This window comes from Pseudoalteromonas sp. SR41-4, assembly GCF_014163985.1.
Taxonomy (GTDB): domain Bacteria; phylum Pseudomonadota; class Gammaproteobacteria; order Enterobacterales; family Alteromonadaceae; genus Pseudoalteromonas; species Pseudoalteromonas rhizosphaerae.
The window spans coordinates 173,015-230,685 of sequence record NZ_JACJEI010000003.1; the positions used below are offsets into that span (position 1 = coordinate 173,015).

The window sequence follows — 57,671 nt, forward strand, 5'->3', positions numbered from 1 at the left end:
GCAAAAAAATGGCCTATGCGTAAAGAATTAGCGCCTCTGTTCACGGAGTTTAGAGTGATCAAAGCCACCGAGCTGGCAATTACAGTAATGCCGATTTTGGCAATGCTCACTTTATTTATGCAAATTAATTATTTAGGCAGCAGTTTTTTACCTCAAGCAGTCGCTATCGCGTTGTTTTTTTTATCTCTACCGCTACAGGGATTGCTGTGGTTAGGCAAGCGTGCAGATACTGTACTTGAGCCTGCGATGGAGCATTGGTATAAAGAGCTTCATACGAAAATGGTAGCCAATGGCTACCAAGGGCATGTCCCTAAAGATAAACCACGTTATGCAGAGTTGGCCCATTTACTCAATGATATGTTTGATAAAATGGACCGCGCGTTTACCCGAGAGAATCTGTAACACGTTTAAATTGACTAACATAAAATGACAGGGTGACGACTTGCTCACCTTGTTGTTCTAGTTGTTGCCAATGTTCAGGACGAAACTTCCAAGCAAAGGGAGTCATAGTGATCAAGTTCTTCACATCTTTAAATGGCAAGCTTATCTGTTGTTCTAATAATGTTTGCTCTATAAGCTCAAACCCTACAGGCGCAGCAATCGGTGTATGCGCATTGACGTCTCGGTAAATATAGTGCTTGAGTTCTTTTAAATGCCAAGGGCCAGGGCTTGCAACTACCAATGTAGCGTCTGGTTTTGCTAATCGAGCCAATTCAGCATCAAATAATGGGGCAAAAATACTCACTAATACATCTGCTGAGCCATCATTAAATGGAGCTTGGCTGATTGATGCAACGCTAAAATTACAATTACTGTATCGCTTTGCAGCATATTTAACTGCTGATTTTGATATATCGACGCCATAAACGTGTGCAGTACATGCATTGGCAATCGCATGAGTATAAAAACCTTCCCCGCACCCTAAATCAATTACCTGTTGTGGTGCTTGCAGAGCAACTCGCTGTGCAACTGCATGTTGTAAAAACTGGTAGTGCCCAGTGGTTAAAAAAGCACGCCTTGCTTGTACCATGTCAAGATTATCGCCAGGTTGCTTAGAGTTCTTTTGTTGCACAGGTAATAAATTCACATAGCCTTCTTTTGCAGTATCAAAGCTATGGTTGTTAATACATTTTAGCACTTTGGCATGTAACTCAAGCGATTGTTGGCAGAGCGGGCATTGGTAATCGAGACTCATGAGTCTAGGTAATCCTTATCATAAAATGTTTTTACCCAATGTGGGCGATAGGTGATCAATAGGGTAATGGCCATGCCGTTTAACATCGCTTCAGGAAAGCAAATAATGACACATAAATAGAGATAGTTTTCACTTAATTCAAACCAATTGTAATTGCCGGTTAAATAATAAAATAAGCTAATGGTGATAATCTTAAAGCAGGCGATGAAAGCGGCGCAAATAAAAGTACATACAAAAATGTAAATGAAAAAATGCCGTGGTAATAGGTTATAACACAGTATAAATACCCCATAACTGACTAAAATGGGTAAGTAAGCGGTTAACAATAAGTGGATAGGTAATTGCGCAATGCTTATTTGATTGAAAGCCGTTAATAGCAGACTTGCTAGGGTGGCGCTCAATAATGCAAAGCGCCAGCCTAAAATAAGCGTTATGGCAGTTACACCTAAAATATGCAGTTCAAGACCGGGTAATATGCCGGCTTTAATTCGCCACAATAAGGCAAATGCTAACGCACAGACAAATAGGCCTGTTTGACGGGCTGGCGTGGTTATTAAATGTTGGTAGTGTGACTTATTGACACTCGACCAAAAAATACAGCCGATAACAAGCCAAGCAATTGCCTGAAGTTCAATGCTTATTATCGGGATTGTCGTTAGCTTATCCATTAGCGTTAACTAAAGGTTGACCATATTGGCGCATGATCTGATGGCTTTTCAATACCACGTAATTCATAGTCAATTCCCGCTTCAATACAACGAGTAGCCAAAGTTGGAGTCGCTAGGATAACGTCAATGCGTAGACCACGATTATCATCAAAGCCTCGAGAGCGATAATCAAACCAAGAGTACTGTTCGCTTGTGTCTGGGTGAAGTTCACGGAAGGTGTCTGTAAAGCCCCAATCTAGCAAGGTTGCAAGCCATTGACGTTCTTCAGGCTGGAATGAACATTTGCCAGTTTTTAACCAACGCTTGCGATTAACCTCACCAATGCCAATATCAAGATCAGTAGGAGAAATATTGATGTCGCCCATGACAATGACATCCTCGTCGTTACTGTGGTGGCTTTGTAAGTGAGTCATTAGATCACGGTAGAACTGTCGCTTATACGGAAATTTTGTTTCATGAGTAATGTTATCGCCTTGTGGAAAATAGCCATTCATTACGGTTAGATCACGGCCATTTTCTTGGCTAACAGTGACGCTGATCATGCGCTTTTGTGATTCATCAGTATCTGTTGCGAATCCTTTAACCACAGACTTAGGTTCAGTTTTGCATAACATAGCTACGCCATAATGTGCTTTTTGACCATGAAAATAAACGTGGTAACCCATATTTTGAACATCTTCGAGTGGGAAAGCTTCATCATGTACTTTTATTTCTTGTAAGCCGATTATATCAGGCTGATGTTTATCTATGATTGCTTGTAATTGGTGCAGACGAGCTCTCAGCCCGTTAATGTTAAATGAAATTACTTTCATGGCTTGACCTTTAATTAGAGTTATCTTTTGCAGATTATGGCAAATTCTACCATCAATTAGCGTATGGTACATGCGCTTATTTATAATAATAAGCCGCTCAATTGTTGAACAAAGTATGAATTTTGATTAAACATTGTTAACGCTTTTTTAAATAAAAAATTAAATAGATAATTCGGTTGATTTGTAAACTTCGGTCTATATAATGCGCAAAAATTGCTCACAATATAACTCCACTTAAAGGTAAATCATGAAACTACAATTATTAGCATTATTCGTCGCAGCGACTGCTTTCTCTGAGACTGCCAGTGCAGCACATTATTATAATGCTGATCATAAAATTGAATCTAAATTATGCTCAATCAGTGCTAACGAAGGATTTACTGCAGCACGCAAAGTTGCAGCCCAGCACGGGGTGTATTTATCACGTTATTCAAAAAGTATTTTGTGTAATGGTGATGATATTCGTGATATTGCAAAAAAAGTGGATGATAAAGTTCGCCAAGAAAAAGTAATTGAAGTGTTTGCTAAAAACTCACAGGCAGAAACACAGCTATGTATTACTGCCTTGAAGCAAGGTTTGGCTCCAGTGAAAGAAAAAATAGCAAACTTAAACTCATTGATTTGTAATGGTGAAGTGGTTACTGAGTTTGTGAAACGATATCAAGGTGCGACAATTTGATTAAAAATGTAACGCACTAGCTCGTTTATCTACAATAGCAGCGCTTTAATCGCTGCTATTTTACATTTTTATAGAATAACTTTTCCAACCTTTGTATTGATCTGGCATAATAGCGCGCTGAATATACCGCAACGTCTTGGTGCCTATGGTGACAAAATCTGCTACGAAAATGGCTACGAAACGAATCAGTGATGAGCAGCTTGTTGAGATCATTGAAGCGGCGATTTTTGTTGCGGGAAAACCAGTCAGTAAACGGCATTTAAAAGACACCGTATTAACTGAGTTAAGTGTGTCTATGACACGTATTAACCTCGCGATTGAACAGATCCAAATTCATTATCAAACCCGTGGTATTCGCTTAGTTGAAGTCGGTAGTGGATTTAGATTTCAGGCGTGTGCCAGCTTAGCCCCTTGGTTAAATAACCTTTGGCAAGAACGGGCGCCTAAATATTCCCGTGCACTATTAGAAACTCTTTCGCTTATTGCTTATCGTCAGCCGATAACTCGGGGCGAGATAGAGCAAGTACGTGGAGTGACCGTAGGCTCAACTATTATTAAAAGTCTGCTCGAGCGTGAGTGGATACATGTTGTTGGTCATAAAGAGGTGCCAGGTAGGCCCGCTTTATATGCCACAACCAAACAATTTTTAGATTATTTTTCGTTAACAGGTTTAGATAACTTACCGCCACTGCCAAAACAGCAGCAAAGTAAAATTGACCAGTTATTGAGTGATCCTTCTGTGAGAGAACTATCCGAATGAGTATACAAGGTGAAAAGTTACAAAAAGTCTTAGCAAGAGCGGGCGTAGGTTCGCGACGTGAGATGGAAAAATACATTGATGCAAATCGTGTCAGTGTTAATGGTAAAGTAGCAAAGCTGGGTGATCGTGTTGAAGAAACCGACCAGATCCGTGTTGATGGCCATACGGTAAAAATTGAAGAAAAAGCTGAACGTATCTGTCGCGTTGTTATGTATAACAAACCTGAAGGTGAGTTATGTACACGTAAAGATCCTGAAGGACGTAGAACGGTATTTGACCGCCTGCCGCGCGTTGATGGTGAACGTTGGATTGCTGTTGGTCGTTTAGATATAAATACAGCAGGTTTAATGTTGTTCACCAATGATGGTGAGCTTGCTAACCGCTTAATGCACCCAAGTTACGAAGTAGAGCGTGAATATTCAGCACGTGTATTTGGTGAAGTAACAGCAGAGACAATCAAAAATTTAACCAAAGGGGTTGAGCTTGAAGATGGTATGGCAAAATTTCTTACTATTAAACCACTGGGCGGCGAAGGTATTAACCGCTGGTATAATGTAACGCTGACTGAAGGGCGTAACCGTGAAGTTCGTCGTTTATGGCAGTCTCAAGACGTTGAGGTTTCTCGCCTTATTCGTATTCGTTATGGTAAATTAGAGCTCGATAAACGTCTACCACAAGGTGGTTGGGCTGAGCTAGATTTAGAGACTGTAAATTACTTACGTAAAACAGTTAAGCTTGGCCGTGAAACGCAAACAAAATTATCTGTTATGCCTGAAAAACGCAAAGATAAGCGCGCTAAAATTAATCAAATTCGTAAAGCAGTCAAAAAACATAATAATCGCGTTAAACAAACTAAACGCCGTTAATATCTGCCTTGCATTAAAAAAGCCGCTAATTAGCGGCTTTTTTATGTTTAGTACTTGGTTTATACCAATCGACTTAAATATTTAACCATTCTAGCGGGCTAAATAAAGTGCTAACTGCGTTAGGGATTTTTTATGTAGAACAACTACATGTCAAAATTCCTGCTTTGTTATCACTGTATTTATCTGTCGCTATAAATGGTCAGTAACTTAACACGACTGGTATTATTTCTTTGTTTGCGCGTCTAATGATTGACCATTGACGTCTTTTGAATCATCACTCATTAAGTATAAATAAGTTGGCATTAAGTCTTCAGGGCAGGCTAGTTTATCGCGATCTTCGCCTGGATAGACACTGGCACGCATAGCTGTGTGGGTGGCGCCGGGATTAATACAATTTATCCGGATATTCGTTTTACCAACTTCACATGCCCATGTTTGCATCATTCCTTCAACTGCAAATTTTGAAATGGCATACGCGCCCCAAAACTCACGACCTTGGCGACCAACCCCAGAAGAGGTGAAAATAATTGAAGCACTTGGAGATTTACGTAAAACTGGAAACATATATTTTGTAATCATCGCTTGAGCGGTAACATTCACTTTCATGATGTTATCAAACGTTGATGAACAAAAATGCTCAAGTGGACCCAGTGAGCCAATTATTCCTGCATTATTGAGCAAGCCATCTAGTTTACCAAATTGCTGTTCAATGGTAGCGCCTAAATCACGAAAGTTTTGTTTACTTGCACCTTTTAAATCCATCGGTACAATCGCAGGCTTTGGCCCGCCAACGGCAATGATTTCATCGTACACGGCTTCCAGTTTGCTGGTGGTTTTACCCAATAATATAACCGTTGCGCCATGTTTGGCATAAGTTATTGCAGCCACTCGGCCAATGCCGTCACCTGCACCAGTTACTAAGATCACTTTGTCTTGTAGGGCATTATCAGCCGCTTTATAGGTTTGCATAATAAAGGTCCAAAAAATCAATTTGATTGATTTTAACATAGCAAAACACCAAGTTATCGAATTTATTGCAAAATAAGGTGGCGAAATTTGAAACTTTACGTTAACTTTAACTGGTCTAATGTCTTATTAATAACCTAATTACATTATTTTAACTAAATATTACGCGAAAACTTAAAAGAATTAGTAACAAAATTAGCTACACTTATTTATCAACACACATAAAAAAAAGATTACGTGCGGAGCAAACAATATGAAAAAAATGCTACTCTCACTTGCAATTACAGCTGCTCTAGCTGGTTGTGGCGGCGGTGAAACGTTAGAAGATGTTAAAAATGATACACCACCAGTTATTCCATCAGCTACAGTTAAGTTTGATCCTGCAAATGGGGTTATTTCAGTACCAAATGATTTATTAATGAGTGGTACAAAAGATGGCACTATTAATATCCCCGGTGAGTTGAGTGCTAATGGTGTATCAGTGCCAAGAAGCGCCTATGCTAACCCGTCCCTGGCACTAGGTGCACTTGATGGCTGGTCTAGCCAAGTTCCTTATAAAATAGATCTTACCTTTCCTGCGAATGTTAGCCTTGATGAAAGTTCGGCTGGTGCGCCGGGATCTGTGCGTATTTTTGAAGTTGTTATGGGCGCTAGTTTAACAGATGCAGATTGCGCAGCGGTACCCGCTGGAGCCGGATGTAAACTATTAGGTGAATTAACCTTTGGCGTTGATTTCATCACTAAAGCAAGTGGCAATGCGGTTGCTATTATTCCATTAAAACCGTTTAAAGCTGGCAGCTCGTATATTAATGTGCTGACGACTGAGCTTAAAGACTCATTAGGGCGTTCTATCGAGCCTTCATCAACTTATGGTTTGGTTAGTGAAGAGACCCCACTGATCACCGAGAGCCAATTAGCGCTTCAAGGCGTGGTAAACAGTTATGAAAATGTGGTCACGTCAGGTGGCACTATTAGTAAAGATGATATTATTTTTAGTGGGGCGATGACGATTCAGTCTGTTGGTCCGGTACTTGGTACTATTAAAAAGTTACTAGCAGCAAGCCTGCAAAACCCAGCCTTGCCAACACCAATGGTTCAAATCCCAGAGCAACCACTGCTAACGGTTGAGCAAGTCTTTGCTTCACAAGGTGTTACTGGACTTTCGCCAGCATTTGCAGGTGTTCAATATCAAAAAGGTAGTGTGACACTACCTATGTATTTATCTCAGCCTGAAGGAAAAGAAATTTCAAATTTGGCTGACACATATTGGCAAGGCATGTGTTCAAGCCCTGTTGCCGTACTTAACCAGCAAGCAGCTGATCAAGCGCTGCGCGAAGCAGGAAAAGAAGATGAAATTGATCCTACAATGTTTGATGTTGGTCCATATGAGCCGCTTTGCCAAGGTTTAAGTGAGGGGAGATTACATGATTACCCGAAAATTGATATTACTCGCCACTTAACAAAATACAATCCGATCCCAAAAGTGCAAAGCCAGCAAGAAGTAACTGTTCAGATAACAAAACCTATTTTGCCTGTAATAAATTTTATCAGAACACAAAGTCTTGGTATGTCGGCACTTGAAATGCCAGCTGGTGGTTGGCCGGTGGTGATAATGCAACATGGTATTACTTCTAAAAAAGAAGATATGCTGGCATTAACGGCTAGTTTAGCGATTCAAGGCTTTGCAACGGCCTCAATAGACCATCCAGTGCATGGTGAACGTGGTATTGACGTGGATGACGATGGTAATGATGATTTTAATGCATCAACAGGCTCTGTCCTGGCGTATATGAATTTGCAATCATTACTAGTAGCACGTGACAATTTAAGACAGTCTGCAGCTGATTTACTTGCTTTACGTCTTGGTCTAAACTTTACAAACGATACATCACTTAACACTTCTGATGTAGTGTTTATTGGACATTCATTAGGCTCAGTAGTTGCTCCCGCTTTTGTTACTCAAGCAAATACACCTTTAGATAGCCAAGTTGATGGTCTGTTCAAAGTCAATAGCGTCGCACTTGCTAGCGGTGGTGGTGGGATAGCCAGCTTCTTACTAGAATCGGCGAGTTTTGGCCCATTTGTTCAAGGCTCAGTATTGCTATCAGCTGGGACATCTGAATCTGCTGAGTTCCAAGCTTATAGAGAGAGCTCTGCTGTATCAAATTGTGGTGAAGCAGTTTCTACGAGCGAGAGTATTTCATGTGGGTATGGAGAATATTACACTTCGTTAAATGCAGCTGGTGAAATGACTAAGCTAGCTAACATTCAAGGTGTAATGAGTCAGTTCTCATTTGCAGCACAGACGGCACTTGATAGCGGGGATCCTACAAACTATGCATCTGCTATAAAAGCGCTTGGCACACCTGTTTATATGAATGTGGTAGTTGGAGATGGAGAAGTTAATGGAAATAAACCAGACCAAGTGATTCCACCAATGACTGTAAACAATCCAATTGCAGGCTCACTGCCACTTGCTAACTTAATGGGTTTAACGACAGTAACCCAGTCGCAAGCGCCTACTGACGATGGTATGAGTTATTTAGTTAAATTTACCAAAGGGCATCACAGCTCAGTACTTACACCTGCACCGAATGCAGCCGCAGGCGCGACGGCTGAAGGAAGCGCTGCCGCGACAAGTGAAATGCAATTACAGATTGCAACTTACTTAGTAACTCGAGGTCGTGCGTTATCTATTCAAAATACCGAGATTGTCACTGATTAACTTTTTAGAGTATTAAAATAAATGAAAAGCCACTGAAAAGTGGCTTTTTTTTGTTTGAATGGTAAATTAGGTCAAATTTTTGTTTGGAGAATACGATTGGAATTTCTATATGAGTACGGGCTGTTTCTAGCTAAAACGGCGACATTTGTGATTGCCGCCGCTGCGGTAATATTAATTAGTGTCGCTGCAGCGATAAAGCCTAAAAGTAAAAAAGGTGAGATTGAGATTGATGATATTTCTGAGCAGTTAGATGATTTGAAAAATGATTTTATTGCAAGCACCTTATCTAAAAAAGCATTAAAAGCACACCATAAAGCACAAAAGAATGATGCTAAAAAAAGCACTGATGAACAGTCGAAACCACGATTATATGTACTTGATTTTAATGGTAGTATGGATGCTCATGAAGTCGATAGCTTACGTGAAGAAATTACCGCAATTGTTGCAATTGCCGATCCTAAGCAAGACAAAGTGTTGGTTAGGCTAGAAAGTGGTGGCGGGGTGGTTCATGGCTATGGACTTGCTGCTTCCCAGCTACAACGCATTAAAAATAGAGGTATTCACCTTACGGTTGCGATTGATAAAGTTGCTGCCAGTGGTGGTTACATGATGGCTTGTGTCGCTGATGAAATTGTTGCCGCACCGTTTGCTATCGTTGGCTCTATTGGTGTGATAGCACAAATTCCAAATTTTAATAAAATTCTGAAGAAAAACGATGTTGATTTTGAACAAATCACTGCGGGTGAGTTTAAACGTACCCTAACTTTATTTGGTGAAAATACAGATAAAGCACGGGAGAAGTTTAAAGAAGAAATAGAGCAAACTCATGACTTATTCAAACAGTTTGTTAGCAGTCAACGGCCAAGTTTAGATATTAACTTAGTGGCAACAGGTGAGCACTGGTTTGCGACTCAAGCGCTTGAAAAAGGTCTAGTCGATACCATAGAAACCAGTGATGACACATTGCTTAAGTATCAAGATGAGCGACAAATATATAAAATTAAATATAAAGTTAAAAAGAGCTTAAGCGACAAGCTTGCTATCGGGTTGAGTAACACTGTTAACAAAACCGGTATATCATTATTGTCTCGTTTAAAAGGGCTAAACCCATAAAGGTTTCCGTTATTAAATGATAAAAAAACCCGCAAATTTGCGGGTTTTTTTTATTTTTACACGCACAACTTTAGTCAGTTGATTTGTGATAATCCTCTAAGTCTTTTGCTGCATTAGGGTCGTTAAATACGGCCTCATCTAGTTCACCTTCAGATTTAGCCACTACACATGTCACCATGCAATCGCCCGTTACATTGACCGCTGTGCGGGTCATATCAAGTAACCTATCAACGCCAATAATTATGGCAATGCCCTCAACAGGTAAACCAACTTGATTCAGGACCATGGCAAGCATGATTAATCCTACGCCAGGAACACCAGCGGTGCCTACAGACGCTAAAGTGGCGGTTAAAACTACCATTAAGTAATCTGAAATTGTTAGATCAACACTGAAGACTTGTGCAATAAATACCGTAGCCACACCTTGCATGATTGCTGTACCGTCCATGTTAATAGTGGCACCGAGTGGAATTGTAAATGACGCAACTGAATTTTTTGCCCCTAATTTTTTAGTGGCTGTTTCAAGTGTAATAGGCATTGTTGCACTTGAACTTGAAGTGCTAAATGCAAATAAACAGGCATGCTTCATTTTTTTCAAAAAGATAACAGGGTTTAATCCAGTTAAAAATTTCAGTAATAAACTGTAATTAATAAATGCATGGAAAAATAATGCAGCCACAACAACACCAAAATATTTAGCTAAGCTGACTATCAAGTTCAACTCGATAGTAGTGAAAAGCTTTGCCATTAAACAGAATACCCCATAAGGAGCTACGTTCATTAATAAGGTAACTAATTTTAAAATCACGGTATTTAAATCTTCAAAAACAACCGCTACTCGTTTACCTGCACTGCCGCCAAGTGCCATGGCAATACCAAATAGTAATGCAAATACAATAACTTGTAACATGTTTCCACTGGCCATGGCATCAATTGGATTGGTTGGGAACATGCCAATGATTACTTGTGCAAGAGTTGGTGCTTCTTTTGCGCTATACGTCGCTTCAGAAGGTAAGTTAATCCCTTCCCCTGGATTAACTAATAATGCCAAGGTAATCGCAACCGTAATTGCAATTGCGGTAGTAATAAGATAAAGAGCGATTGATTTACCGCCTAAACGGCCTAATTTTTTCGGATCACTTAAGCTACATGTACCACAAACAAGTGAAACAAATACCAGTGGTACAACTAACATTTTCAAACTGGCGATAAAAATTTGTCCACCAATATGAAATAAACCATCAACAAAAAAGCCTTTAATTGGCAAAGAGAATAATCCAAGTGGGATTAGATAATCGTCTTCGCCAGCTAATATTGCTTGGAATATGAAGCCTACAGCAACCCCCAGAAACATACCTATCATGATACGGGTGGTTAAACTCATTGAACGGATTTTTGACATAGTAACAATCTATTTTTTATAAATTTGCCATAGCCTACCAGCATGCAGATTTTTATACAGAAAAAATCGATAAATATGAAAAAAAAATATGGATCAAAAAAACAACAAAAAACAAATAAAAGTTGTGATTTCCAAGCGTGTTATAGGTTAATATTGAGTAAATGTATTATTTAAATAATTAATAACAAAGCTAGGGAGAGGGCAATGCCTTTAATGCGATGGCTCAGTGTCATACTGTTAAGTTTTTTTATCACTGCGTGTGGTGGCGGTGGAACACTTGAAAAGGACGGTGGAGGCCTTGATGGAGGGGGCACTGATTCTCCTTCATATACACTAAGTATTGATGGTTTGTCAGAAACCACTGGTGAAGCTGCTAACGACGTTTCTTCTGAACAACGTTTAGTGCTCGTGGCTAAGTTATTGAAAGATGGTGTAGCAGCACCTAATGTAATTGTCACTTTTACTACTGATGGCGGATATGGTGTGCTTGATCCTGAATCAGGCACTGTCAAGACTGGAACTGATGGTAGCGCTAAAATATACCTTTCCGTGGGTAATACAGCTGGAGCCGGTACCGTTAATGCGTCGGTCACAATTAATGGTGAAACGTTTAACACCACAGAGCCTTTTACTTTTACGTCGACAGGTGATCAAGACAGTACAGCCCAAGACACTTATACAGTTACTCTTCAAGGCTATAGCCAAGATACCGGAGCAATTTCAAATAGTGTAACAAGTCAAGCGCCTTTAGACTTAAGAGCAACTTTAAAGCAAAATGGCGAAATAGTCGCTGGCAAGCGTATTTTGTTCACGCTGACAGATGGGATTGGCCTATTACAGCCCACAACGGGCTCAGCATTAACTCAAAATGATGGTATTGCGACAATCGAACTTACTGCAGGTAAAGATGCGGGAGCAGGTAAAGTGACTGCCACTTATAATGTCGGTGGGGAGTCTTATTCTGGAACTTTTGATTTTCAGACTACGGGTGGCCAGGGTAGTGATACAGGGGTCTCGGGTACTATAACTCTAGAGCTAAATATCTTAGATCAAAATGGAGCAGTATTTACAGAGCTAAATCCGGTTAGTAAAGATAATAAAGGTGTTGTTTCTGCTACATTAAGAGATGATGGTGTGCCACTTGCTTCTCAATTAATTAGTTTTACATCTAAATTCACGGGTAAAATCACCCCAGAGTTAGGTACTGCATTAACTGATCAGAATGGTGTAGCCGTAGTAACACTAAGCAGTGGCAACTTCAAAGGAGCTGGTCAAGTTGTTGCAAGCTATGAATCTGAAAGTAACGAGATAATAACAAAAACAGCTGGCTTTGTTTCAAATGGTGACGATGCTCCGGTTGAAAGTGCTCAAGCAGAATTAGATATTAAACTTCTCCAAGGGTGTAATGCTAATTGGGATACAAATCGCAATACTGTCGCATTAAATCCGCTAGACCCTTCTAGTGGTTGTACAGTGACCAATACATTTTCATCCGATTCACTTATTGACGTACTCATTAAGGTTGTAGACACCAGTAGTGGTGATGGTATTTCAGGGATTATTGCTGAGTTATCTACAGATTTAGGTCAATTACTTCCTGATTCAGGAAAAGCCTTAACTGATAACTTTGGATTTGCGCTATTAAAACTACAACCAGGAGCAAGTAGTGGAGCCGGTACTCTAACTGCTACAGCAAAAGATACAAACCTAAATAAAGCATTTTCAATTAGTACGGCAGAATTAAAAGTATCAATAGATAATGGCTTGCCTAATTTATTAGATAGCTTAGGTAATCCAATTGAGGGTCAATATCAGCCACTAGCTGCAGGTGCAACAACCGTTATAACTGTTGAAATTAGAGATACTAATGATGATTTAATCGTAACGCCTTTTGATGTTCAGTTTACATCAAGTTGTGTTGAGAGTGGCAAATCAATTGTTGATGAAAAAGTGATCAGTATTGGTGGTATTGCTACGTCAACATATAGAACAAATGGCTGTAAAAGTGCACAAGGTGATACTGTTATTGCAACAGTATTAACAGGGGGCACGCCCGAAATAGCGTCAGTTAATATTCCTGTTTCTGAAGCTGATGTGGCGTCGATTGAATTTATTTCAGCGACTCAAAATGTAATTGCGTTAAAGGGTACTGGTGGTGTTGGTCGTAAAGAAAATAGTGAACTAACATTTAAATTAATCGACAAAATTGGCCAAGATGTTACGAGTAAACGCTTAGATTTCCGTCTTACTTCTACTAATGGTGGGATCAGTTTATCGCATCATAGTGTTGACACTGATGCTGCTGGCTTGGCCCGAGTTCAAGTGAATTCAGGTTTTGTGCCGATGGCAGTGCGAGTGCAAGCATGTTTTATTCCTGATGAGCAAATACCAGCCGATCAAAATGATAATGTAACTTGCTGGCAAGATGTATATACGCAATGCCAAAAAGCAGAGGCAGACCGTGACCAAGGAGTAAGCTGTCCAACAGGTAACTTGTCGTTGGTATCATTGGATCAGCAAATTATCACAGTGTCTGATTTACTCTCTATTAGTACAGGGCTTCCTGATAATAATAGTTTTACCGCTTCGATTACTAACTATGCTACAGAGACTTTGCAATACGATAATGAAACGTTTGATATAACAGTGCTCATTGCAGACCATTTTAATAACCCGGTTCCAGATGGTACCTCAGTGTATTTAACAACAGAGGGGGGCGCTATTGGTACTTTAGATGGTGAAGAGGGCAATCCACAACTAGAGTGTCTCTCTGTTGATGGTGCATGTACAGTGCAATGGCGAAGCCAGAACCCTAGACCATTTACTGAAAATAAATGGGGAAATAAATTATCTGATTACAACCCTAAAAAGCTGCTACGTGTTAAAGCAAAATATTTGGAGGATATAGTTGGCGTTACTAATCCTACATTTGTACAAAGTAATGCCGTCACACTTACTCAGTTAAATGCAAATGCAAATTTTGCAGGATTGGTTGAAGAAACACGTAACTGCGATTTATATAAGAATAACCCTGCGCCTTGTATTGATGGGATTTTGAATGCTAACACGAATGAATTAGGTGTACCGCTTGGGGCACGTGCTACAGTTTTAGTTACAGCTAAAGGGCAAGAGTCTTTTATTGATATTAATGGTAATGGCCTATTCGATAGCAATGAATACTATTCAGGCTATGACTTAAATGAAGCGTTCGTTGATCATAATGAGAGCGGAACTTACGACGGTTTATCGGCAATTTATGACCCAGTGACAGCTTCATTAACTAAAGATGCACAAAGCTGTACAGATGGCTCAGATACTGATCCATGTAGTGAGTTTGCAACGAACGGAGCCCATTTTGAGGAGCCAATAGGTGATATAGACTCTAACGGTATGCATACATTACTAGATGGCAAATATAATGGGTTATTATGCACCGAAGCAGCACAGGCTGCTAACATGTGTAATAAAGAGCTTATTGATGTACGCCGTTCATTTGAAGTTATTATGTCCGGCAGTACAGTTTATTACCGTTTTGTAATTGACAAAGAATCATTACGTAATAAGTTTGCTGCGGCGTTAGCTGAAATTGAGTTAGATGACGCTGGTAATCCCACTGGAAATCTTTCAATAAATGCTCTGGGAGTAGCCAATAGTATTGATAGCTGTGAAAACATCACTAATCAATATGATGTTGGGACTACATCTGAGGTGATTCTTGGTCTTGAGGAGAGTGTTAACGATCAAATGTGTGATATCACAGAGCTCAATATTGCAAGCTATGACTCGGGTGTTCAGTTAGCTTCGTTATCTTTTAATTTTTATTACTCTGATATTTACAATAACCCGTTAGCTGCGGAAACAAATGTTGAGATAAGTACAGAAAACGGAGATTACAGTGGTACAGACGGATTTGTGATTGGCAATTCTTCAGCAACAAATGCTGCATTAATTGGCCTTTCTATAAGTCGTGAAGCGGAGCCGAATAAAAAATCTATTGGATTTTTAAAGCTTTCATTTACTTCGCCTAAAGAGAACAATACCACTGCACAATTACAAATTAGTGATGATGGTTAGCTAGTTTCAAACATTTAAATAAAATAAATGCCAACCATAAGGTTGGCATTTTTGTTGCTATTCTATATATTCCACTGCAAATACCTTAAAACACCGTTTTGTCTAAATTAACGACAATAATTGTTTAATTATTCATTAAAAGCAGAAAAGTTTGTATTAAAAGCTTGTAACAATTGGTGTTTGTAGATATACCTATAAATATTCGCGCCCGTAAATGGGCAAAACACATTTAAAATACTTGGTTAGAAATAGGCAACTATGGGCAAATCGCTAGTAATTGTAGAGTCTCCTGCTAAGGCTAAAACAATTAATAAATATTTAGGAAACGATTTTATCGTCAAGTCCTCTATTGGGCATGTACGAGATCTTCCTACCTCCGGTTCAGGCAAAACCAAAACGGCTGCTGTAAAAACACCTGCAGAAGTACGTAAAATGGCACCAGAAGAAAAGGCCGCGTACAAAAAACAGCGTGATTATACAAATTTAGTAGCTCGAATGGGGATTGATCCAGATAAAGGCTGGGAGCCACATTACGAAGTATTACCAGGTAAAGAAAAAGTTGTTCAAGAATTACAAAAGCTCGCTGAAAACGCCGACCAAATCTATCTCGCAACGGATTTGGATAGGGAAGGAGAAGCGATTGCTTGGCACCTGCAAGAAATTATCGGTGGAGAGCCAGAAAAGTATAAGCGTGTCGTATTCAATGAGATAACTAAAAATGCCATTCAGGCCGCCTTTGAGGCCCCTGGTGAGCTAAATACCGACATGGTCTATGCCCAGCAGACTCGTCGCTTTTTAGATCGTGTTGTAGGCTTTATGGTATCGCCATTATTGTGGCAAAAAGTTGCCCGTGGTTTATCCGCTGGACGAGTACAGTCTGTCGCAGTACGTTTGTTAGTTGAGCGCGAGCGTGAAATTAAAGCGTTTATTCCTGAAGAGTTCTGGGATATTCATGCCGATGTGAAAAATACAGAGTCAGCACTTCGTTTAGAGGTGTTCAAGCAAGGTGATAAAGCCTTTAAGCCAGTCAATGAAGCGCAAGCTATGGCAGCTACTGCATCTTTAGAGCAAGCTGAATATAAAGTTGTTAGTGTTGAGGAAAAGCCAAGTAAAAGTCGTCCTAGTGCGCCACTAATTACTTCAACAATGCAACAAGCTGCGAGTACGCGTTTAGGCTATGGCGTTAAAAAGACCATGATGTTAGCGCAACGTTTGTATGAAGCAGGTTATATCACCTATATGCGAACTGACTCAACCAACTTGTCGAAAGATGCAGTTGCAATGTGTCGCGAGTATGTTTCGCAGCAGTTTGGTGATAAGTATTTACCAAAAGAAGCTATTAGTTATAGTTCAAAAGGCAATGCACAAGAGGCGCATGAGGCGATCCGTCCTTCAAGTGTTACTGTGTTATCTGGTCACCTAGATGGCGTAGACCCGGATGCTAAAAAGCTTTATGAGTTAATTTGGCGTCAATTTGTTGCGTGTCAAATGGTCCCTGCTGAATATGACTTAACAACATTAACTGTTACTGCCGCCGATTTCCAATTAAGAGCCAAAGGACGGGTGTTACGTTTTGATGGTTGGACTAAAGTACAACCAGCAGTTCGAAAAAAGAACGAAGAAGATCAATCACTACCAGCTATTAAAGAAGGCGAGATATTAAGCCTTGTTGAACTTGATCCAAAACAGCATTTTACTAAGCCGCCAGCACGCTTTAGTGAAGCGAGTTTAGTAAAAGAACTTGAAAAGCGTGGTATTGGTCGTCCATCTACCTATGCATCGATTATTTCAACGATACAAGATCGTGGATATGTCCGTGTTGAAAGCCGTCGTTTCTTTGCAGAAAAAATGGGTGAAATTGTCACCGATCGTTTAGTTGAGAACTTTACTGATCTGATGAACTTTGACTTTACTGCAAAAATGGAAGGCCGGTTAGATGACATCGCTGAAGGTGAGCGTGTCTGGACACAGGTACTTGACAAGTTTTACGCTGATTTTTCTACACAACTGACTTTAGCCAGTGGTGAAGAAGATGAAGGTGGGATGCGTAAAAATGAAATGGTCGAAACTGATATTGACTGTCCAACATGCGGCAGAAAAATGGGTATTCGAACAGCCTCTACTGGCGTTTTCTTAGGCTGTACAGGTTATAATTTACCGCCAAAAGAACGTTGTACTACCACTATGAACTTAGTGTCAGGTGATGAAGCGGTTGCCGCTGACGTTGAAGATGTCGAAACCGAAACATTGATGCAAATGAAGCGTTGCCCAATTTGTGAAACGGCAATGGATTCATACCTGATAGATGAAACTCGTAAATTACATGTTTGTGGTAATAACCCTGCTTGTAAGGGCTATGTCGTTGAGCAGGGCACGTTTAAAATTAAGGGCTATGATGGCCCTATCATTGAATGTGATAAATGCTCATCAGATATGCAGCTTAAATCAGGGCGCTTTGGTAAATACTTTGGCTGTAGTAATGATGAGTGTAAAAACACCCGTAAATTACTGCGTAACGGCGAAGCAGCGCCACCAAAAGAAGACCCTGTTCAGTTACCAGAATTAGAGTGTGAAAAATCGGATGCATACTTTGTGCTACGTGACGGCGCTGCAGGTATTTTCTTAGCAGCGAATACCTTCCCTAAATCACGTGAAACTCGTGCCCCTAAAGTGGAAGAGTTACAGCGTTTTAGAGATCGTATTTCACCTAAGTTTTATTATCTAGCTGATGCACCAGTAAAAGATCCTGATGGTAACTTAGCAATTGTTCGTTATAGCCGTAAGAATAAAGAACAATATGTAATGACTGAGGTTGACGGTAAAGCAACAGGCTGGACTGCACATTTCAATGCAGGAAAGTGGGTTGAAGAGGCAAAGAAGAAAGCCGCACCTAAGAAAAAACCAGCCGCTAAAAAGGCAACAGTCAAGAAAGCCGCACCTAAAAAAGCCGCTGCAAAAACAAAAAAGGACGCTGAGTAGAATACTAAGCTCTGAAAACAAAAAAACCGGAATGCACACCCTTGTGTCAATTCCGGTTTTTTTATATCAAAAATTATGCCTTTAGAGGCATTTTTGACGTTAGATTTTTACGTCAGTGACTTTTTTATAGCCTTCTGATTCAAGTTCATCATTTACGCACTTTAGTACGTATGGTTTAAGCTCTTCATTGCTGATGTCGTCGTCTTTAGCCCAGTTTAAACACATCTCAGTGTATTCTTTAATTGTTTCGGCGGAAGCTTCAACAGCATCGTCAGCAACAGCAAAAGTTGCATAAACTGCAAATAATGGCGCTACGATAAGCGCTAGCAATGCTTTTTTCATTCGTGTATTCCTAAAAAATGTAGTGACTGCTGTTTTATATTCAAAAACAACAGTGATCCAATCAAGCAACATGCTGTTGGTAAGTGATTCTTAAACGAAATGACAATAAAAGATAACGAAATATTTTTATCGTAAAGACAAATATAATGTACTAAGAGACGGTAAAATAATGAGAAACTTATGTTAATCAATGCTATCTTACGCCAGCTATCAATTTAGGAATAATTATGTCTCAAAGCCAACTACCTGACACCACACCTCGTGTTGCATCTAAACTAGAACAGTTTGTTGAAAGCTTTATTTTTCGAGCCCGCTGGCTACTAGCTCCCTTTTTTATAGGCTTACTCGTTGCAATTGTACTGTTACTTTTGAAGTTTTTTAAATACCTGTATCAAATGGCGATAAATACATTTAGCGCTACTAATGAGCAACTACTGGTGGGTATTTTGACCTTGGTTGATACCGCATTACTGGCAGGATTATTATTAATAATTATTTTTAGTGGCTATGAAAATTTTGTTTCTAAATTAAATATTGGTAATCATGAAGATCGCCCTGCATGGATGGGTAAAGTAGGTTTTTCTGGTCTTAAAATGAAATTGATCAGCGCAATTGTTGCCATTTCTGCAGTCGAACTGTTAAAGGTGTTTATAAGCTCTACTAGTCACTCAAGTGATGAATTGATGTGGAAAGTAATAATTCATGTTACTTTTGTGATATCAGGTGTGCTATTTGCTCTCACTGATTTTATAAATAGCAAAACTCACAATCATTAAATAGCAGATAACGCAACGCTATCTGCCTATATGTTTTTTTATTTAAAGATACTCAACCACATAGCCTTTAAACTCGGTTCTTTTGCGTACATATTCATACCCATTTTAAAAATACGAGCGGCAAATATACGTAAGTAATAAAAACAGCCAATACTGAGAAGCAGGGATAAGAGTGCTTGCCAAATTGGTATTTCAACTAATGACATGCGCACCGGCATAACCGCAAATGCCGTGATCGGCAAGTAACTAAGCACGATTGTTAAAACACTGTTTGGTGCATCGATAACAAAAAATGCAATCACAATAGGTGCCAATGGCAGCATCATTAAGGCACTTTTACTACTGTGATTAGGATCATCAATACCCGCTGCGATCGCAGCCATAAATGCAGCGCAGATGCCAAGACCTACAATCGCATAGGCTAACAACCAAGGCAGTAATGACCAATTAATAAAGTCTAAATTGAGGGCTTGTTGTTTAATGATAACAGTAAAAAATAGCATCGATAAAATAATCGATAGCAAGGTGCCAATCATGGTTTTTACTGCAAGTAATATTTGCCCAAGTAGCTTACCATCTATCCATGTTTGTGGTGTCATGGTGGCTAGCAATTGCTCCGTTACGCGGTTTTGATTTTCACCGGTAATACTGACAAAGAGTTGGCCAAAGATCCCAAACATCGCAACAAATAATAATATCAGTACCCCAAATGCTGTGTATGTTTGACTACGATCAGCTTGATTTTTCAAAAGCTCGTCAAGTACCCTATGTTCAATTGAAATATTTTTCGTCAATCCTAGTCGTTGTTGCTCGCTTAAGCCTAAGCTATCAAATTGAGCTTGTTGCAATTGCGCTCTAAGGAGCGATTGCAATGTTGTTTGCCATGCTGATTTTACAGCCGTTATTAACGTATATGAGTGAGTCGCTTGGTCAAACTTAAGTACGCCATCATAGCCAGTATCCTCAGCTAAATTTGCAATGATGGCAGTTAAATCATCATGTTTGGTAAACTTAAATTGTGTCGATGTAGGCTCTGTTTTGACGCTAAACTCGAGGTTGCTTGCTAAATGATAACCTTGTTCAAGTTGACTGTTTGCAGTGGCAAAAAAATAAATAACTCCAGCAATAGCGAGCATGATCAACTTCGAAATAATTTCTTGTTTTAATTTAAAAAAATGCAAGAACTCCCATTTTGCAACAATCCAGAGCTGTTGCTGTATAAGCGATGATTTATTCATAGCGTCGTTCCTTGATCCAGTTTAGCGTTATGCTCAGCTACTGCGTGTAAATAAATTGCATGCAGTGACTGAGCTTTATTTTTGAGTTCACATATTTCCCCGATGCTGATTAACTGAGGAAGTAACTGGTTAAGTGATTGGTGTTGCTTTAGGGTGATAGTTAGTTGCTGTGCTTTTATTTGCTCAACACAATAATGTTCACATAGTTGCTCAAAGTAAGTTTGATTAATTGGATCGTTGAATACGACTTGAATACTATTATTTTGCGCGCTTTGAAGTATATTACTGAGTTTGCCGTATAAAACACTTTCACCTTGATTTAATAGCAATACCCGATCAGCAAGTTTTTCTACCATCGCCATCTGATGTGCACTTAAAATAACGGTCATGCCTTGCTGTTTTAATTGCGCTAAAAATTCAACAACTAATTCCTGATTAATAGGATCTAAGCCAGAAAATGGCTCATCTAAAATTACCCATTTGGGCTTATGTAAAATTGCAGTGATCAATTGGATTTTTTGTTGGTTCCCTTTAGAAAGTGATTTTAAGGGGTCATTCAAGCGTGCGGTTAAATTAAATTTAGCTAACCAATAGTCACAGCGCTGCGTAAGTTCGCTATCTTTTACGCCGTGTAATGCTGCAAAAATTGTAGATTTTGTTTTATTGTTTTTTCTGGATAGAGGCCTCGGTCTTCTGGTAGATAGCCCAGTAAATGTGCCGGAATAGATGAATACGCTTGTCCTGCATCATTGAGTTGAATAGAGCCACTATCTGGAGAGGAAAAACCAACGATCATTTTTACTAATGATGATTTCCCCGCACCATTGGGGCCAAGTAAAGCAAAAATCTCTCCTGGTTGCACATCAAATGACAGCTTATTAACCGCAGTAACCGTTTTATAGTGTTTTTCAAGGTTGTTAATAATTAACGACATGTGATCCCTACAATATTGTTTTTTTTGAGTTTAATCGGTTACAACCAAGAATGTAACTACTACCAGAGATGAAATTGTAAGCAAAGATTATGCAATAATTAAATAAGAAGTGTGCAGACACTGCAGTTAATACATATTTGCAAAGCTAATATAGTAAAATTACAAGTTGATTAACTTTTCCTTGATGATAGTTGGGTATTTATTAATATTATTTTCAATTGATTAATAATGAGTGCTGTAGTCTTACAGTTACTTTAGATGCGGTTCATGATGAAGCAAAACGACGGATAGTTTCGCTTTAATGAGCGGTATGATTTAGTCACTTAGGGTGCAAATCTTCGCCATTATAGGCATAATGAACGCGATATTTCGCGAATTCGGTGTAAGCAATGATAAAACAGTTTTTAGACGATCCAACTTTATTACTCAACGCTGTTGGTGAGGGAATATATGGCTTTGATTTAAGTGGTAATGCGGTATTTGTAAACCCCGCTGCTGAACGCATGACTGGATGGCATGCAGATGAGTTGCTGGGTAAAAAAATTCATCAGTACCATCATCATAGTCATGCTGACGGGCGGCCATATCCAGCAGATGAATGCCAGATTTATTGCACTATGTTTGACGGCAAGCATCGGCATGTTAAAGATGAGGTATTTTGGCGTAAAGACGGCAGCTGTTTTGCGGTAGAATATACATCTACACCCGTTTATAAAAATAATCAGTTGATCGGCGCTGTCGCGATATTTCGCGATGTATCAAAACAACACCAGACAGAGCACGCACTGCGTGATGCTTTAGCGCAAGTGAATCACTTAAGTGAGCAATTAAAAGAGCAAAATAGCTATTTGATAGCAGAACTTAATGAAGATTGGCAAGAGTCTGGTTTGGTAGGCAAAAGCCACGTATTTCAAACCATGCTTGAGCAAATAAAACTTGTTAGCCCAACCGATAGCACTGTGTTGATTTTAGGTGAGAACGGCACAGGAAAAGAATTAGTCGCTCGTAACTTACATCGCTTAAGTGGGCGCAATGGGCAATCCTTTATTAAGGTCAATTGCGCCGCATTTACGCCAAGCTTACTTGAATCTGAGTTATTTGGTCATGAAAAGGGGGCTTTTACAGGGGCTAAGGAGCATCGTAAAGGACGTTTTGAGTTGGCTAATAATGGCACCATTTTTTTAGACGAAATTGGAGAGCTTGCTCTTGAAGCGCAAAGTAAGTTGTTACGGGTATTGCAAGAGCATGAATTTGAACGTGTTGGCAGTAGCCAAACACGTAAAGTTAATATTCGTGTAATTGCTGCGACTAATCGTGACTTATGGGCAATGGTGCAGTCAGGATGCTTTAGAATAGATTTATATTATCGACTAAATGTATTTCCAATCACAGTTCCACCACTGAAAGCGCGTAAAGAAGATATTCCATACTTGTGTAGTAATTTGATTGCGCAATTAAATAAACGTCTTGGTAAACAGCTCAAAGGACTCAGTGAAAAAGCCATAACAAAGCTACAAGCGTATGATTGGCCGGGTAATATTCGTGAATTACAGAATGTACTAGAGCGAGAGGCTATTTTATCAAAGCAGTCTGTATTACAGTTATCGCAACCACTTGATGCCAATGCTAGCGCTAACCTAAACACGGATCTGAGCTTTGACGAAGCGCAGAGACAGCATATCATCGCAGTATTAGAGCTATCAAATTGGCAAATTTCTGGCAGTCAAGGCGCGGCAGTTAAATTAGGCATGCCGGAGAGTACGTTACGATCAAAAATGCGCAAGTTGATGATCCGTAAAAATCGTTAAATATCACGATATTCGCTAAATATCGCGATTTTAGCGAATTTATTAAATAAAAATTCATTAATATTCAGTTGCTTAATTTAATTTCAGTTTGGTCTGAAACTTGCAAACTTACAGGCCTAACCGTCACAGTAAGTAGTTATTATGAAATTTGATATTAAAGAAGAAGATATGATCATCAAGCCCTATAAGCATGAAGGGCCTATTTATATCCGTGAGCAAAAAGGATTTTTCCAGCGTATTCGCCGTAACCTTGGTTGGTTACTCATGCTTACATTCATTCTTATTCCTTGGATCCCATACAAAGGCCAGCAAGCGGTATTGCTAGATGTTGCGAGTCAAAAGTTTGCTATTTTTGGGCTGACCTTACTGCCCCAAGATTTTATGATCTTGGCGTTGTTATTTATGTTAGGTGCTTTTGCGTTGTTTTTTGTTACCAATTGGCTTGGCCGGGTATGGTGTGGATATACATGCCCACAAACAATTTGGATGCTGATGTTTTCATGGGTGGAGCAACGTATAGAGGGAACACGTAATCAACGTATAAAGTTAGATAAATCCGCGTGGACGTTATCAAAATGGCAGAAAAAAACAATCAAGCATAGCGCTTGGTTAATCATATCCTTGTTTACAGCAACGTCATTTATGGCTTACTTTATTCCGGCTAAAAGCTTGTATGGGGATATGTTTACTCTGCAATGGTCGGGCATCACTAGTTTTTGGGTATTTTTGTTTGCCTTTTGTACTTATGGAAATGCCGGTTTCTTAAGAGAAAAAATGTGCACCATTGCTTGTCCATACTCACGGTTTCAGGCTGTAATGTTTGATAAAGATACATTACTTGTCACTTACGATAGTGCGCGTGGGGAAAGTCGTGGTCCACGTAAACGTAAGGCCGATCCTAAAGCCTTAGATTTAGGTGATTGCGTAGATTGCAATTTATGTGTGGAAGTGTGCCCTGCAGGGATTGATATTCGTAACGGCTTACAATATGAATGTATTAACTGTGGTTTATGTATCGATGCGTGTGACGACACAATGGATAAGTTTGGCTATCAAAAAGGCTTGATCAAGTACGCAAGCGAAAAACAGATGGCTGGCGAGCAAACTAATCCATACCGGTTGAAACTGGTTGGTTATGGCGCACTCACGGTTTTATTAATGGTCAGTATGTTAGCGTGGTTAGTTCAACGCACGCCAATCGAAGTGTCAGTACTGCGTGATCGTAATGCATTATATCGAGTAAATTATGAGGGCTTAGTTGAAAACCCTTACACCTTGACAATAATTAATAAAACACAACAGTTACTGCATTACCGAGTAGCGATTACCGGTCTTGATGTGGCTAAGTTACAGAGCCCTCAACTTACAGCTGTCGAGCCTGGTCAAATGAAGCGCATCCCGGTCACTGTGGTTGCAGATGGCTATGATTTACCAAATAAGCTCAACCAACTTGATTTTGTGATCACAGCCGAAGAAGACCGCAGCATTAATACATCAATAAGCAGTGTGTTTTATCGTAACTAATTTACACAGAGTGAAACTGAGCTGCTTTATCGTTCATTGTTTGGTTAATAAAGGTTTTAGCTTGCGCTAAACTTTTAAACAAGCTGTGACGAATATCCACGCTAAGGCCTGCATTGTGAATAATGCGTTGCATTTGATTGATTACGATAGCTGAATCAAAAATATAAGCGCTAGCAATACATCCATTACGAACCATGGCAGAGGCCAACACTGTAAGTTGTTGCTCTGCCTGAGGAGTTGCAGCCAACAAATTTTGAGAATCACTGATATATCCCCATGGTTTATTGGCAAGCTGACTAACCTGCTCAAATAAGCAATTGCTAAATGAGGTTACTAAACTTGCATTAAGATTCCCGCAAAAATTAGCAATGATTATATTTTGCTCGCGGTGTAAACTAACCTGTCCATGTTTATTGCTAAATTTCAACGTGCTTCCTTGTAAGAAAATTTAAGAGCGCGAATTTTATACAATTAAAACGCGGAGTCTAGGTATTTTTTAATTTTTTATAAATTTGCATTAATTAATCAGTGAATAATATATAACCAGATTAAAAATGTCAGAATAGGGCCTAAATATAATTACCAATAGACCCTAGTCATAATTATTTTGTAAGCAGGTGATCTAATGCACCTTTAATTGCAGCCACCTGTGCTGTAATACATAGCTCATCTGTTGCCGTCGGACTATCTGGGTACACTTCTGTCGTCGTGACATACTGTGCATCTGTAAAGCCCATGCATAAACCGAGTTCTCGTGCTGCATAATTGATCACACCATGTTGTTCTAATGGCACTCCAATGAGTTGATTGTTTTCATCACTGGGGGCAATTTGAGTCACATTAGCAACAGTGTCAATAATCGCTTTTTGGAATTGCGGTTCAGGTTTATTGCTATCAGCGACAAGATAAAAACCATCAGGAATATTCCAATTAGTGTTAACCTTGCCATCACGAGCCGCAAGTGCAGGGCGAAACTCACTGTTGTCAGTGTCAGTTGTTTCATGCAGATCAATATGCGCTAATAAAGGTATATTTTGTGCTTTAATATAATTTATTAGTGCTGCTGACTCTGGTGCTGGGCTTGGTGAATAAAACGAACGGTTTGGATCTATGGCTGCTGGGTTCCAGCGATTAATGGTTTCATATCCCCACGGGCTAATACAAGGAGCAACCAGTAAGTTAAACTCTTTAGCATATTTCATACCTAGCGTTTTCATAAAATGTAATGCGCCATGAACACCGCTTGTTTCATAGCCATGTACGCCACCGGTGATCAATATGCTCGGTTTATTCGATGCCCACTGTTTTGATTTAATAATAAAAAGAGGGTAGCGAGTAGGATCAAAACTGAGCGCACCATATTGCTCAACCTCGAAATCATTATCCAGTTCGTTGATTAAAGTTACAACTTCAGATTGATAACTACGTTTAATCGTTTGTAGGTTAAACCAGCACTGTTTATCTTTATCATTCCAAGGCGTGCCTTGAGTACCTATTGGATAGTTATTTTCGCTCATAGAACCTTCATTTATTACAATAAAGGTTTAGCTTATCGCTGTACTAACCTCACTGCAACTAGCTGCGACTAATACACAACTGTGAATTATATTTATAAGCTGTTTGTGGACTCATATAAATTGGCATTTTGGCGCTTATGGGCTTCAAATAAATAAGCCCTTAGATGTTCTTTCCCTTGATGAATTTGAGTGATCTTGGCAGCCATGCCTCGCTTACTAAAGCGTACCGGTTTGATGTCGATAGTAATATTTTTTTTGTTTGGAAGGGTTAATTTTATCTGTTGCTCAATCGCTAAAGGAGCTTTTTGAGTCGTTGATTTTAGAAAAAGTCCAGTACTTGAGATTGATTCAACTTCAAAGTCTTGGCTCCGAATATTGAGGTTCCCGCCACGCCAACAGCGCTTTATTCCTTGTGTGTCGATGACCTCTGGTGCGCTTAATACAGGGGTCACAATGCCAGTTTTATCAATTCTAATTTCAAGTGGAAACCATAATTGATAATCGCCAACTTCAGCCAGTAGTGTTAATTTTGTATTATTTAGTAATTCAGCAATATTGGCAGGGATAGAGCTTTGTAATGTCAGTGTATGATTGTCCCTCAATTTTGAAGGAACCGTCACTTGGAAAAGATCTGATATAAAATTTAGTTCTTCATTGGTCATATCCATTTAGCATCTAATCCCATGCGCGCGATAATGTAGTTAATACCGTATTTTAAGTCGAGAGTTTATTCATACAATAATGTATAACGGCAGTGTAATAACATACTTGAGTTATTTAAGAAAATAAGCATATTGTGCGCCACAAAGTCGTCTTTTTGGATTGTTAAAATATATAAGAGCTAGCACTTTTATACATTTCCAGATGATAAATCTACCCCTATTTATTCTTACATGATAGTTTTTTGTTTGTTTAATAAACAGTGGCTAAGTTTTATTGCTAAAATAACGTAAATTACTGGACCTGATAAAGTTATTAAGGGTATTTTAAAATTGCGATTTCACTTTTATATTGTTTACATTAATCAACTGCTCTTTACGAATTTTCTCACGCCGAATATTTTCATCTGCTTACATTCCTTTAAATTATTCTGGTGTACTTCCAAGTGCATGTTTTTATGCACACGTAATTAATGGGCAATGTATATGGACTATATTTTCTATCAACAATCAATAATTAACTTCATTGCACAATATGCTGGTAATTCTAAATCACAATTAACAGCGATGGTTGATGACACGCGCAGTATTTTAAGAGTTGATGCGTATAGGCTTTTTGAAAATATTCTTTTAAATTATCAACAATTGGGAGTAATTGAATATAGTAAAGTAGATTGCCTACTTAAAAGTGTTGCCGTGAATTTGAAAACTTCAAGTGAGTCTGAGTATTTTCTCGTTTCACAGTTAGCAACCTGGTGGCAAGAATGGCATTTCGCGCTATCGATGCGCGTAAAAACGAGTCAACATAATGCTGTTATCGTGCAAAATAGTGATTATTCAACGCAAGATAATAAACCACTAACCCGCCAGCATGATTTGAGTGAGTACGTTAATTTATTTACGCAAGTGCCAATACCGTTGTGTAATGTATGTATGCTCACCGAGAATATAATCCGTATAAACCAACGTTTTGTCGATGTGTTCGGTTACACTGTTGACGATGTTCCAACACTTAATGATTGGTGGCTTAATGCTTACCCAGATCCACATTATCTGATGTGGGTGCGACAAACGTGGCAACAAGCTCTTAGCTTTGCGTTAGAAAATGATACTGATATTGAACCACAAGTTTATTGTGTTACTTGTAAAGATGGCTCCCATATAATGATGGAAATTTCGGGAAGATATTTTAGGCACGAATTTTTAGCTATATTTAAGGATGTAACACAGCATTTAGCTGCTGAAGATACACTTCGAGACATGGCATTTTTAGACTCATTAACACAAATTGCCAATCGACGTTGTTTTGATGAGAAGTTGGCCAATGAACTTGAATTAATGAATAAAAAAATAAAGCCGTTATCAATGATCTTAATCGATATTGATTATTTTAAGCAATACAACGATAACTACGGCCATATTAAAGGCGATGAATGCTTGTATCAAATTGCACAATGTATTGCAGTGGCCACGATGAATCACGAAAAGGACTTTGTTGCACGTTTTGGCGGTGAGGAATTTGTGGTGTTACTGCCAGAGGCTGATCCGAAAAAGGCTTTACATAGTGCATTACAAATCCAGCAAGCAGTTAATCAATTAGCTATTAAGCATGAATATACAGATATTGGCTATATAACACTAAGCATGGGCATTAAAACTTTGCATAATCCCCAAACTGGCGATTATATCTATTTTGCTGATGCGGCAGATAAAGCTTTGTACCAAGCAAAAAGACAAGGGCGTAATTGTATCGTTGTTAGTGAAGATTGATACAAAAAATCAGCTGAGCGCTACTAGGCATATTTGAAATAGCTGCGCTCAAGCACAGCTATAGTTCATCTGCGATTATTTTAAAATGGCCATTATCAATTCCTTTTAACGTATAGTCACCAATACGATAGCGGATTAAACGTAAAGTAGGGTGGCCAATATGTGCTGTCATTCTTCTTACTTGGCGATTACGTCCTTCGGTAAGGGTAATACTGAGCCAACTGGTTGGAATGTTTTTTCGCTCTCTAACGGGAGGATTACGTGGCCATAAAGTTGGCTCATCTATGCGTTTAACAACGGCTGGTAATGTTAATCCGTCTTTGAGCTCGACGCCTTGGCACAGTTGTTTAATTGCTGCATCAGTTGGTTCACCTTCAACTTGTGCCCAGTAAGTTTTACTGGTTTTTTTGTTTGGCGCTGTTAAAGTGTTTTGTAATTTCCCACAATTAGTGAGCAATAGCAGGCCCTCACTGTCTCTATCTAATCGTCCTGCAGCATATACATCTTTAATGGTAATAAAGTCAGCTAAGGTTTGTCTGTTTGCTTCATCAGTAAACTGGCACAGCACATCAAATGGTTTATTAAATAAGACAATTTTTCGCTCACTGGCGGTAATGGCTGGTTTTATCTCGCGCTTTATTGAGTTATTCACTTTTTTGGTTGTAATTGCACCGCGATTATAGCTACGGCCGCTATTTCGGCGTTTTGCTGTATTATTTGGTTTAGCTGTTGTCATTGCTAGATGCACCGTGCGGGTTTTGGTAAGCCAGCAATTTTAGTTGCTTGCTTAGCTGGGCCTTTAGGAAAAAGAGTATACAGATAAATACTATTGCCTTTATCTTCACCCAGTGCTTTTGCCATTGCTTTAACTAACATTCTTATTGCTGGGCTGGTGTTGTACTCCAAATAAAAATTACGCACAAAATGAATCACTTCCCAGTGTTGGGAGGTTAATTCAATGTTTTCTTGCTCGGCAATAACGCAGGCTAATTGTTCACTCCATAACGAGTGATCAAGTAAGTAACCTTGTTTATCCGTGTCGATAATTTGATTATTAAATTCAAGCATGTATTACCACGTAATAGAGTGAGATGTTGCTAATGTTAGTGCGACAAAGTCGTCATAACTAAGCGAGTGATCGGGCTGATTGATTGTGATATCTCGTACCTTGGCGTCATCAGCAAGTATTAATAAGTGCGTTGCAAGCTGTCTAAATTGGGCAATAGCAAAGCATGCGTCACTTAATAATAATACTTTGTCTGTTGACTGGATCAGGTTAACTAATTGATCCGTGTTGTAATAGCCAAGTGGCTTGGAAAATATGTGTAAAGTGCTCATAAGTTCACTATGTGTTGTTGCTGGGCAATAAGTTGAGTTTGCTGCTGATAATTAAGCGCTTTTACTTCTACTAACAAGTTATGTTTATCAAGGCCATACTCGAGCAGAGACTTTTCACATACATAAATGTTTTCAACATCGTAAATTTCTAGCGTTCTGATGGTCTTAAAGTAGTTCTTTAAACCTATATGCTCAGGTTGTTGATGTTTTTTTAGGGCAAGTACCGCAGGGCCGCTAAATAACCAACTAATATTTTGCTCAACAGCAGCGAATATTAATGTCATATCTAATGCATCACGAATATGTAAATCATCGAAAGGACTATGGTGGCTTAAGACTAATACATTGATCATTTAAATTGCACCCATTTATCCGCATCACTGGCAAGCATTGCAAACTCAGCTAACCCTGCGACTGCAAAAACACCGGTATTATTTATATCAAGGCCACGCTTTTCGGCAGCAGTAACACACAACATAAGATGAATCCCTTGCTCATGTAATTGTTGCCATAAAGCATTAATCGCTAATTCATCAGCTGCCAAATCTAGTTGCTCGCTGGCATGAAAAACGCCGTTTTGATACAAAAAAATGGCATCAATGTTATGCCCTTGTGTTAAACATGCTTGTGCAAATTTAACCAAACGTTGCGTGGTATCATGATCCGATGGTGCGCTGTGCAGAGAAAGTACAAATCGTGCCAAAACTATTCCAATAAAAAAGCCCCTAAAGAGGGGCTATTTTAACAGAACTATTTAATTAGTCATTATTTGCGCCAAGCAGTGCAAGCAATGAAGTAAACAAGTTATATACACTTAAATATAAAGAGACTGTAGCGCGAATATAGTTTGTTTCGCCACCGTTGATGATGCGGCTTGTATCAAACAAGATTAAGCCAGACATGATCAATACAACCGCTGCATTTAATACCATAAACATTAGCGAGCTGCCAATGAAGATATTAACAATGCTGGCCACAATCACAACAATAAGGCCTACCGTTAAAAAACCGCCCATAAAAGAGAAGTCTTTTTTAGTATTTAGTGCATACGCAGACAAACCAAAGAAAATCAGTGCAGTTGATCCTAACGCTTGCATGATAAGCATTGGGCCATTTGGCATCGCTGCATAATGGTTAAGTAACGGACCAAGTCCCGCACCCATTAAACCCGTAAAAGCGAATACCCATGCAACGCCTGACGCGCTTTCGGCTTTTTTATTTACAACAAATAAAAGGCCAAATGAAATAAGAGTAAAAACTAACCCCATAAAATAAGGTAGTTGTAATGCCATTGAGATACCAGCCGTCACAGCACTAAATGCTAATGTCATGGCCAGTAAGAAATAGGTGTTTTTAAGTACCTTGTTTGTTTCAATGGTCGACATAACCGGTCTAGCGGTATTGTACGAATGATTAAATGCCATTTTAGAGCTCCTTTAGAAACCTATTGTAAGTTCCGATAATTAAACTGAAGTTAGATTACCAAGACTTCTATATTTGGGCAAACCTTTGTAGTTCAATAGACCGATAATTAAAAAGAAAAGTTCAATTTAGTGTGATTTTTACTCAGGGGTGAGTTAAGAATAAACAAATCAATGATTTTTTAAGCACTTGAACACTTTTTTGAAAAAAAAGCTTCACAAAGAGCACTGCCTTCTCTATTATGCAGGCCGTGCGGAGAGATGGCAGAGTGGTCGAATGCACCGGTCTTGAAAACCGGCAGGGGTTTATAGCCCCTCTAGGGTTCAAATCCCTATCTCTCCACCACCTAATTAAAATAATTGCGAGTACACTCTTATTCGTGATTTATAAATGTTTCGGAGAGATGGCAGAGTGGTCGAATGCACCGGTCTTGAAAACCGGCAGGGGTTTATAGCCCCTCTAGGGTTCAAATCCCTATCTCTCCACCATATAAAACAAAAAGGCCGTTGATAATCAACGGCCTTTTTGTTTCTGAAGTTCTCCATAAAGATTGACTAAGTCAATGTATTTTCATAATGCGCCAAATAACATGCACTTCATATAAATCCGCATAAGCCTTTAAATAAATTAACGGATCAAATCATACGCTAAACTATTGGTCGATTTTATCTGATAAGTTAATTGTTATCGGTGGAGTTGTTAGCTACTTGCAAGGCTTTGGTAATATCATTCATCGGGGCGCTGTGACTCTTCTCTGACCTGCGATATCAGATCGCCATTCTTGTTCAAAGCAATAATGACTGTTTTATTATTATCTGGTGGTGCACCCAATGCTTTTTCTTTTAACTGTGAGTCAGAATCTAAGTTTGATCGTGGGAGTGTTGATGCACATCTTTTATTGGTCTGGCCAATGACGTCCTGTTCTGACATAAAAAATGGTAAACTAACAGCCAATACGTCGCGAATCTGATATTTATTATGATCTATTTTTGAGCGTAATATGGTAACTCATTCCAGAGCGAACTTTTTTGCTAGCTTGATAGGCCGTTGAAATTTATTCATTGTTAATATTATCAAGCCATTGATGAGCTTCATTCAAAATTAAATTGTTTCTAATCTTTCATATATATCGGGTACATCCCAGTCAAAAATAGCGCGATACTTCTTAATTAAATTATTCACGTCTTCGATGATATCGTTGCGATGGGCTGCTAACTCTAATTTTTTATTTTAGCCATTTCAGTTCACCTTAAAATTTATAGATAAATCTAGACTAGGCTTTTATTCATGCCAGTTCTGTGCGAAAGCGAACAGATTTAATGAGAAATTTGTTGCAAGCTTTTAGATGAAAACCCTATCAGCGAAACAATGATTTATTGTTTATCATTTTTAATCTGGAGCAAATACGCCATGTTACATACTCTGAATAATTTAAAAAATTTAGCTATTCATGCATCGGATGGAGATATTGGGCTTACCAAAGATTTTTACTTTGATGATAAACATTGGGTGATCCGATATCTGGTGGTCGAAACTGGATCTTGGCTATTAAGTAAAAAAATATTGCTTTCACCTATATCAATCAAAGAGTTGAATCAGAAACCACAGACGCTCACTGTTACAATTTCAAGAAAACAAGTTAAAAACTGCCCTGACATGGATAGCGAAAAACCAGTTTCTAGGCAGTATGAGCTAGAATACATGCGATATTATGGTTACTCACATTATTGCGATAACACTGATATATGGGGTGGTTATTCAAGTCCTAATATGAGTCACCTGGTTATTATAGTGTCGCACCAAAGCCTGATAACTTAGATGCACCAGATAATTTCGCAGATGTTGATGCTGCATTATCTCAAGATAATGATCATCATCTACGCAGTAGTAATGCAGTAACGGGTTATAAACTTGATGTCATAGACGGTGATCTAGGTCACTTACATGGTATGTTGATAGATACCGACACCTGGGAAATTCGTTATTTGATTATTAACACCAGTAATTGGTGGTTGGGTCATCTGGTTTTGATTGCCCCAAAATGGATTAAAGAGGTGAGTTGGCCCACTTCTAAAATCTATGTTGATATGACGCAGCAGCAAGTAAAAGATGCACCCACTTTTGATCCCTCAGTGCCTTTCAGTCTACAGCATGAGCAAAGTCTGCAAACTCATTATGGTCGTAATGGGGAATAACAATATTACCTTTGAGTTAGGTGTTTGCTTGTCTTTTTTACGTTATTTATTTAAAAATTGTTATGTTAGTAAGTCATTTATTTCAAATATTTTATTCGAGAGTTTGGGTTTAAATCCCTATCTTTCGATCTTATAAAAAAAAGGCCTACTGCTTACCTTTATTAATGCTCCATTGAATCTATACACATTCGTTGGTATGACGCGTGAGGTAGTAATATAGAAGACTTCAAACACTATTTATCAGCGGCATTAGTAAGTTGTATACCTATGTTAATAGGCTACGTTTTTTTAAGTAATGAGCTAAATCTTTCTATATCAGAGGTTGTAACAGATTCATATATGCAGGCTTTTTTGAAGAGCTAGTCTTTAGAGCTGCTTTGTTTGGTATGTTGTTTCGTTTTTATCTTTGGGGTCATCCCAGCAGCACTAATTAGTACTATAATATTCTGCTTGGGTCATATTTATCAATGACATGATGCCATTTCAGCGCAAATGGCTGTTACCATCTCAACAATAGCAGATACATGGTTTACTTGGTTATATTGCGAATGCGGCTTACGTTATATTTAATATGTCTGGTGGCGCAGCTGGCGATTTAAAAGGAAATCTATTCAAAGCAAAAGCCATTATTCTGAGTATCGTTTACGTTAACCTACATATCCGACGTGGGAAAAAGCGTGAAGTAACACTCTCGTCACTATTTCAAAATCAACCACATAGTTCGACTCTGTTTATTAGAACACCCACTCAAAATATTTAATGGAGATAATGATGCTTGGATTGTTTTGGTTATGATAGTTTTTAGTTCACCTTTTATATTACTGCTAATAATTAAACATTACTTTTTTAGAAAACATTAGTTAAAAGAGAGTTGTTTTTCTTAGAACAAGCAAAGAGAACCGATACTGTCTTTGCGATGCAAAAGAAATTAGAGATTCTAGTTGCAAGAGTCATTGAACTTGAAGAAATAGTGACCATAGTAGCATTGATTTATCGAGAAAAATCAATCAACTGTAAATTTATAGCCTCTGTATATACAGAGGCTAAATTATACTTTTCTGTAAAGTGAATAACGCTAAACTCTATAACGGTTTAAAACTAGATCTTGCTTAGGTTAAACGGGCATCAAAATTACCCTATCATGATTGCTGTATGATTTATCATCGTAAATTACGACCATAGTCTCTATTTCGATGTTGTAAAACATCATGCATCCTTAGTATTTATTCAGGTATGATTTTAAGGACGCATTATGAAACATCGGCTTGCAAAAAGTGTTGGGTTATCATTACTTTCACCTGTGATCATTGGCAGTGTGTTAGGAGTTTATTATGCATTAACGCTCAATACCGATCCGCTGACTACCTTTTTTCAGTTACTTATGAGTGCGATAGCTAACGCGCATATTGTCGGTTTAACCATGGCTGCTTTTGTAGTACCCGGATATTTATTGATGTACAAGTACGCGAAAGTTAATTATTCGGGAGTACTGACATTAGGTTTACTCGGTGGTGCAATTTTTAGTTACTTACTCAGTGCAACAGGTGGTATGGTCTTTTTAATTAATACCGCGATGTCAGCTTTAGCGGCGGGACTGTTTTTATATGGATTAAGGTTAGGTGCGATAAAACAACAACCTCCTCAATAGCAGAATTATTAACCAAGCTTGCTGAAAATTAGGGCAAATTGCTTTTTTTTGCCCTGAAAAGGTTTCAATTATTGGCGACAAAGAGTACCTTTAGCTACTGTATGTTTGATAAGAAGTAGTTTGGTATGCAAAAGCAAGAATTTTACCAGTCATTAGTTAAACAAACTGAATCGCTAATTACTGGTGAACCTAACATTATTGCCAATATGGCGAATATTAGCGCGCTGTTATTTACGTCACTCGATGATGTAAATTGGGCTGGTTTTTATTTGATGGATTCACCAACTGAATTAGTGCTTGGTCCGTTTCAAGGTAATCCTGCATGTATCCGAATTCCTGTCGGAAAGGGTGTCTGTGGAACTGCCGCTGCAACTGCACAAACTCAACTAGTTGAAGATGTACATGCATTCGCAGGTCATATTGCCTGTGATGCAGCGTCTAATTCTGAAATAGTAATACCTATTCATAAAAATGGTGAAGTATTTGCTGTATTAGATATCGACAGCCCAAGTATTGCTAGGTTTGATGTTGATGATAAGCAAGGTTTAGAAGCACTCGTCGCATGTTTTGAGGCAACTATTGCATGAAAGACTTAGTAAATGTACAGGATTATCTGTTTGCCATCACTGATGTAGGTGATTGGGAAGGGGATGAAGAGCATGTAGCGGAAACGCTCAACGATTTAATTCATATTGCATGGGATCGTCTTCCTGATGACACTGAATGTGAATTAATTGATGAAATAATTAACGGTATTTGGGAACACCTTCGAGGCGATATGGCTGTAATTGAAGCCGACTTTGAAGAGTTGGTCGACTGGGTAACACACTACGTCGATTCGTCCCTTGATGAAAAGATGTGATAAATAGGTTCTAAAATGGAAACCACAAACAAGCTAAAAGATATTAATGAAGTATTGGAATTTTTATACCAAGAATTCCCAGAATGTTTTAAACAAAAAGACGGTATCAAGCCGCTGAAAGTAGGTATCTTTAAAGATATCGCTGAGCGAATTGAAGGTTCTGAAAAAGTAAGTAAGACGCAAGTACGTCAAGCGCTGAGAAAGTATACGTCTAACTGGCGTTATTTAGAAGCTGTTACTAAGTCTGAGTTTCGTATTGATCTTGATGGAAATCAAGGTGCTAAAGTGGAGCAAGAACATATTGATCATGCTCAAAAAGCACTTGAAGAAAGTCGTGCGAAAATGGCTAAACGTAAAAAGTCACAACGTCCACGTAATGATTCAGACACAAAATCTTACAAAAAGAAACCAGGCCAATTCGCTAAACCAGGCGATAAAAACGCTAAAGTTAATACCACACCAGCAAAAGCTGCGCCGGTTAAACGTTCAGGTAAAATTGAACCTTTACCAGCAAGTGAGGTCAAGGTTAATAACAAAGTTAAAGTTAAACTTGGCCAAGCCCTTGTTAATGCAGTAATCACTGAAGTGAACAAAGAAGACGTTCATGTAGAGTTGGTAACTGGCATGCAAGTTAAAACTAAAGCAGACAGCCTGTACATTATTTAAGCTGTATATAAATTAAGGAGTTGTGTATGAGTCAGAAGTTTAAGCTCATTCCGTTAGTTGCCGCCCTGTATTCAGGTTTATTATTTGCATCAGATATTGCTGATGTTAATGATGTAGTTACAGCAAAAGACTTGCCAGTACTTACGCAAGAGAGTCAGCATAGTACGGCTAGCAAACGGGTGACAAACTTATTTACTCGTGCACATTATAAACCAATTCGTTTTGATGACGCACTTTCAAGTAAAGTGTTTGACCGTTATATCGAATCCCTTGATTTTAATAAAAGCGTCTTTTTGGCTGCGGATATTGCCTCATTTGAGCAATACCGCAACCAATTTGATAATGCATTAACGACCGGTAAACTTGATTTTACCTTTGATATTTTCAACCTAAGCATGCAGCGTCGTTTTGAGCGTTATGAGTATTCTTTAAAGTTACTTGAAACACCAATGACCTTTGATAATGCGGATGAATATTACTTTGATCGTGAAGATGCTGATTGGTCACAAACGCAAGCTGAGTTAGATGAGCTTTGGCGTGAACGTGTAAAATATGATGCACTACGATTAAAAATGACCGGCAAAGATTGGCCTGGTATAAAAGAATTATTAACTAAGCGTTATCACAATGCACAAAAACGTTTAGTGCAAACCAATAGTGAAGATGTATTTCAGATAGTAATGAACTCTTTTGCGCGAAGTATTGAAGCACATACCTCCTATTTATCGCCACGCAGAGCTGAACAGTTCAAAATGGACATGGATCTTGAACTAGAAGGTATTGGTGCAGTACTAAGCTACGACGAAGACTACACGGTTATTCGCAGCTTGGTTCCAGGTGGACCTGCTGATAAATCGGAGCAAATTAAAGCTGATGACCGTATTATCGGCGTTGCTCAAGACAAAGAAGAATTTGTTGATGTCATTGGCTGGCGTTTAGATGACGTAGTTGATTTAATCAAAGGACCAAAAGGCACTAAGGTGCGTTTACAATACTTAAAAGGTGCTGATGATCATGGCGCGCCTAAAGTAGTTGAAATTATTCGCGATAAAATTCGCCTCGAAGATAGAGCTGCAAAATCAGAAGTATTCAAAGCAAAATATTCTGATTTAACCAGCAAAATAGGTGTTATTGAGATCCCTGGTTTCTACAACAACTTGTCTAAAGACGTTAAAGTAGAATTGGCGAAATTAAAAGAAGCCAAAGTAGATGGCATTATAATTGACCTACGTCAAAATGGTGGTGGTTCATTATATGAAGCAACACAACTATCTGGTTTGTTTTTTGACCAAGGTCCAGTAGTACAAATTCATACTCTAAATAATCGCATTGAAGAGCAAAAAGACCGTGATGGTGTTACGTTTTACGATGGCCCCCTTACGGTGCTTGTTGATCGTTACAGCGCATCTGCCTCTGAGATTTTCGCCGCAGCGATGCAAGACTATGGTCGAGCAGTAATAATTGGTGAGCAAACGTTTGGTAAAGGCACTGTGCAGCAGCATAAGGGCTTAGGCCGTGCTTACGATTTATACGATAATCCACTTGGCAGTGTGCAATATACGATTGCAAAGTTTTATCGTATCAATGGTGGTAGCACACAGCATAAAGGTGTGATCCCAGATATTTCATTCCCATCAGCAATTGATCCAGCGGAATGGGGCGAAAGCCAAGAGGATAATGCATTACCGTGGGACAGTATCGTACGCGCCAAATATAACTCGGTTGATGACTTACACCCAGCCATTGCTTACTTAAGCAAAGCGCATGCTGAACGCATTAAATCAGAACCAGAGTTTAACTATGTTTTTCAAGATATTACGCGTTATAAAGAAGAGAAAGACCGGAAAACTATTTCTCTTGTAGAAGCGCAGCGTATTAAAGAAAAAGACGATGGTGAAGCGCGTGCATTAGCTCGTACTAATGAAAGGCTTACTCGTTTAGGTGAAAAACCGATTGAGAGCTTGGATGATGCGCCTGATGTCTTAGACGACTTAGATCCATTCCTAGAAGAAGCTGCATTAATTACCCAAGATTATATTAAGTTTGGTCGTGTAGCTAAGAAATAACTTGTTTTACATATTAATAAAAAAGGCGCTTTGGCGCCTTTTTTGCTGCCTAAAACTCTTGATATTGCTATAATTACTGATTAAACGCTGACAAAAGTAAGTAACTTAGTTAGGCTAAGCGTCGCGTCTGTGCTAAAAAATAATAATTAAACGCGCATAAAAATGCGCGTAGGAGTCTCAATTTTGAATTCACAAAAAGAAAAACCCATCCTACAGGCCAGCTTTTTCGATGCCTTGATCCCAATTTCTGTACTGATTTGTTTATTAGGTGCTGCGGTCTATTTATTTGGCGATAGTTCGTCATCAGGGCCGAATCAAATTGCGCTACTGTTTGCTACATTTACAGCTGCACTTATTGGCCTTAAAAATGGCTATACTTGGAAAAAACTTGAACAAGCGATGATAGAGGGGATCACTCTATCTTTGGGCGCTATATTAATTTTGTTAATGGTTGGCGCGCTGATCGGCACTTGGCTGCTGTCAGGCACTGTACCTACGCTTATTTATTATGGTTTACAGGTAATTAATCCTAGTTGGTTTTACGCAGCAAGCTGTTTAATTTGTGGCATTGTAGCAATGAGTATTGGTAGCTCTTGGACCACGGCGGCGACAATAGGTGTAGCGCTACTCGGTGTTGCTACAGGCCTTGGATTAGAGCAAACAGTGACGGCCGGTGCCGTAATATCTGGGGCTTACTTTGGCGATAAACTTAGTCCACTGTCTGAAACAACAAATTTAGCTCCTGCGGTTGTGGGAGCTGATTTATTCGAGCATATTCATCATATGCTATGGACGACTGTACCAAGTTTTGTGATTGCACTAATCATCTTTATTTTTATGGGCTTTAATGCTACAGCGTCAAGTGAGGCTGGGCGTATTGATGAAATAACCGCTATTCTACAACAAAACTTTAATATAGGTTTAGAGATGCTGGTGCCACTGATTGTTTTACTGGTGTTAGCAATTAAAAAAATGCCTGCATTTCCGGCAATTTCAATCGGTGCGGTACTTGGTGCAGTATGGGCAATGATTTTTCAATCAGACCTAATTGCAACACAAATTGATGGCTCTCAGGGGCAAATTGTCGGTTATTTTAAATTGGTTTGGAGTACATTTTTTGATGGCTTTAGTATCCTCACAGGCGATGAAAAAATGGATTCATTACTCAGTGGTGGTGGAATGTCTGGCATGTTAACCACAACGTGGCTGATTATGACGGCATTGATGTTTGGCGCCATTATGGAAAAAACAGGTTTATTAGATATTTTTGTAAAAAGTATTCTTAAAATTGCGAAAAGCACTGGCTCTTTAATTACTGCTACTATTGCGACCTGTATTGGTACCAATGTAATTGCTGCAGATCAGTATATCGCTATTGTGGTCCCTGGTCGGATGTTTAAAGAAGAATATGCAAAGCGTGGTTTGAAACCCGTTAATTTATCAAGAACATTAGAAGATGGCGGGACGATCACCAGTCCCCTGATCCCTTGGAATACCTGTGGTGCATATATGCAAAGTGTATTATTGATCAACCCATTTGATTATGCGCTATATGCATTTTTTAATCTTATAAATCCATTACTAGCTGTTATTTATGCTTACCTAGGCATTAAAATTTTACGTATTAAGCCAAAACAATAGCCATAAATTATACGCTCCTCTGCTAAGAGGAGCCACTTTGGAGTTTCACATGACTGCATTAAAAAAACCTCAAGCACAGTATCTTAAAGATTACCAAGCTCCACCATTTTTAATTGATCACATTGATTTGACCTTCGATTTATTGCCGTTAAACACCCGTGTTACGAGTATAATGACGATCACGAAAAAAATAGCAGGTGTGGCAGATTTAGTGCTTGATGGCATTGATTTGACGCTGATCTCAATTACTGTAGATAACAACGCATATACAGATTATGACCTACTTGATGAGCAGCTTGTGATCCATAATCTACCAGCGCAATGCCAGCTTACAATCGTTAATGAAATAGCGCCAAAAACTAACACATCTTTAGAAGGTTTATATCTATCTGGCGGTGCATATTGTACACAATGTGAAGCGCAAGGCTTTAGAAAAATAACCTATTATCTTGACCGCCCAGATGTACTTGCAAGCTTTGACGTGACTATTATTGCTGACGAGCAGTTTACTCATTTATTATCAAATGGTAATAAATTAGCGGAAGGTAAATTAGACAATGGCCGTCACTTTGCAAAATGGCAAGACCCATTCAAAAAGCCAAGTTACTTGTTCGCACTTGTTGCAGGGGACTTTGATGTACTTGAAGATACCTTTGTTACGCAAAGTGGTCGTACAATAGATTTAGCCTTGTTTGTTGATAAAGGGAATTTACCGAAAACTCCTCATGCGATGGCATCACTTAAAAAATCAATGCAGTGGGATGAGCAGCGTTTTAATCTTGAGTATGATTTAGATATTTACATGATCGTTGCTGTGGATTTTTTCAATATGGGCGCGATGGAAAATAAAGGTCTGAATATTTTCAACTCTAAATGTGTGTTGGCTAATCAAGAAACCGCCACTGATAAAGATTATCACACCATAGAGTCAATCGTTGGCCATGAGTATTTTCATAACTGGACAGGGAACCGAGTGACTTGTCGTGATTGGTTTCAACTGTCGTTAAAAGAAGGCTTAACAGTTTTTCGTGATCAAGAGTTTAGCAGTGATTTAGGCTCGCGGGCACTGAATCGTATTGATGCGGTTAAAGTAATGCGTACTCATCAATTCAGTGAAGATGCCGGTCCTATGGCACATCCGATCCGTCCCGAACAAGTGATTGAGATGAATAACTTCTATACAGTAACTGTGTACGACAAAGGCGCTGAAGTTATCCGTATGATGCACACGTTATTGGGAGAAGAAAAGTTCCAGCAGGGCATGGCACTTTATTTTCAGCGTCATGATGGGCAAGCCGTTACCTGTGATGATTTTGTTGCGGCTATGAGTGATGCCTCAGGTATCGATTTAACTCAGTTTAAACGTTGGTATAGCCAAGCTGGCACACCACGGCTAATTGTAAAACAAGAGTATGATAAGCTCAGTGGTACTTTTTCACTGCATATAGAGCAGCTGGCACCGCTTAATCAGCCAGAAAATGCGCCATTACATATCCCATTTGCTATCGAGCTACTTAATCAACAGGGCGAGTCTGTCTCTTTACAGTTTGAAGGACAGCCACTTGATCATGTCTTAGATGTCACAACAGCGCAGCAAACGTTTAGCTTTGATGGTTTAACCGCGAAGCCTGTAGCGGTGCTACTAGAGGATTTCTCTGCGCCGTGTATTGTTGAGCAACAAAATACAGCCACTGAATTATTACACATTATGCGCTTTGCGCGCAGTGACTTTTCGCGTTGGGATGCTCAACAACAATTGTTCATTGGGGCGGTTAAAGGGGCCATTATAAAACCTGAAAATAATCAATTGGATCCAGCAATTATTACTGCATTACGTAGTTTATTAGTTGATCAGGAGGGAGATTTAGCTTTAATTGCTGAATTATTAAAGCTGCCTAGTTTTGATACCCTCGCAGCTGAGTTTAATGTGATCCCTGTGGATCAATTGGTTGCGGTGACAAATCAGTTTGAGTTACAAATTGCTCAGCAACTGCGTAGTGAGTTCTTAGACTGTTATCAAAGTTTAATTGATGACGGCTCTGTAAGTGCAACAGCTGTCGCTATACGTGCATTAAAAGGTATGTGCTTGCATTATTTGGCAAAAATTAATGAGCTTGATATCAATCAACTTCTTGTTAGTACGGCTAATTCACACAATATGACCAATGTACTCGCCGCGCTCAGTGCAGTGGTAAAAGCTGATAATCCATTAGCAAAAGAGTTATTAAACCAATTTGACAGTCAGTGGCGCCATGATGTGTTAGTGATGGATAAGTGGTTTGCATTGCAAGCAATGCAAGGTGGCGATGACGCCATTAGTAATATCAAAAAGTTATATGATCACCCTTGTTTTGATTTTTCAAACCCAAACCGTGTCAGGGCACTAGTGGGCAGTTTTAGTCATTTTAATACCGCACAGTTTCACCGTGAAGATGGTACAGGTTATCAATTGCTAGGTGACTTACTAGTTAAGCTTAATGCAATCAACCCCCAAAATGCATCACGTATGTTAACGCCATTTATGTCATGGCGCAGATATGATGAGGTACGTTCAGTTGCAATCAAAGCTCAGCTGCAACGCCTAGCTTTGCTTGATAATTTAAGTGATGACTTGTTTGAAAAAGTTGATAAAGCACTACAATAAATTATGATCGAATATTATTTTTTACTGAACTTAACCTACAAGCAGTGCATGGATTACTACGAAGGTAAGTATACATCAGTTCAAGTAATTGAAGATGGTGGCAAAAAAGTACGTTTTGCCGCCAGCCATTTGCGTCCTTTTATTTCCTCTTTAGGGGTAAGAGGGCGCTTTCGACTTTTGCTTACTCCAGAGTATAAATTTTTACGTTTGGAGCGTGTTGCCTAAAACAATATTTTAAAATAATCACTTATAATATTGTTTTTTTGTTAATTCGATTTGTCCTATTGTTAATTTACGTGTATAAATTATCTGGTAGGACGTCTTACCATTAGGTTAACGTCAACTAAACAGAAAAATTATGACCGATTGAACGCGTTCTATTTGTAATTTCTTTATTTCGCTTCTATCGTTACGACTACACTAAAAACAATAACTTGATCACAAAATTACCCGCGACAGGGGGAACACACAATGATAAGAAGATCGCTTTTTGTTAAAAATAAACTAGTACTAGGCATCGCAGCCGCTACTTTAGGGTTATCAGCAGCACACACACAGGCTGCAACGTTTGAGGCTGGAGGGTTTGATATAACCTTCGACTCTGCTTTTTCTTATGGACAAAGTATCCGTGTTGAAGACCGAAACTTTAACTTAATAGGTAAAAGTAATAACCCGTCTTTTGATTGGACAGGTTATAACTCTGTATTAAATCCAATTTATTCAGCGCAAGATGTCTGGGCCCAACCTGGCTCTTACTCTAATAACGGCGACGCTGGTGATTTGAACTTTGATAGCGGTGAATCTTTTTCAAAGCTGTTGAAAGGGACGCATGATTTATCTATCAACAAAGATAACTATGGTCTATTTACTCGATTTATGTATTTTTATGATTTTGAATTGATGGATGGCGATCGTGCCTATGTTAATCCAACTTCAGGGCAAGGAGTTGATCCTTGTGATGATAAAGACACAAAGAAACAAAGCTGCGCAGATATTCGTCTATTAGATGCTTACGTATGGGCTAACTTTGATTTAAATGACGGCAATAACCCACTTTCTATTCGTCTAGGACAACAAGTTATAAACTGGGGAGAAAGTACATTAATTTCTCACGGTATTAACGTAAATCCGGTCGATATTGATCGGTTAAAAGCGCCGGGTGCAGAGCTTAAAGAAGCTTTTATTCCAGTTGGTATGTTATGGGCATCTTTAGGGATCACTGAAAATGTGACTTTGGAAGGCTTTTACCAATACCAATGGCATGAAACACGTTTACCTGCAGCTGGAACGTATTTTTCAACCAATGACTTTGCCGCTGAAAATGGTTATCAGCAAAATGTACAGCTTGGTTTTACCTCCAACCCAGATATCGATTTAGCGTTTTTAACTGATAGCTTAAATAATTTGATGACTACCTTTGGTCAAGCTGCTGCCGCTAAAGGGATCGACCCTGCAAGTCCCGCAGGGCAAGCATTATTGGCACAAACTTATCTGGCATACCCTACTAAAGTCGCTCTTAAAGGCAAAGGGGATGATGGTAAAACTGAACCTGATGATGGTGGTCAATATGGTTTACGTTTAGGTATGTTCTTACCAGATTTTTATGACACTGAAGTTGCACTTTACCATGTAAACTACCATAGCCGCCGTCCTCTTATTTCAGGTCGCGTATCTAACTTTACACAAGCGTCACTGGCCCAAGATTTAGCCATGTTAGCAACGACTAAAATTACCTCTGACAATGTCTCTGATTTAAAAGCATTTGCTAAAGCAACCAATGAGTATCCAGAAGATATTAAATTGTATGGGTTAAGCTTTAATACATCAATTGGTGAAACGGCGTTTGCTGGTGAGTTCACCTTCCGTGAAGACGAACCACTACAAATCGATGACGTAGAATTGCTTTATGCTGCTATGCCTGAGCAATTAGCGTTAGCGGGACTTCGTCCTGAGTTTGCCGGTATTTCACAAATGAGTCAGGGTAACGCAGTTAGTGTTGTAGGCCCTGGGGAATTAGCAAAAGGTTATATTGAGCGTAATACTAGCCAATTGCAGTTTACAGCAACACATTTATTTGGCCCATCACTGGGTGCAGATAGCTGGGCTGTAGTGGGTGAAATTGGCGGCGTGCGCATAAATAATATGCCTGAATACGATGAAATGCGTTTAAATGTTTCAGGCACTGGTCGAAGCGGTATTATGACCGGCCCTAATGCAGATGATTACTCAACACTTCATATGGCTTTGTCTAATGGCCCCGAACAAAAAGAGTTTGCGACAGCATCATCATGGGGATATCGCTTAATTGCTAAAGGCGATTATTACAACTTCTTTAAAGGAGTTAATTTTTCACCTCGCTTTGTTTTCTCACATGATGTAAATGGTAACACACCAGACCCGATGTTCTTGTTTATTGAAGATCGCAAGTCACTTGGAGTGACAGCCAACTTTAATTATCAAAATGCATGGTCATTTGACTTTAGCTACAACTCTTTCTGGGGTGGCGGAGATACCAATACTTTCTCAGACCGTGATTTTGTTTCTTTTAATATTAAATATTCAATTTAAGGGTATCATGATGATAAAAAAACCTACCCTCATTGCACTAACGCTATGTAGTTTATTTTCTACAACAGCGGTCGTTGCAAAAATGACGAGCGAAGAAGTTGCGCGCTTAGGTGCAGATCTAACCCCATTAGGTGCTGAAAAAGCGGGTAATGCTGATGGCTCAATTCCGGCATGGACAGGTGGTATTACTAAAGCACCTGCAGGTTATACGCCGGGAATGCATCATCCAGATCCGTATGCTGACGACAAAGTACTTTTCACCATTGATAAATCAAATGTTGATAAATACAAAGCAAATTTAAGTCCTGGTCAAGTAGCTCTTTTTGAAGCGTATCCAGATACGTTTAAAATGAACATCTATACTACTCATCGCAGTGCTTCAAACCCACAGTTTGTCTATGATGCAACAAAACAATACGCACCAACTGCAGAGTTGATTGAAGAAGGTAATGGGATAAAAAATACTGCTATTGGCATTCCTTTTCCTATTCCAAAAACTGGCTTAGAGGCAATTTGGAACCATTTATTACGCTACCGTGGTCTGTCAATTGAGCGTTTTGGTGGTCAAGCGGCTCCAACAGCCTCAGGTTCGTATAATATGGTTGGCTTTGATGAGCAACTGTTAGTTAAGTACTCAGATCCAAAAGCAACACCTGCAGAGTTACAAGAATCTAATATTTTGTTTAAATTTAAACAAAAAGTCACCGAACCTGCGCGTTTAGCTGGCACGGCGCTATTAGTTCATGAAACCATGGACCAAATTTTAACTCCACGACAAGCGTGGACTTACAATTCTGGCCAGCGTCGTGTTCGTCGCGCGCCTAATGTTGCTTATGATGCACCAGGAACAGCAGCTGATAGCTTGCGTACAACCGATGATTTCGATATGTTTAACGGTTCGCCAAACCGCTATACATGGACGCTCAAAGGTAAGCAAGAGCTTTATGTACCATACAATAGTTATAAGCTACACAGTGATAAGTTACAGTATGACGATATTCTGATGGCCGGTCACATCAACCCGGAACATGTGCGTTATGAAAAACACCGTGTTTGGGTTGTAGAAGCAGATCTGAAAGGCGACACTCGTCATATTTATAAGAAGCGCGTATTTTATATTGATGAAGATAGCTGGCAAGTTCAAGTGACGGATATCTATGATAACCGTGACCAAATGTACCGTGTAGCGATGGCTCATACAATTAACTATTACGATGCGCTCACTAACTGGAGTACGTTAGACGTTTACTACGATTTGAATTCACGCCGTTACCTAGCGATTGGTTTAGATAACCAAGAGAAAATGTATGATTTCTCACAATCGTTTAATGATAATGAATTTACCTCAAGTGCACTGCGCCGCGAAGGTCGTTAATACACTCTAAGCACCTGGAATTATCTAGGTGCTTTTTTATTATTTCAAATCGCGTTTGTCACTCTGACACGCACTGGGTCATGACACTAACCGAGTCCCCCGACTGCACGTTATATACCGACAAACACATTCTTTTCAAGGCGATTTTAATTTATGAAGTACATGCTTTATGCAGGTCTTGCCGCTGTGGCGAGCCTTTCAACTCTTTCTATTGCAGCTGAACCACTTGCTGCAATTGTCGCAACTAAAGCAGATAAAACCCTGTTGACTGATATTGAATACACAGGAAAGCAACTGGTCGCTGTCGGAAAACATGGCACTATAATTACAAGCAGTAATGCAAAAAATTGGCAACAAGCGAGCGTTCCAACGCAAGTGTTATTAACGGCGGTTGCCTTCAGTGGCAGTCAACTTGGTTGGGCTTGCGGGCATGATGCGACTATTATTCATACCAATGATGGTGGTGCAAACTGGCAGTTGCAACAGGTGAACACGCAATTAGATAAACCTTGCTTAGATATTTTATTTACCAGTGAACTTCACGGCTTTGCTGTGGGTGCCTATGGTATGTTTTATGAAACCAGTGATGGTGGCAAACATTGGCAAAAGCGTTTTCTGGATTCTTTATTATTTGCAGATGATAGAGATTACTTAAATGATTTAAAAGAATCAGATCCACAAGGCTATGAAGCCGAAACTGCATCAATATTGCCGCACTTTAATCGTATTGTCACAACAAAAGATAAACTTATGTTAGTGGGCGAAATGGGTTTGTTAGCGCACAGTACAGACAACGGAAAAACATGGCAACGCGATGAAGAAATCTACCGGGGTTCCTTTTTTGCTTATGCCAGCGATGAACAAGGGCAAGAAATAGTTGCGGGTTTAAGAGGCAATATTTTTAGCCGTCAGGTAGGTGAGCAATGGCAACCAATAAGTAATAATAAAACCGCCACAATCAATAGTATTATCGCTAGCGGTGATAATCAATGGTTGTTACTTGCCAACAGCGGTGTGATTTTCCACTATAAAAATAATCAACTTACTATTGAGCAGTTAGCGGATGGTAAAGCAATTCTTGATGCCGTTATTTTTGAAAATCAATTGGTTATGGCATCAGAAAATGGCATTAAAGTGAAGGGGATGGCTCCATAATGCACACAATCGTCAATTTTTTAGAGAAAGCAGTTTTTCGTCATCGATTAATGATGGTGATAAGTTTTATTTTAATAACATGTTTTTTAGGTTTTAAAGCCACACAAATCCAACTTGATGCTTCATTTAATAAAAATATTCCACTTAATCATGATTATATGAAAGTGTATTTAAAGCATGAAAAGCAATTTGGTGGCGCAAATAGTATTTTGATCTCAGTGTGTGATGATAGCGGTGATATTTTTAATCCTGAGTTTTTCACCCAATTAAAAGCCGTTCATGATCAGTTATATTTTATTCCTGGGGTGAATCGTCCGTTAGTGAATTCAATTTTTTCACCCAGTGCACGTTTTGTCGAAGTTGTTGAAGACGGCTTTGCGGGTGGGCCAATTATTCCCGCCAATTTTACTGCTGATCAACGAGGTTTAGCGGTTGTTAAAGAGAATATCGAAAAAGCGAAAGTCGTAGGCAGGATGATTGCCTCTGATTATTCGTGTGCGATGGTAACCGCGCAGTTGATGGAAACTGATCCGCAAACGCAAGAAAAATTAGATACGTTAGCGTTTGCACAAAAGCTAGAAAGCGAAATTCGAGAGCCATTGAGCACTGATAAAGTAAGTATCCACATTATTGGTTTTGCCAAAATGGCCGGTGATATTGCCGAAGGTGCGAAAGGGGTTGTGTTATTTTTTGCTATTGCTATCGCGTTTACTTTCATCATGGTGTGGTTATTTTGCGGCAGCATCAAGCTCACTATTTTACCTATAGCCTGTTCAATTATTGCCGTGGTTTGGCAGTTGGGGATATTGTCGAGCTTAGGCTTTGGCCTAGATCCAATGTCGATTCTAGTACCATTCTTAGTGTTCGCAATCGGCGTAAGTCATGGCGTACAGATGATCAATGCAATAGGTAAAAAAGTCGCCGAAGGAAGCAGTAATACGCGTCTTTGCTGTCAGGCTAGTTTTAGATCGCTGTTAATACCCGGTGGTATTGCATTGCTGTCAGACACGGTCGGCTTTTTGACGTTACTAACCATAGATATAGGTATAATTCGTGAACTGGCTATCACAGCAAGTTTAGGTGTGGCTGTTATTATTTTTACTAATTTGATTTTATTGCCAGTATGGGCATCGTATATGCGCTTTGAAAACACAGTTCATATTCAATCAGGCAACAGCGAAAAACCAAACTTACTTGATTCAATTCGTGATCTGTTAGTCAAAGCCACGGATCCAAAATGCGCGAAAATCATTATTGGCTGCACCTTAGTATTGTTTGCTGTAGGTTATTGGCAAGCAGGGAAAATGCATATCGGCGATTTACATGCAGGTGCACCGTCATTGCATCAAGATGCCCGTTATAACCAAGATACCTTTTTAATATCGGACAAATATACAATTTCATCCGATATTCTAAAAGTGATTGTCGAAGCTTACCCTGCAGCATGTACAGAGCACGACGTAATGGATCGCATTAGTCGTTTTCAATATAAAGTTGAAAACTTAGCAGGTGTTCAATCAGCAGTATCCCTAAGCTCAGTAGCGCAGTCGGTTAATGCCGGGTATAACGAAGGTAATTTAAAATGGCAAAGTTTGCCTCGTAATACAGCAAGTTTGGTGCAATCTACCTCACGAGTCGAAACCAGTACCGGTTTACTCAATGGTGATTGTTCAGTTATGCCAGTGATTATCTTTTTAGATGATCATAAAGCGCAGACCATTGAACATATCATTGCCAGTGTTAAGCAATTTGCCATTGAAGAACAAACCGATATGCTGCAGTTTAAGTTGGCCTCAGGGCCTGTCGGCGTCATGGCTGCGACGAATGAATCAGTTTCTGCTGCACAATTACCAATGATGTTATACGTTTATGGTGCAGTTATTATTTTATGCTTGATTAGCTTTAAGAGTGTAAAAGCGACCATAGCGGTAGTGTTACCCTTGTATATTGTATCGACTCTTGCGCAAGCTTTAATGGTACAACTTGAAATCGGTCTGACGGTTTCAACGTTGCCAGTGATTGCACTAGGTGTAGGTATTGGGGTGGATTATGGGATTTATATTTTGTCATCGATGATGGGGCAATTAAAGCAAGGTGTTGCCTTACCAGTGGCGTATCGTAATGCACTCGTTGAGCGTGGTAGTGCGGTGTTATTTACCGGTATCACGTTAGCTATTGGTGTGAGCACCTGGATTTTCTCTGATCTTAAGTTCCAAGTGGACATGGGAATATTGTTAACCTTCATGTTTTTAGTCAATATGCTTGGCGCAGTATTACTTTTACCAGCAATTGGTAGTTTGATCTGGACTGACCAGAAAAAATAATGTGAATAATTTTGCTCCTAAATGGCCTGTAAAGGCCATTTATATCTATAATTTGTGAATAGATGACCAAATAGCTGAAATGCTTAAAATGTTTTCATCGAAAGGGCTGTTTATTAATTTTAAAAGGGTTAGAATTTGCCTGACTCCACACAATAAATTGCTGTACAAATTTTCCATCTAAGTAGGTGGTATAGATTTAAGGAACATGTAATGACACGAAATGAAGGGCAAGCCTCGGTTATCTTAGATAATGTCTGTAAGCTGATCCAGAAAAAAGTTCACGCTGATAATGTGTTACTCGTTGAGAAATTCGCCAAATCCTTGTACAGCAATATGTCTAAAGAAGATTTGGCACATCGCAATGATAGTGACTTATATGGCGCTGCACTTAGCCTATGGAACTCGCTAGAAAAAAATACCTCTGATGATGCGGTGATCCGCGTTTTCAATCCTGAAGTAGCAAAAGATGGCTGGCAGTCATCACACACAATCGTCGAAATTATCGCTAAAGATATGCCATTTTTAGTTGATTCTGTTCGTATGGCGATGACCCGCGAAAATATCGCATCTCACTTGCTATTACACAGCCCACTTAAGATTCAACGCGATAAAAACGCTAAAATTTCGGCTTTATCAAATTTAAAAGCCGAACAAGAGTCTAGCTCTACAAAAACAGTGTTTTTTATCGAAATTGATCGCCAAACAGATTCTTCAGTGATTGACTCGTTCAAAAAAGAGCTTGAGTCAGTGTTGAACGATGTGTCTACTGCGGTAGAAGATTGGCAACCGATCCGCAAAAAGTTAATTGCGGTCAGTAAAGAATTACCAAAACGTAATCATAACAACAATGCAAGTGAAGTTGCAGAGACTGTTGAATTCTTAGATTGGTTAGTAAAAGATAATTTTACATTAATGGGCTATCGCCAATACGATTTGTCGCCAGTACAAGGCGATTACCAGCTCAAAGGTAAAATCGAGGGCAGCTTAGGTTTGATGAAGAATTCAACCGAAGAGCATTCTCGCCTGTTATCTGAATTACCAGAAGTTGCCCGTCAAGAAGCCCGTAGCAATAACCTGTTGATCCTTACAAAAACCAATTCGTTATCACGCGTACATCGCCCAGCATACATAGATTATGTAGGGATTAAACGTTTTGATGATGAGGGGAATGTGATTGGCGAAGACCGTTTCATCGGGTTGTTTTCATCAAGTTTTTATAACAACAGCGCCGCTGATGTGCCAGTTTTAAAAAGTAAAATAAATCGCATCATGGAAATGTGTGATTTTGCCAAAGGCACTCATGCTTATAAAGCGGTATTAAATATTCTTGAAACCTATCCGCGTGATGAACTTGTTCAGGCCCGTGAAAGCGAGTTACTTGAAGTTGCAATGGGTGTTTTACAAGTACAAGAGCGCGATATGTGTCGCTTATTTGTGCGTAAAGATGCCTATGGTCGTTTTTTCTCTTGCATGGTCTATGTACCGCGTGAGCGTTATAACACAGCACTGCGCCGTGAAACACAAGATATTTTAGGCAATGCATTTAATTCAGACGATAAAGTCGAATTTACTACCTTCTTCTCTGAGTCTACACTGGCGCGTACTCATTATACCGTGCGTGTGACTGACAACAATATAGAATATAACGTGAAAGACATCGAAAATAATTTAGTAGAAGCCGCTCGTACTTGGGAAGATAAATTACAATCAGCACTGTTAGAGTCTGCTGGTGAAGCACGTGGTAACGAATTAAACCGCAAATATTGTAATGCGTTTGCTCGTTCTTACAAAGATGAAGTACTGCCAAGTGCCGCTGTTGTTGATATTGAAAAGCTTGAACTATTGAATGACGATAACAAGCTTGAAATGTTGTTTTACCGTCCGCAAGAAGAAGCGAACAGCAACATTGTACGTTTGAGCTTATTCCACAAAGATGAGCCAATCCATTTATCAGACGTTATGCCAATGCTTGAAAACTTTGGCTTGCGCGTCATTGGTGAAACGCCTTATTCGGTTAAAACCAGCGATGGCCGTATCAACTGGATCATGGATTTCTCAATGCTACTTGATAGCAAAGGCATTGCAGATTTCGATAAAGTATCAGCACGTTTTCGTGCCGCACTTACTAGTGTGTGGAGTAACCGTTTAGAAAATGACGGCTTTAACCGTTTAGTGTTAATGGGTGGCTTAACTGGTCGCGAAGCCTCAATTTTACGCGCTTATGCAAAATACATGCGCCAAGTTGGGGTTACTTTCTCGCAAACCTACATCGAGAGCACATTAGCTAATTACCCGCACATTGGTTCGCAAATTGTTAATTTATTTGCTAAAAAGTTCTCTGTTAAAAGCCCTGCTAGTGTTAAAACGCTTGATAAGCTAATTGCGCAAATTTATGTAGAACTTGAAAACGTTGCTAACTTAGATGATGACCGTATTATTCGTTTATACGTCGATATGATCATTGCTACGCTGCGTACTAACTACTTCCAAAAAGATGACATAGGTCAGTTTAAGTCTTATGTGTCGTTCAAAGTAAATCCAAGCTTAATTCCAGATATGCCATTGCCATTACCGGCATTTGAAATATTTGTTTATTCTCCACGTGTAGAAGGTGTGCATTTACGTGGTGGTAAAGTTGCGCGTGGTGGCTTGCGTTGGTCAGATCGTCGTGAAGATTTCCGTACGGAAGTACTAGGTCTAGTTAAAGCACAACAAGTAAAGAATACAGTTATTGTACCTGTAGGCTCAAAAGGCGGCTTTGTTTGTAAACAACTGCCAACGGATCGTGACGCATTCTTCAAAGAAGGCCAAGAGTGTTACAAAATCTTCATTCGTGGTTTATTAGATATCACAGATAACATTATCCAAGGTGAAATTGTGCCGCCGGTTGATGTAACTCGTCATGATGAAGATGATGCATATTTGGTTGTAGCAGCTGATAAAGGTACAGCTACTTTCTCTGATATTGCCAATGGCATTGCCAATGAATATAACTTCTGGCTAGGTGATGCATTCGCATCAGGTGGTTCAGTAGGTTATGACCATAAGAAAATGGGTATTACGGCCAAAGGCGCATGGGAATCGGTTAAACGCCATTTCCGCGAAATGGACATTGATACACAAACAACTGATTTTACGGTAGTTGCAATTGGTGATATGGCTGGGGATGTATTTGGTAATGGTATGTTGTTATCCAAGCATATCCGTTTACAAGTGGCATTTAACCACATGCATATCTTTGTTGATCCAAACCCAGATTCAGCAACGTCTTACCCAGAGCGCGAGCGCCTATTTAACTTACCTCGTTCATCGTGGGAAGACTACAACAAAGACTTGATTTCAGCGGGCGGCGGGGTGTTCTCACGTGCGGCTAAATCAATCACTTTAACGCCAGAAATGAAAAAAATGTTGGGCACTAAAAAAGCCAGCATGACACCAAACGAGTTGATCAAAGCATTCTTAATGATGGAATTCGATCTATTATGGAATGGCGGTATTGGTACTTACATCAAGAGCAGTAAAGAAAGCGATGCAGATGTAGGCGACCGTGCAAATGACGCCCTACGTATCAATGGTAGTGAGCTTGGTGCAAAAGTACTCGGTGAGGGTGGCAACTTAGGTGCAACCCAATTAGGACGTATTGAATTTGCTGCTAAAGGCGGTCGCGTTAATACTGACTTCATCGATAACGTAGGTGGTGTTGCGTGTTCTGATAACGAAGTAAATATCAAAATTTTACTTAATGGTTTAGTTACAGCCGGTGATTTAACGCGTAAACAACGTGATGAACTACTGTATTCAATGACCGATGAAGTTGCACAACTGGTACTGAAAGATTGTTATCGCCAAACGCATACACTGTCAATTACGCAATCAAAAGGCTCATCAACGCTTAAAGAAAAAGTACGCTTTATTCATGCCCTTGAAAAAGATGGCAAGTTAAATCGTGCAATTGAATTTATTCCAAGCGATGAAGAGTTGGCAGAACGCGCTGCAGCGGGTAAAGATTTAACTCGCCCAGAGTTATCTGTGCTTGTGTCGTACGCTAAAATGGTACTTAAAGAGTCACTCGTGACTGACGACATCACAGAAAATCCATATTATCGTCAGCTATTAGTGAAGTCTTTCCCTTTACCACTACGTGAAAAGTTCAATACTGCGATGGATAATCACCCACTGCGTAAAGAGATTATTGCTACTAAATTAGCTAATAATATCGTTAACGATATGGGTCTGAACTTCATGGTACGTATGCATGAAGAAACTGGCGCAAACGAAGCTGAAATAGCGTTATGTTACTCTGTTGCCAGTGAAGTATTCCAAATGCGTGATACTTGGTCTGCAATTGTTGATCTTGATAACAAGATCCCAGCCGCAGTGCAAACTGAAATGTTGTATCAGTTACGTCGTACAGTACGCCGAGCAACACGTTGGTTCTTACGTCATCGCAATAAAGCGCAAAATATTGAGCAAACAATTGCCTTCTTTGCACCGACCTTCGCTGATTTAAGTGCAAACTTAACTAACTACATGGTTGAAAAAGAAAGTGAACGTTTATCTGCTGCCGCAGACAAGCTTATTGAAAGTGCAGTGCCAGCTGAGCTTGCAACACGTATTGTATCGCTCTCTAGCTTGTTCTCAGTAATGGACTTAGCAGAAGTTGCTGCAAATTCAGGTCGTAGTATTGATATGGTATCTAATACCTACTTCAAACTAGGTGCACGGATGGGACTGCATTGGTTCCTTGACCAAATTACTCATCAGCCGGTGGCGAATCATTGGCAAGCATTGGCCCGCGCTTCATACCGTGAAGAGCTTGATTGGCAACAACGTACACTATCTGAAGTTGTTTTAAATAACTTTGCTGGTGATAACAAAGATGTTGACGGTCAAATTGATCAGTGGATGGACAGCCAAGATTTATTACTACAACGCTGGAAGCAAATGTTAGCTGAATTTAAGACTTCACAAAGTCATGATTTTGCTAAGTTCTCAGTTGCATTACGTGAACTTATGCTACTTAGTCATAACTGTGATACATCTGCAAAATAAGCAATTGATACTGACTGATTATTTTCCCACATGAAAATAATGAGTTAATCGTTAAAATTGTTATACAATACCCCAGCCTAGTCTGGGGTATTTTTTTATTAAGAGGATTATTTCATGTTTTACGATCTTGCTCGCCGTTTTATGTTCACCCGTGATGCGGAATGGGCCCATGAATTTGCACTTCATAACTTACGCCGTTTTAACAATACCCCATTCAGTGCTGCATGGTCGCAATCAGTGGCAGATCGTCCAGTCGAATTTTTAGGTTTACAGTTTAAAAACCCAGTAGGATTAGCAGCTGGCCTTGATAAAAATGCAGAATGTATTGATGCGTTTGCAAAGATGGGTTTTGGCTTTATTGAGGTAGGTACTGTGACACCTCGTCCACAAGTCGGTAATGACAAGCCGCGTATTTTCCGTCTGCCAGAGTCAAATGCAATTATCAATCGTATGGGCTTTAATAATAAAGGTGTTGATAACCTAATTAATAACGTTAAGGCTGCTAAATACGACGGCATTCTAGGTATCAATATTGGTAAGAATAAAGATACCCCAAATGAACAAGGTAAAGACGATTACATCCACTGTATGCGTAAAGTGTTTGAACATGCCTCATATATTACTGTCAATATCTCATCACCAAATACGCCTGGACTTCGTGATCTGCAATATGGTGCTGCACTGGATGATCTATTGCAAAGCCTTAAAAATGAGCAGCTTGATTTGATCGCCAAACATAATAAACAAGTGCCAATGCTAGTAAAAATTGCTCCAGACCTTGATGCTGTGCAAATAGCTCAAGTTAGTGAATCATTATTAAATAACAACATCGATGGTGTAATAGCGACGAATACTACCTTAGAGCGCGCTGCGGTGCATGGACAACAATATGCTGATGAAGCCGGAGGCCTGTCAGGTCAGCCAGTACGTGAGCGATCCACTCATGTAGTGCAAGAATTAAAACGTTTAACCGCAGGTAAGTTGCCGATCATTGGAGTGGGCGGAATTGATGATGCTGCCAGTGCGAAAGAAAAATTATCAGCAGGTGCAGATCTTGTACAGGTATACACTGGATTTATATATAAAGGACCGCAATTGGTAAAAACGATCCTGCAAGGCTTATAAGGATCCGTTATTTAAGCTTTTGATCGTTCAATAAATGTTCTAAAGAAATATATATTAATTGGTCAAAAGCCGCTATACTACAATATTCATAAGATTAATTAGTAGGGGCGTAGGGAACGCATGTTACAAGCATCAAAGCAGTGGAAATGGATTGCTTGTCCAGTAAGAAATCGTTTATTGATCGATTTAGATCAAGATATGCAGCTGTGCACGCCTTATAAACTACGTCAACTCACCGATGCTATTTTAACCCAACCTAACTTTAGTTTAGAAGATGCCGCCTTTTATCAGCAGGTTTACCAATATCTTGCTGGATTTAATCTATGGAATGGCGCACAGCTATGTCAAATTGCGCTCAATGCGACAGCAGCTAAATTTTATTTAAAGCCAATGCTGGCAAAAAGTTGGTTTTTCGAACCCTACAAAGGCAATGAGCCCAGTATAGAAGCAGTTATAAAATTGCAAACTAGCGAACAAAGTGGTGAGTTTTTGATTGTTGACCACTGTAAAGAAGCCTCTTTATGCATTTGTCTATCTGAGCATTTTAAGCTTGATGAAAACTTAAGCCTTAATCAATTTGAAGCTATTCGTATACTTAACAATCGTGTCCATCCAATTTATAACCACGCACAAAACAGTAAAACAGCCTAAGCATATTTTTTGTAGTTCCTTTGTTTATCGCGTGTTTGTCGCCCAACCTATGTTATAATCCCGCGCAATTAGCTATTAAGGGTTATTACTTTGCATTTTATCGCACTTACTTCTATCGGAATCGAAAATTTA

The 57,671-nt window shown here is 39.3% G+C and carries 49 protein-coding genes and 2 tRNA genes (2 of these 51 running past the window's edge); 32 read left to right on the plus strand and 19 right to left on the minus strand.

Features of this window, described 5'->3' with window-relative positions; translation table 11 throughout:
- On the plus strand, positions 1–402 hold the 3' portion of the coding sequence (gene yfbV, locus H5180_RS03830; protein ID WP_145234096.1) for a terminus macrodomain insulation protein YfbV. It extends 45 nt beyond the left edge of the window; 402 of the gene's 447 nt are visible here — the last part of the coding sequence; its start codon lies off the left edge, out of view; the stop codon is at positions 400–402.
- On the opposite strand, the gene rlmA is transcribed toward yfbV, so the two are convergent.
- The 3 genes from rlmA to xthA are packed head-to-tail and all read right to left on the minus strand — an operon-like array spanning position 383 to position 2,675.
- A complete protein-coding gene (gene rlmA / locus H5180_RS03835; protein WP_145233741.1) occupies positions 383–1,195 on the minus strand; it encodes a 23S rRNA (guanine(745)-N(1))-methyltransferase in 813 nt (270 codons plus the stop codon). The genes yfbV and rlmA overlap by 20 nt on opposite strands.
- Entirely contained in the window at positions 1,192–1,839 is a 648-nt protein-coding gene (locus tag H5180_RS03840; RefSeq protein WP_182757730.1) for an energy-coupling factor ABC transporter permease, read from the minus strand. The genes rlmA and H5180_RS03840 overlap by 4 nt, the downstream gene beginning before the upstream one ends.
- 29 nt (positions 1,840–1,868) lie before the next feature.
- Complete coding sequence (gene xthA, locus H5180_RS03845; RefSeq protein ID WP_145233743.1) at positions 1,869–2,675, minus strand: exodeoxyribonuclease III; 807 nt, start codon at positions 2,673–2,675, stop codon at positions 1,869–1,871.
- A 247-nt stretch (positions 2,676–2,922) separates the two neighbouring features.
- Between xthA and H5180_RS03850 the strand changes: the two genes are divergently transcribed.
- From H5180_RS03850 to rluB, 3 genes are all read left to right on the plus strand, one after another.
- On the plus strand, positions 2,923–3,354 hold the full coding sequence (locus H5180_RS03850; RefSeq protein WP_145233745.1) for an exonuclease III: 432 nt from the start codon (positions 2,923–2,925) through the stop codon (positions 3,352–3,354).
- A gap of 169 nt (positions 3,355–3,523) precedes the next feature.
- Complete coding sequence (scpB, locus tag H5180_RS03855) at positions 3,524–4,114, plus strand: SMC-Scp complex subunit ScpB (protein WP_149981032.1); 591 nt, start codon at positions 3,524–3,526, stop codon at positions 4,112–4,114.
- On the plus strand, positions 4,111–4,980 hold the full coding sequence (rluB, locus tag H5180_RS03860; RefSeq protein WP_145233749.1) for a 23S rRNA pseudouridine(2605) synthase RluB: 870 nt from the start codon (positions 4,111–4,113) through the stop codon (positions 4,978–4,980). Before scpB ends, rluB begins: the two co-directional genes overlap by 4 nt.
- 222 nt (positions 4,981–5,202) lie before the next feature.
- Here the strand turns inward: rluB and H5180_RS03865 are convergent, their stop codons facing one another.
- Complete coding sequence (locus H5180_RS03865) at positions 5,203–5,949, minus strand: YciK family oxidoreductase (RefSeq protein WP_182734863.1); 747 nt, start codon at positions 5,947–5,949, stop codon at positions 5,203–5,205.
- Between the two features lie 250 nt (positions 5,950–6,199).
- Between H5180_RS03865 and H5180_RS03870 the strand changes: the two genes are divergently transcribed.
- Together H5180_RS03870 and sohB are read left to right on the plus strand one after the other, a co-directional pair.
- A complete protein-coding gene (locus H5180_RS03870) occupies positions 6,200–8,671 on the plus strand; it encodes a VolA/Pla-1 family phospholipase (RefSeq protein ID WP_182730966.1) in 2,472 nt (823 codons plus the stop codon).
- Positions 8,672–8,767: 96 nt separating this feature from the next.
- On the plus strand, positions 8,768–9,784 hold the full coding sequence (sohB, locus tag H5180_RS03875; protein ID WP_145233753.1) for a protease SohB: 1,017 nt from the start codon (positions 8,768–8,770) through the stop codon (positions 9,782–9,784).
- Positions 9,785–9,854: 70 nt separating this feature from the next.
- On the opposite strand, the gene H5180_RS03880 is transcribed toward sohB, so the two are convergent.
- The gene (locus tag H5180_RS03880; RefSeq protein ID WP_145233756.1) at positions 9,855–11,186 is read right to left on the minus strand and encodes a dicarboxylate/amino acid:cation symporter; all 1,332 of its coding nucleotides are present in this window, start codon (positions 11,184–11,186) and stop codon (positions 9,855–9,857) included.
- 204 nt (positions 11,187–11,390) lie between these two features.
- Between H5180_RS03880 and H5180_RS03885 the strand changes: the two genes are divergently transcribed.
- Together H5180_RS03885 and topA are read left to right on the plus strand one after the other, a co-directional pair.
- Complete coding sequence (locus H5180_RS03885; protein ID WP_182757707.1) at positions 11,391–15,260, plus strand: hypothetical protein; 3,870 nt, start codon at positions 11,391–11,393, stop codon at positions 15,258–15,260.
- A 258-nt stretch (positions 15,261–15,518) separates the two neighbouring features.
- Positions 15,519–18,239, plus strand: a complete 2,721-nt coding sequence (topA, locus tag H5180_RS03890) for a type I DNA topoisomerase (RefSeq protein ID WP_182734784.1) — start codon at positions 15,519–15,521, stop codon at positions 18,237–18,239.
- Positions 18,240–18,338: 99 nt separating this feature from the next.
- Here the strand turns inward: topA and H5180_RS03895 are convergent, their stop codons facing one another.
- Complete coding sequence (locus H5180_RS03895) at positions 18,339–18,581, minus strand: hypothetical protein (RefSeq protein ID WP_149981038.1); 243 nt, start codon at positions 18,579–18,581, stop codon at positions 18,339–18,341.
- 227 nt (positions 18,582–18,808) lie between these two features.
- On the opposite strand from H5180_RS03895, the gene H5180_RS03900 reads away from it, so the two are divergent.
- On the plus strand, positions 18,809–19,357 hold the full coding sequence (locus H5180_RS03900; protein WP_145233766.1) for a TIGR00645 family protein: 549 nt from the start codon (positions 18,809–18,811) through the stop codon (positions 19,355–19,357).
- Positions 19,358–19,395: 38 nt separating this feature from the next.
- Here H5180_RS03900 and H5180_RS03905 read toward each other — a convergent pair whose 3' ends face one another.
- The 3 genes from H5180_RS03905 to H5180_RS23510 all read right to left on the minus strand — a co-directional run bounded on the left by H5180_RS03905 (position 19,396) and on the right by H5180_RS23510 (position 21,529).
- Complete coding sequence (locus H5180_RS03905; protein ID WP_220493032.1) at positions 19,396–20,595, minus strand: ABC transporter permease; 1,200 nt, start codon at positions 20,593–20,595, stop codon at positions 19,396–19,398.
- Positions 20,592–21,155 (minus strand): ABC transporter ATP-binding protein, encoded by a 564-nt coding sequence (locus tag H5180_RS23745; protein WP_392352772.1) that lies wholly within the window; start codon positions 21,153–21,155, stop codon positions 20,592–20,594. Before H5180_RS23745 ends, H5180_RS03905 begins: the two co-directional genes overlap by 4 nt.
- 62 nt (positions 21,156–21,217) lie before the next feature.
- Entirely contained in the window at positions 21,218–21,529 is a 312-nt protein-coding gene (locus tag H5180_RS23510; RefSeq protein ID WP_259399531.1) for an ATP-binding cassette domain-containing protein, read from the minus strand.
- Positions 21,530–21,918: 389 nt separating this feature from the next.
- On the opposite strand from H5180_RS23510, the gene H5180_RS03915 reads away from it, so the two are divergent.
- Together H5180_RS03915 and ccoG are read left to right on the plus strand one after the other, a co-directional pair.
- Positions 21,919–23,337 carry a sigma-54-dependent Fis family transcriptional regulator gene (locus H5180_RS03915; protein WP_182757708.1) on the plus strand — a complete coding sequence of 473 codons (1,419 nt, stop codon included), beginning with the start codon at positions 21,919–21,921 and terminating at the stop codon, positions 23,335–23,337.
- Between the two features lie 141 nt (positions 23,338–23,478).
- Positions 23,479–24,861: a cytochrome c oxidase accessory protein CcoG gene (gene ccoG / locus H5180_RS03920; protein WP_182757709.1), complete on the plus strand. Its 1,383-nt coding sequence runs from the start codon at positions 23,479–23,481 to the stop codon at positions 24,859–24,861.
- 1 nt (position 24,862) lies between these two features.
- Here the strand turns inward: ccoG and H5180_RS03925 are convergent, their stop codons facing one another.
- From H5180_RS03925 to H5180_RS03935, 3 genes are all read right to left on the minus strand, one after another.
- Positions 24,863–25,288, minus strand: coding sequence for a hypothetical protein (locus H5180_RS03925; RefSeq protein WP_182717884.1), 426 nt, complete (start codon positions 25,286–25,288; stop codon positions 24,863–24,865).
- 175 nt (positions 25,289–25,463) lie between these two features.
- Positions 25,464–26,378, minus strand: coding sequence for a M14 family metallocarboxypeptidase (locus H5180_RS03930; RefSeq protein WP_149981045.1), 915 nt, complete (start codon positions 26,376–26,378; stop codon positions 25,464–25,466).
- A gap of 92 nt (positions 26,379–26,470) precedes the next feature.
- Entirely contained in the window at positions 26,471–27,046 is a 576-nt protein-coding gene (locus H5180_RS03935) for a hypothetical protein (protein ID WP_182757710.1), read from the minus strand.
- Between the two features lie 477 nt (positions 27,047–27,523).
- Between H5180_RS03935 and H5180_RS03940 the strand changes: the two genes are divergently transcribed.
- A complete protein-coding gene (locus tag H5180_RS03940; protein WP_182757711.1) occupies positions 27,524–28,807 on the plus strand; it encodes a sensor domain-containing diguanylate cyclase in 1,284 nt (427 codons plus the stop codon).
- Between the two features lie 58 nt (positions 28,808–28,865).
- Here the strand turns inward: H5180_RS03940 and H5180_RS03945 are convergent, their stop codons facing one another.
- Genes H5180_RS03945 through H5180_RS03970 form a run of 6 tightly spaced genes read right to left on the minus strand, consistent with a single transcriptional unit; the run spans position 28,866 to position 31,569 of the window.
- Entirely contained in the window at positions 28,866–29,543 is a 678-nt protein-coding gene (locus H5180_RS03945; protein ID WP_182757712.1) for a pseudouridine synthase, read from the minus strand.
- A gap of 2 nt (positions 29,544–29,545) precedes the next feature.
- Positions 29,546–29,875 carry a TusE/DsrC/DsvC family sulfur relay protein gene (locus H5180_RS03950; protein ID WP_145233784.1) on the minus strand — a complete coding sequence of 110 codons (330 nt, stop codon included), beginning with the start codon at positions 29,873–29,875 and terminating at the stop codon, positions 29,546–29,548.
- A 3-nt stretch (positions 29,876–29,878) separates the two neighbouring features.
- On the minus strand, positions 29,879–30,145 hold the full coding sequence (locus H5180_RS03955; protein WP_145233786.1) for a DsrH/TusB family sulfur metabolism protein: 267 nt from the start codon (positions 30,143–30,145) through the stop codon (positions 29,879–29,881).
- On the minus strand, positions 30,142–30,498 hold the full coding sequence (gene tusC, locus H5180_RS03960) for a sulfurtransferase complex subunit TusC (protein ID WP_145233789.1): 357 nt from the start codon (positions 30,496–30,498) through the stop codon (positions 30,142–30,144). Before tusC ends, H5180_RS03955 begins: the two co-directional genes overlap by 4 nt.
- Complete coding sequence (tusD, locus tag H5180_RS03965; protein ID WP_149981050.1) at positions 30,495–30,848, minus strand: sulfurtransferase complex subunit TusD; 354 nt, start codon at positions 30,846–30,848, stop codon at positions 30,495–30,497. The genes tusC and tusD overlap by 4 nt, the downstream gene beginning before the upstream one ends.
- 55 nt (positions 30,849–30,903) lie before the next feature.
- Complete coding sequence (locus tag H5180_RS03970) at positions 30,904–31,569, minus strand: Bax inhibitor-1/YccA family protein (protein ID WP_145233793.1); 666 nt, start codon at positions 31,567–31,569, stop codon at positions 30,904–30,906.
- 252 nt (positions 31,570–31,821) lie between these two features.
- Here H5180_RS03970 and H5180_RS03975 point away from each other — a divergent pair.
- Both H5180_RS03975 and H5180_RS03980 read left to right on the plus strand, forming a co-directional pair.
- Positions 31,822–31,912 (plus strand) — tRNA-Ser (locus H5180_RS03975).
- Positions 31,913–31,964: 52 nt separating this feature from the next.
- A tRNA-Ser gene (locus H5180_RS03980) sits at positions 31,965–32,055 on the plus strand.
- A gap of 238 nt (positions 32,056–32,293) precedes the next feature.
- On the opposite strand, the gene H5180_RS03985 is transcribed toward H5180_RS03980, so the two are convergent.
- Entirely contained in the window at positions 32,294–32,497 is a 204-nt protein-coding gene (locus H5180_RS03985) for a hypothetical protein (protein WP_182757713.1), read from the minus strand.
- Between the two features lie 480 nt (positions 32,498–32,977).
- On the opposite strand from H5180_RS03985, the gene H5180_RS23515 reads away from it, so the two are divergent.
- From H5180_RS23515 to rlmKL, 18 genes are all read left to right on the plus strand, one after another.
- On the plus strand, positions 32,978–33,385 hold the full coding sequence (locus H5180_RS23515) for a PRC-barrel domain-containing protein (protein ID WP_259399532.1): 408 nt from the start codon (positions 32,978–32,980) through the stop codon (positions 33,383–33,385).
- 131 nt (positions 33,386–33,516) lie between these two features.
- Positions 33,517–33,762: a hypothetical protein gene (locus tag H5180_RS23520; RefSeq protein WP_259399533.1), complete on the plus strand. Its 246-nt coding sequence runs from the start codon at positions 33,517–33,519 to the stop codon at positions 33,760–33,762.
- Between the two features lie 1,252 nt (positions 33,763–35,014).
- Positions 35,015–35,410, plus strand: a complete 396-nt coding sequence (locus tag H5180_RS03995) for a hypothetical protein (protein ID WP_145233799.1) — start codon at positions 35,015–35,017, stop codon at positions 35,408–35,410.
- A 125-nt stretch (positions 35,411–35,535) separates the two neighbouring features.
- Positions 35,536–35,997: a GAF domain-containing protein gene (locus H5180_RS04000; RefSeq protein WP_145233801.1), complete on the plus strand. Its 462-nt coding sequence runs from the start codon at positions 35,536–35,538 to the stop codon at positions 35,995–35,997.
- Positions 35,994–36,272 (plus strand): hypothetical protein, encoded by a 279-nt coding sequence (locus H5180_RS04005; protein ID WP_064666123.1) that lies wholly within the window; start codon positions 35,994–35,996, stop codon positions 36,270–36,272. The genes H5180_RS04000 and H5180_RS04005 overlap by 4 nt, the downstream gene beginning before the upstream one ends.
- A gap of 15 nt (positions 36,273–36,287) precedes the next feature.
- A complete protein-coding gene (gene proQ, locus H5180_RS04010) occupies positions 36,288–36,938 on the plus strand; it encodes an RNA chaperone ProQ (protein ID WP_145233803.1) in 651 nt (216 codons plus the stop codon).
- Positions 36,939–36,964: 26 nt separating this feature from the next.
- Complete coding sequence (prc, locus tag H5180_RS04015) at positions 36,965–39,004, plus strand: carboxy terminal-processing peptidase (protein ID WP_145233805.1); 2,040 nt, start codon at positions 36,965–36,967, stop codon at positions 39,002–39,004.
- Positions 39,005–39,166: 162 nt separating this feature from the next.
- Positions 39,167–40,645, plus strand: a complete 1,479-nt coding sequence (gene nhaC, locus H5180_RS04020; protein ID WP_145233807.1) for a Na+/H+ antiporter NhaC — start codon at positions 39,167–39,169, stop codon at positions 40,643–40,645.
- A gap of 49 nt (positions 40,646–40,694) precedes the next feature.
- Entirely contained in the window at positions 40,695–43,289 is a 2,595-nt protein-coding gene (gene pepN / locus H5180_RS04025; RefSeq protein ID WP_182757714.1) for an aminopeptidase N, read from the plus strand.
- Between the two features lie 3 nt (positions 43,290–43,292).
- A complete protein-coding gene (locus H5180_RS04030; protein WP_145233811.1) occupies positions 43,293–43,514 on the plus strand; it encodes a DUF2835 family protein in 222 nt (73 codons plus the stop codon).
- A gap of 246 nt (positions 43,515–43,760) precedes the next feature.
- Positions 43,761–45,857 carry a DUF1302 domain-containing protein gene (locus tag H5180_RS04035; RefSeq protein ID WP_145233813.1) on the plus strand — a complete coding sequence of 699 codons (2,097 nt, stop codon included), beginning with the start codon at positions 43,761–43,763 and terminating at the stop codon, positions 45,855–45,857.
- A 10-nt stretch (positions 45,858–45,867) separates the two neighbouring features.
- Positions 45,868–47,232, plus strand: coding sequence for a DUF1329 domain-containing protein (locus H5180_RS04040; protein ID WP_145234104.1), 1,365 nt, complete (start codon positions 45,868–45,870; stop codon positions 47,230–47,232).
- 153 nt (positions 47,233–47,385) lie between these two features.
- Positions 47,386–48,387 (plus strand): YCF48-related protein, encoded by a 1,002-nt coding sequence (locus tag H5180_RS04045; protein ID WP_182757715.1) that lies wholly within the window; start codon positions 47,386–47,388, stop codon positions 48,385–48,387.
- Positions 48,387–50,711, plus strand: a complete 2,325-nt coding sequence (locus tag H5180_RS04050; protein WP_182757716.1) for an RND family transporter — start codon at positions 48,387–48,389, stop codon at positions 50,709–50,711. Before H5180_RS04045 ends, H5180_RS04050 begins: the two co-directional genes overlap by 1 nt.
- A 210-nt stretch (positions 50,712–50,921) precedes the next feature.
- On the plus strand, positions 50,922–55,763 hold the full coding sequence (locus tag H5180_RS04055; protein ID WP_182734765.1) for an NAD-glutamate dehydrogenase: 4,842 nt from the start codon (positions 50,922–50,924) through the stop codon (positions 55,761–55,763).
- A gap of 114 nt (positions 55,764–55,877) precedes the next feature.
- Positions 55,878–56,888, plus strand: coding sequence for a quinone-dependent dihydroorotate dehydrogenase (gene pyrD, locus H5180_RS04060; protein WP_145233821.1), 1,011 nt, complete (start codon positions 55,878–55,880; stop codon positions 56,886–56,888).
- 120 nt (positions 56,889–57,008) lie between these two features.
- Positions 57,009–57,539, plus strand: coding sequence for a cell division protein ZapC domain-containing protein (locus tag H5180_RS04065; protein WP_145233823.1), 531 nt, complete (start codon positions 57,009–57,011; stop codon positions 57,537–57,539).
- A 90-nt stretch (positions 57,540–57,629) separates the two neighbouring features.
- Positions 57,630–57,671 carry the beginning of a bifunctional 23S rRNA (guanine(2069)-N(7))-methyltransferase RlmK/23S rRNA (guanine(2445)-N(2))-methyltransferase RlmL gene (rlmKL, locus tag H5180_RS04070; RefSeq protein ID WP_145233826.1) on the plus strand. 2,076 nt of this gene lie beyond the right edge of the window, so only the first 42 of its 2,118 coding nucleotides appear in the window; the start codon lies at positions 57,630–57,632; its stop codon lies beyond the right edge, outside the window.

What these genes read in the sequence shown, in the direction of transcription:
- tusC (WP_145233789.1), bottom strand. Translation starts at nt 30,498, where the DNA reads ATGATCAATGTATTAGTCTTAAGCCACCATAGTCCTTTCGATGATTTA.
- prc (WP_145233805.1), top strand. Translation starts at nt 36,965, where the DNA reads ATGAGTCAGAAGTTTAAGCTCATTCCGTTAGTTGCCGCCCTGTATTCA.
- H5180_RS03935 (WP_182757710.1), bottom strand. Translation starts at nt 27,046, where the DNA reads ATGGATATGACCAATGAAGAACTAAATTTTATATCAGATCTTTTCCAA.
- H5180_RS04000 (WP_145233801.1), top strand. Translation starts at nt 35,536, where the DNA reads ATGCAAAAGCAAGAATTTTACCAGTCATTAGTTAAACAAACTGAATCG.
- H5180_RS03850 (WP_145233745.1), top strand. Translation starts at nt 2,923, where the DNA reads ATGAAACTACAATTATTAGCATTATTCGTCGCAGCGACTGCTTTCTCT.
- rluB (WP_145233749.1), top strand. Translation starts at nt 4,111, where the DNA reads ATGAGTATACAAGGTGAAAAGTTACAAAAAGTCTTAGCAAGAGCGGGC.
- H5180_RS03930 (WP_149981045.1), bottom strand. Translation starts at nt 26,378, where the DNA reads ATGAGCGAAAATAACTATCCAATAGGTACTCAAGGCACGCCTTGGAAT.
- H5180_RS04050 (WP_182757716.1), top strand. Translation starts at nt 48,387, where the DNA reads ATGCACACAATCGTCAATTTTTTAGAGAAAGCAGTTTTTCGTCATCGA.
- H5180_RS23515 (WP_259399532.1), top strand. Translation starts at nt 32,978, where the DNA reads ATGTTACATACTCTGAATAATTTAAAAAATTTAGCTATTCATGCATCG.
- nhaC (WP_145233807.1), top strand. Translation starts at nt 39,167, where the DNA reads ATGCGCGTAGGAGTCTCAATTTTGAATTCACAAAAAGAAAAACCCATC.
- H5180_RS04045 (WP_182757715.1), top strand. Translation starts at nt 47,386, where the DNA reads ATGAAGTACATGCTTTATGCAGGTCTTGCCGCTGTGGCGAGCCTTTCA.
- H5180_RS03955 (WP_145233786.1), bottom strand. Translation starts at nt 30,145, where the DNA reads ATGAGCACTTTACACATATTTTCCAAGCCACTTGGCTATTACAACACG.
- H5180_RS03885 (WP_182757707.1), top strand. Translation starts at nt 11,391, where the DNA reads ATGCCTTTAATGCGATGGCTCAGTGTCATACTGTTAAGTTTTTTTATC.
- H5180_RS03970 (WP_145233793.1), bottom strand. Translation starts at nt 31,569, where the DNA reads ATGGCATTTAATCATTCGTACAATACCGCTAGACCGGTTATGTCGACC.
- H5180_RS03905 (WP_220493032.1), bottom strand. Translation starts at nt 20,595, where the DNA reads ATGAATAAATCATCGCTTATACAGCAACAGCTCTGGATTGTTGCAAAA.
- H5180_RS03880 (WP_145233756.1), bottom strand. Translation starts at nt 11,186, where the DNA reads ATGTCAAAAATCCGTTCAATGAGTTTAACCACCCGTATCATGATAGGT.
- H5180_RS03915 (WP_182757708.1), top strand. Translation starts at nt 21,919, where the DNA reads ATGATAAAACAGTTTTTAGACGATCCAACTTTATTACTCAACGCTGTT.
- H5180_RS03895 (WP_149981038.1), bottom strand. Translation starts at nt 18,581, where the DNA reads ATGAAAAAAGCATTGCTAGCGCTTATCGTAGCGCCATTATTTGCAGTT.
- H5180_RS03950 (WP_145233784.1), bottom strand. Translation starts at nt 29,875, where the DNA reads ATGCTTGAATTTAATAATCAAATTATCGACACGGATAAACAAGGTTAC.
- H5180_RS03900 (WP_145233766.1), top strand. Translation starts at nt 18,809, where the DNA reads ATGTCTCAAAGCCAACTACCTGACACCACACCTCGTGTTGCATCTAAA.
- topA (WP_182734784.1), top strand. Translation starts at nt 15,519, where the DNA reads ATGGGCAAATCGCTAGTAATTGTAGAGTCTCCTGCTAAGGCTAAAACA.
- H5180_RS04040 (WP_145234104.1), top strand. Translation starts at nt 45,868, where the DNA reads ATGATAAAAAAACCTACCCTCATTGCACTAACGCTATGTAGTTTATTT.
- rlmA (WP_145233741.1), bottom strand. Translation starts at nt 1,195, where the DNA reads ATGAGTCTCGATTACCAATGCCCGCTCTGCCAACAATCGCTTGAGTTA.
- H5180_RS04030 (WP_145233811.1), top strand. Translation starts at nt 43,293, where the DNA reads ATGATCGAATATTATTTTTTACTGAACTTAACCTACAAGCAGTGCATG.
- H5180_RS04065 (WP_145233823.1), top strand. Translation starts at nt 57,009, where the DNA reads ATGTTACAAGCATCAAAGCAGTGGAAATGGATTGCTTGTCCAGTAAGA.
- ccoG (WP_182757709.1), top strand. Translation starts at nt 23,479, where the DNA reads ATGAAATTTGATATTAAAGAAGAAGATATGATCATCAAGCCCTATAAG.
- H5180_RS03985 (WP_182757713.1), bottom strand. Translation starts at nt 32,497, where the DNA reads ATGTCAGAACAGGACGTCATTGGCCAGACCAATAAAAGATGTGCATCA.
- proQ (WP_145233803.1), top strand. Translation starts at nt 36,288, where the DNA reads ATGGAAACCACAAACAAGCTAAAAGATATTAATGAAGTATTGGAATTT.
- H5180_RS03995 (WP_145233799.1), top strand. Translation starts at nt 35,015, where the DNA reads ATGAAACATCGGCTTGCAAAAAGTGTTGGGTTATCATTACTTTCACCT.
- H5180_RS04005 (WP_064666123.1), top strand. Translation starts at nt 35,994, where the DNA reads ATGAAAGACTTAGTAAATGTACAGGATTATCTGTTTGCCATCACTGAT.
- H5180_RS03940 (WP_182757711.1), top strand. Translation starts at nt 27,524, where the DNA reads ATGGACTATATTTTCTATCAACAATCAATAATTAACTTCATTGCACAA.
- pepN (WP_182757714.1), top strand. Translation starts at nt 40,695, where the DNA reads ATGACTGCATTAAAAAAACCTCAAGCACAGTATCTTAAAGATTACCAA.
- H5180_RS04035 (WP_145233813.1), top strand. Translation starts at nt 43,761, where the DNA reads ATGATAAGAAGATCGCTTTTTGTTAAAAATAAACTAGTACTAGGCATC.
- H5180_RS23520 (WP_259399533.1), top strand. Translation starts at nt 33,517, where the DNA reads ATGTTGATAGATACCGACACCTGGGAAATTCGTTATTTGATTATTAAC.
- H5180_RS03865 (WP_182734863.1), bottom strand. Translation starts at nt 5,949, where the DNA reads ATGCAAACCTATAAAGCGGCTGATAATGCCCTACAAGACAAAGTGATC.
- xthA (WP_145233743.1), bottom strand. Translation starts at nt 2,675, where the DNA reads ATGAAAGTAATTTCATTTAACATTAACGGGCTGAGAGCTCGTCTGCAC.
- H5180_RS23510 (WP_259399531.1), bottom strand. Translation starts at nt 21,529, where the DNA reads ATGTCGTTAATTATTAACAACCTTGAAAAACACTATAAAACGGTTACT.
- H5180_RS03870 (WP_182730966.1), top strand. Translation starts at nt 6,200, where the DNA reads ATGAAAAAAATGCTACTCTCACTTGCAATTACAGCTGCTCTAGCTGGT.
- pyrD (WP_145233821.1), top strand. Translation starts at nt 55,878, where the DNA reads ATGTTTTACGATCTTGCTCGCCGTTTTATGTTCACCCGTGATGCGGAA.
- H5180_RS03945 (WP_182757712.1), bottom strand. Translation starts at nt 29,543, where the DNA reads ATGACAACAGCTAAACCAAATAATACAGCAAAACGCCGAAATAGCGGC.
- H5180_RS04055 (WP_182734765.1), top strand. Translation starts at nt 50,922, where the DNA reads ATGACACGAAATGAAGGGCAAGCCTCGGTTATCTTAGATAATGTCTGT.
- scpB (WP_149981032.1), top strand. Translation starts at nt 3,524, where the DNA reads ATGGCTACGAAACGAATCAGTGATGAGCAGCTTGTTGAGATCATTGAA.